Source organism: Alteromonas sp. RW2A1, assembly GCF_001886475.1.
Lineage (GTDB): Bacteria > Pseudomonadota > Gammaproteobacteria > Enterobacterales > Alteromonadaceae > Alteromonas > Alteromonas hispanica.
Genome location: NZ_CP018031.1, coordinates 4,098,872 through 4,143,824, shown reverse-complemented (window position 1 = coordinate 4,143,824; position 44,953 = coordinate 4,098,872). Strand labels below are relative to the sequence as shown.

Below are 44,953 nucleotides of genomic sequence, written 5' to 3'. Positions count from 1 at the left end.
TAATTATAGTCTGTGGATTATCTTATTTTATCAACAAAAAGTAAATCCCGATCTCTCAAGATCTCTGAGATCAAAAATATAACCATATGTATTTTAAAGGTTTTTGTTTTAGATCAAAATGCACTATTACTCACATTTCTTACTCTAAAAAAAGCGCAAAAATTGCTTGATCTTTCGTTATTTACTTGGCTCAACTTTACTGTTTTGTGGATAACATTTGTCTTCCTTCCCTGTTATTCACAAATTTGATAAAACAAAATTAGCTATTTCGATAATAAATACTAAAAACTGTTCATTTATTCTTCCCAAAACCCATATTAGACATTGACACAAGGCCCCGAGATCTCTAGAATTCAGCGTCCTTTTTCGATGGGCTTTTCTGGTGATTACACCACATTGTTTTAGCAATAAAATAGTGTGTTACCAAAAAACGCCTATGTTTGTAACTAAATATAAGTGAGACTTTGGTCATGAAAAGAACATTTCAACCGAGCAATCTTAAGCGTAAGCGTTCTCACGGTTTCCGTGCTCGTATGGCGACTAAAAATGGTCGTAAAGTACTAGCAGCTCGCCGTGCAAAAGGCCGCGCACGTCTTTCTGCTTAATTAGAAAGACGCCAAAAGTGGGCGAAAATAATTTTTCAAGGGAGTTGCGTCTGTTGACTCCCTCCCACTTTACTTATGTGTTTGATAACGCAACTCCTGCTGTATCCCCCTCTTTTACAATCCTAGCTAGAAAGAATTCTCACGATAATCCGCGACTAGGCATTACTATTGCCAAAAAACGCGTCCGCAAAGCCCATGACAGAAATAGGCTCAAGCGTATAGTGAGAGAAAGCTTTCGACTTAAACAACATCATTTGCCAAACGTTGATATTATAGTTATTGGTAAATCGGGTGCCGACAATCTTAGCAACGAAGAAGTATTTTCGACTTTAGAGAAGCTATGGAAAAAATTGAACAAGCGTTGCGGAAACTCTTAATTGCAGTTCCACTAGCATTGATAAAATTTTATCAATGGTTTATTTCGCCTGTTTTAGGCCAACGATGTCGTTTCCATCCGTCTTGTTCTTGGTATGCTATCGATGCATTAAAAACACACGGATTAGTAAAAGGCGGTTGGTTATCTATTAAACGCATATTAAAATGTCATCCTTTGCATGCCGGTGGTTACGATCCGGTGCCAGAAAAACAACAAAATAAACACTCAAAATAAAGAGACCTATATGGAATCGCAACGCAGTTTTCTGATAATTGGCTTAGCGCTAGTTAGCTTTTTGCTTTGGCAACAATGGCAGAAAGATTATGGGCCACAGCCTGTAAAGCCCGCTCAACAAGAGCAGACACAGCAGGCTAATCAAGGTGTACCATCATTTGATGATACCCAAAGTGAAGATGTACCTAGCAGTGATAGTGTACCTGCAGCTCAAACTGCTGCTGTAACGCAAAATACCAGCCGTACCATTGAAGTCAAAACAGATACGCTTGATGTACGTATTGATTTACTCGGCGGTGATGTTATCTCTGCAGACCTTATCAAGTTTCCTGTAACTCAGGGTTCTGATGAGCCTTACAGTTTATTGCGTTCTGGTATGGGGCTGTACGTAGCGCAAAGTGGATTGATAGGAAAACAGGGCCCAGATGCAAGCGCTACAGGACGCCCTGTTTACAAAGCTCAGCAATCAGAATATCAATTAAGTGACGATACGCTTGTTGTTCCCTTAACGTGGAAAAATGACAAGGGACTGACGATTACCAAAACCTTTACGTTTACTAAAGACCGGTATGATGTAGACGTGAGTTATCGAGTTGAGAATGCCACAGGTTCTGTTGCCAACGTTCAACCTTACGCACAATTGAAGCAGGTAATGGACTTTGAAGACGACGGTAATATGTTTATGCCCACCTACCGCGGCGCGGCGTTTTCTACTGAAGATGACAGATATGACAAATACTCGTTTGATGAAATAGAAGATGAAAATCTTCGCAAAACCACCAAAGCAGGCTGGGTTGGCATGTTGGAACATTACTTTGTTTCAGCGTGGGTTCCTTCACAAGAACAAACGAATACACTGTATTCTCGCAACATTAAGAATCAATACGCTGTAATTGGTGTGTTATCACCTGCAGAAACCGTGAATGCCGGTGAAACCAAAACAATCTCCTCTACCCTTTATATGGGTCCTAAAGATCAGGAGCGACTTGCGAAGATTGCTCGAGGTTTAGACCTTACTGTGGATTACGGCATTCTGTTTTGGATATCTCAGCCGTTATTTGCCTTGCTAACCTTCTTGCATAGTCTGGTTAATAACTGGGGTGTCGCCATTATTTTAATCACTATAGTGGTTAAGGGCGCAATGTATTGGCTAACGAAGAAACAATACGAGTCTATGGCTCGCATGCGTAACCTTGCGCCTAAAATGCAGCAACTTAAAGACCGCTTTGGTGATGATAGACAAAAGATGTCTCAAGCCATGATGGAGTTATATCGCAAAGAGAAAGTGAACCCTATGGGCGGCTGCTTACCTTTGCTACTGCAAATGCCTATTTTCTTAGCGCTTTACTGGGTACTAATGGAAAGTGTTGAACTACGCCACGCAGACTTTGTACTGTGGATTACCGATTTATCAACAAAAGACCCATACTTCGTACTGCCAATATTAACAGGCGCAAGTATGTATTTACTGCAAAAGCTGCAACCCACAACCATTACCGACCCTATGCAACAAAAAATTATGCAATGGATGCCGGTAATGATGAGTGTGTTCTTCTTATGGTTCCCTGCAGGTTTGGTATTATACTGGCTGATAAGTAACGTAATCACACTTGTTCAAGCCAAAATGATCTATGCTTCCATGGAGAAGCGGGGCATAAGCAATAAGTAAACTATTGTTTGTTTAATTACACAGCCCGCCTAAGCGGGCTGTTTTGTCTAGAGAGGAATTTACTGTGCCATCATTCGATATTGTTTCAGAAATAAATATGGAAGAAGTTCGCAACGCGACTGAAAATGCCAGCAGAGAGCTGTCTACACGATTTGATTTTCGCGGCATTGAAGCTAGCTTTGAGTACAAAGAAAAGACGGTTGTTATGAAAGCCGAGGCAGAATTTCAGCTTCAACAAATGGAAAGTATGTTTAGAACCGCATGTTCAAAACGCAACGTCGACACTTCTTCTATCGACGTAAAACCCTTTGATGCACACGGCAAAACGTATCGCCAGACAATTGCGTTTAAAGAAGGTATCGAGCAACCGATGGCAAAGAAAATCGTTAAGCTTATCAAAGATGCGAAACTGAAAGTTCAAACTGCTATCCAAGGCGAAGAGTTGCGAGTAACAGGCAAGAAACGCGATGACCTTCAACAGGCGATGGCATTGGTTAAAGGTGCTGATCTCGGTCAACCTTTCCAATTTAAAAACTTCCGCGATTAGTTATGGAATCACTCACCCTAGCCACAGATACAATTATTGCCCAAGCAACAGCGCCAGGGAGAGGCGGTGTGGGCATTGTTAGAGTATCGGGCCCAAAAGCAAAGGTTATTGCAGAAGCCTTAGTGCCCTGTGAGCTATCGCCTAGGCAAGCTACTTATACCTCTTTTGTTAATGATCAGAAGCAGATTATTGACCAGGGTATCGCACTGTTTTTTAAAGGCCCTAACTCGTTTACTGGCGAAGACGTACTTGAGCTTCAAGGGCATGGCGGTCAGGTTGTCATGGATATGCTAATTAACGCTGTGTTAGCTACAGGACACGCGCGGTTGGCCAACCCCGGAGAATTTAGCGAACAGGCATTTCTCAATGACAAACTTGACCTAGCGCAAGCCGAAGCTATTGCAGATCTAATTGATGCAAGTTCCCAGCAAGCTGCACGCAGTGCGTTACGTTCTTTACAGGGTGAGTTTTCAACCCAGATTCAAACTCTATCTGACAAAATAATTCATCTTCGCATGTATGTTGAGGCCGCTATCGACTTTCCCGAGGAAGAGATAGACTTTTTGTCTGATGGAAAAGTGTCTGGCGACCTTAGCGAAATCGTAAGGCACCTTGAGCAGGTGCGCGAACAAGCAAAGCAAGGCAGCTTGTTGCGTGAAGGAATGCAGGTGGTTATTGCCGGTAGGCCTAACGCAGGCAAATCGAGCTTACTCAACGCCCTTGCAGGCAGAGAACGTGCCATAGTGACAGACATTGCTGGCACGACAAGAGATGTATTGAAAGAGCACATCCATATAGACGGTATGCCTGTTCATATTATCGATACAGCAGGTCTTAGAGAAAGCCCAGACAAAGTAGAGCAAATTGGTATTGAGCGAGCTTGGCAAGCAATAGGCGAAGCCGACCACGTGTTATTTGTTGTCGACTCAACAGAAACATCTGTTATAGACCCCTTCGATATTTGGCCAGAATTTATGCAGCGTCTGCCTGAAGGAATTCCGGTGACAGTAGTGAGAAATAAAGCCGATTTAAGTACGCTCGATGTTGGGCAGAGTCATGTCACTACGAAACAAGGTGATATCTCTGTTATCAATTTGTCTGCTAAACACGGTGATGGTGTAGACACGTTAAAGACACATTTAGCAAAAACGATGGGCTTTGACACTACCACAGAAGGACAATTTATTGCCCGGCGCAGACATATTGAGGCCCTCGACCAAGCAAATTTTCATGTCACTACCGGCGAGCAGCAGCTTCATGATGCCATGGCAGGAGAACTGCTAGCAGAGGAATTGCGATTGGCTCACCAGGCGCTTTGTGAGATTACAGGAGAATTTACCTCCGACGATCTTCTCGGGAAAATATTCTCTTCTTTTTGTATTGGTAAATAATTGATGAACAAACATTTTGAAATAATTGTCGGCACAATGTTAGGTGCATCAGAGTATGTGGCCGACGTATTAGCTGAAAAGTTACAAGCCAAGGGATACACTCACACTATCCACCTGGAACCTGATTTTCAGAGCATAGCAGCATCGACAAACTGGGTGGTATGCACATCAACCCATGGTGCTGGAGACTTACCTGATAATATTCAACCTTTTGCCGAACAGATAAAGAATGCAGATTTGTCATCGACCAAAGCGTTCGTCATAGGATTAGGTGACACCAGTTACGATACCTTTTGCTTTGGTGCCAAAACCATGGAAACGCTTATCACACAAAACGGCGGTTCACTGACTATTCCCGCACTTCATATAGATGTACTAGAGCACCCTATCCCAGAAGATATTGCCGGTGAATGGTTTGAAGACGCGCTAGAAAAAATATGAGCAAAGCACTTACGCAAGCAGAGCAAACCGTATTGCAGTCGCCTATATCGAATGACTGCCGCGTACTCTATTTGCTAGGGCTACGTATAAACGCAAATACAGCGACAACGTCTTCTGCGCCCGTGGATTACAAAGCCCTGTTAGCGTTGCTTAATGCCGATAGCAAAGAGCCTCACTACTTAAGAGGCAGACAAATAAACAGCTTGATTAAGCAGCTTGAACAAGTAGGGTTGGTAACCCTCCCCCTTGATATCGATCTTGATAGAAGCATTAATGGCAAAACCCTATTATTACCTTTATTAAGTGAGCCGGTGTCGGATTTTGACGTACTCCATAAGCAACACACCGCCATGACGGCAGACTGGAAACCAAATGCTCCGCTTTTCAAAGAAATAGCCAACTTACTTGGCATTATTGACAAGACCTTTGATGACAACGATATTGGAGAATTCGTAGCCTACTGGCTAGGACGACCGAGCTCTGTATTCAGTGAGTTTCAGTGGACGCAAAAATTCGCCAATAATATTAAGCGTAAACGCCTCGCTTCAGGGTACAGTTCCAGTAAAGTTATAGGCACTCAACAAGTGAAAGTTGCAGCGGGCATAGAAGCAGATGATAATGCTAAGAAGCTAGTAGCAAAATACGCCTCATCAAAGAAGAGTTAAATTACTATGGATCGCATTACTGATAAAATTGCAAATTTAGCCAAAGCGTTGAATAAGCCCGTCGATCCTAACAACGAATATATCGACTATAAAACCCTACGCAAGCAATACGAGGCTCAAGCTAACGCAGAGATCTCGCAATTACAGCAACGAAGTAAAAAAGCCCGTGTAGAAGCCATACATGGACGTTCCGATCTCAATCCTAAGTGGACGTTCTCTAACTTGGTTGAAGACAGTGACGATGTGATTGAAGCCGTCTCGATAGCACAATCCTTTATTGCAGCCCATGATGATCCAGCGTGGCGCCAAAGCGGCTCACACATGATGATTTTTTACGGCGATTACGGGCGCGGTAAGTCACATATCGCAGGTGCAATTGCGCATCAACTCATAGAACAGTACGAAATATCCGTACTCTATCGACAGCTTTCAACTATCTTAGAAATGCGTAATTTCTCGTTCGATTTTTCTGCCTCAGATAATGCGGGACAGCGGTTTAGAGAGATTAATCATGAGTTGCTCACCGTAGATCTATTAATCCTCGATGAGGTTTGTGTAAACGAAAGTATCTTGAAAAAGAACGCCCAAAGCTGGTTTGGTAATCTTTTACGACAACGTTTGGTCAACAAAAAGAATTGTATTCTTATCACCAACCACAATCTTGCCGAGTTGGAGAATGCACTTGGACGCTACTGTTATGAATCTATAAGGGAATACGACACCTACAAGGTTCGTTTCCAAGGCCCCAGCAGGCGCGGTGTGCTATCTGCAGATCAAGAAGAGGAAAGCTCTTCTGCACCACCAAGGTATCAACCAAACCAAGTGAGATAGCTAAAAACGTAATCAGTAGGTAATCAAATGGTACCTAAAAACACAAAAAAGTTTGTGACACAAACGACGGATACAAGGCAATAAAGACAGTTCTTTATTGCCTTTTTTTATATTTTGGACAAATTGCAGTCAGAAAAAAACCAAATAATTTTAAACTTTCATTTTTTTAGTGCCAGTCACGATCGATTGATCAGGCGATCAATTTTGATATTGTGGAAAGATCTCCTCCACAGGCAGATCTGCTTGTAATCCCTGATATACCTAGATCATGCGATCTAAAAATTGAAATAACAAACATTTTATCCCCAACTGGATCACACCTTGATCAGCCCTGTGGATAGGATCCTACAAAGCCCTGTGCATAAGCTCTGATCACAAAAAGAATAACTTTTTCAAAAATTGCCGATGTGGATAACTAGGGTGTTTATACACAAGATCAATAGGGGGTTGTATAGCTGTGTTTCCCAAAGTTATTGATCGCGTAAGACGATGATCTCAATGCACTTTGATCGGTTACCCACAGATCTTGCCGATCCTAATAAAAGTAAATATAAAACAGATCTAAAAGAGATCTTAAGATCATTAAAGCCGATCAAGCTTTTTTAGACACAGCTTTTGAGGAAAATTTAATCATTTTCTTTAGCCAATAAGTCAGCTAAAATACGCGCCCTTTTTTCGGCAAATGCTGAAACAAAGATTTTGGTTTTTCGATAGTTTTTTAGTGAGGTTTAATCCATGTTTTATGCTCAAGCATTTGATGTCATCGTAGTTGGTGGTGGTCATGCAGGCACCGAAGCTGCTCTTGCTGCTGCTCGCATGGGATCAAGCACGTTGTTGTTGACTCACAATATTGAAACTATTGGTCAGATGTCATGCAATCCCGCGATTGGTGGAATTGGCAAAGGACATTTGGTGAAAGAAATTGATGCCTTAGGTGGTGCGATGGCACTTGCTACAGACCAGGGTGGAATTCAATTTAGAACCTTAAATTCGAGTAAGGGACCTGCTGTACGCGCCACTCGTGCACAAGCGGATCGAACCTTGTACAAAAATGCGATCCGAAACATCGTTGAAAACCAACCAAACCTCACTTTGTTTCAACAAAGCGTAGATGATCTGATTGTAGAAAGCGACCGTGTCACCGGTGTCGTTACCCAAATGGGGCTCAAATTCAAAGCACAAAGCGTTGTGCTAACTGTTGGTACGTTTTTAGGCGGCACCATACACATTGGATTGGAAAACTATCGTGGTGGTCGCGCAGGCGATCCTCCGTCTATTGCATTGGCAGACCGACTACGTGCATTACCTTTTCGCGTCGATCGCTTAAAAACAGGTACACCTGCAAGACTAGATGCTCGTTCTCTAGATTTTTCTGTGATGCAGGCACAACCCGGCGATAATCCAACACCTGTCGTATCGTTTATGGGAAGCCGTGAAATGCATCCCACGCAAATACCTTGTTACATTACGCATACCAATGAGGAAACCCACGATATTATTCGCAGCGGGTTAGATCGGTCGCCAATGTTCACTGGTGTAATTGAGGGTATTGGTCCGCGTTATTGTCCGAGTATTGAAGATAAGATTACTCGTTTTGCAGACAAAAATGCGCACCAAATTTTTGTAGAACCCGAGGGACTTAACAGTATTGAAGTGTATCCTAACGGCATTTCTACAAGCTTGCCTTTTGATATTCAAATGGCGCTGGTTCGCTCGATCAAAGGGTTTGAAAATGCTCACATAGTTCGTCCGGGCTATGCCATCGAATATGACTTTTTCGATCCTAGGGATCTCAAGCAAACGTTAGAAACCAAATTTATCGACGGCTTATTTTTCGCAGGTCAAATAAATGGAACCACAGGCTACGAAGAGGCTGGTGCCCAAGGTCTTGTTGCAGGTGCTAATGCTTCATTACAAGTTCAACAAAAAGATCCGCTCATTTTGCGTAGAGACCAAGCTTACATGGGCGTGCTAATTGACGACTTAGCGACAATGGGCACGAAAGAACCCTACCGCATGTTTACAAGTCGTGCTGAATACCGCTTGTTGCTACGAGAGGACAATGCCGATAGCAGGCTAACTGCTAGGGGACGAGAAATTGGACTAGTTGACGATGCTCGTTGGGCAAAATTCAACGAGAAAATGGAAGCGGTTGAAATGGAAACGCAACGCATGCGTTCGCAGTGGATCCACAAAGATCATGCTGCAACTCCACAGCTGAATACGAAATTAAAAACGCCTGTGAGTCGCGAGCATTCGCTAGAAGAAATTATTCGTCGACCTGAAATGACTTACTCTGCACTGATGGAAATCGATGTTATCGGTCCAGGTCTCAGTGATCCCATTGCGGCTGAGCAAGTGGAAATACAAATAAAGTATGCAGGCTATATTGCAAGGCAGATGGATGAAATTGCAAAATCACAGCGTCATGAAAGCACATTGCTACCTAAGGATTTGGACTTCAGTAAAATTTCCGGGCTTAGCAATGAAGTTGTGATGAAGTTAACCGAAGCTCGACCCGAAACAATTGGTAAAGCGTCTCGGATATCTGGTATCACGCCCGCCGCAATTTCCCTGCTTTTGGTCTACCTCAAAAAGCATGGCATGCTTAGAAAACACGAAAAAATCAGCGCGTAGCTTCCATTATTTTCAATACAGAATTTTTTTGATGACAACACAGCAAGAACTGCATTCAATACTGGCCTCGGGATTAGAGGCCTTATCACTTGATTTAACGAATGACCAAAAACAACAGCTTGTTGAATTTGTTCTTCTCATCGATAAATGGAATAAAGCTTACAACCTAACCTCCATAAGATGCCCTAAGCAAATGATGGTTAAGCATATACTAGATTCGCTGGCCATCGTTCCGCATTTAACGGGTGACAATATCATTGATGTTGGCACAGGTCCGGGGCTACCAGGAATGCCGCTGGCGATTGCTTTCCCCGATAAAACATTTACGTTGCTAGATAGTTTGGGCAAACGCGTGCGCTTTATGACACAATGCGTGCATACGCTCAAGCTTACCAATGTAACACCTGTCAACAGTCGTGTAGAAAACCATGTCGGCGAAAAGCCATACGATATTGTGCTTAGTCGTGCATTTGCGTCGTTAAAAGATATGTTGCACTGGTGTGAGCATCTGGTAGATTCAGATGGGCAGTTTTTAGCACTTAAAGGTCAGTTCCCTCAAAAAGAAATTGATGAAGTAAGTGATCACTTTCTTGTTAGTGATATAAAAAACATCACTGTTCCCAATTTAGATGGGGAAAGACATTTAGTTTGGCTAAGCAAAACACAGCAACGTTAAAACAGGATTTAGTGTGGCAAAGGTAATCGCAATCGCGAATCAAAAAGGCGGTGTGGGGAAGACGACCACAGCGGTAAATGTTGCGGCATCAATGGCCGCCACAAAGCGAAAAGTATTGCTTATCGATCTTGACCCTCAAGGAAATGCAACTATGGGTAGTGGTGTCGACAAGTACGAAGTCGATGCTACAGCCTTTGAGTTGCTTATCGAAGAAAAGCCCATCGATGAGGTCATCGTTAAAAATACATCGGGTAAATACGATCTCATTGCGGCAAATGGCGACGTAACAGCGGCTGAAATTAAGCTGATGGAAATGTTTGCCAGAGAAGTACGCCTTCGTAACTCACTGAAACCTGTTATCGATTATTATGATTTTATTTTTATCGACTGCCCGCCATCACTTAACCAACTTACTGTTAACGCATTAGCGGCGTCAGATTCAGTGATGGTTCCCATGCAATGCGAATATTACGCCCTTGAGGGGTTAACGGCACTGATGGATACCATTCAAAAACTTGCGTCTGTCGTTAATCCTGAATTGAAGATTGAAGGCGTTTTGCGTACTATGTACGACCCTCGAAATCGCCTTGCTAACGATGTTTCAGAGCAGTTAAAGCGTCATTTTGGTGAGCAGGTGTATCGCACAGTGATACCAAGGAATGTTCGCCTTGCTGAAGCTCCAAGTTTTGGAACGCCAGCAATGTATTACGATAAGTCGTCCACCGGCGCTAAAGCCTATTTAGCCCTAGCCGGTGAAATTCTGCGACGCAGGGATAAAACTTCGCCTTCTCAGGCAAAAGCGAGTTAAACAAAAATAAGCTGCTACCTATCAGCACATGCCATAGAGGACACTATGTCAGCACGTAAAAGAGGCCTTGGCCGAGGGTTAGACGCGCTTCTTGCTACTAGCCAATCATCGTCTCAAAGAGAACAAGATGCCGCAGAAGTAGTATCAACGAATGGGGAGTTAAGTAAACTTCCCATCGAGTTTTTGGTTCCGGGAAAATATCAGCCTCGTAAAGACATGTCTCCTGATGCATTAGAGGAGCTAGCATCTTCTATTCGCGCACAGGGTATTATTCAACCGATAGTGGTTCGCAAAGTCGACGAGAATCGTTTCGAAATTATTGCCGGAGAGCGACGCTGGCGAGCATCTCAATTAGCTCAGCTTGATGAAGTTCCGTGTTTAATTAAAAACGTACCCGACGAAGCTGCCGTTGCCATTGCACTGATTGAGAATATTCAGCGTGAAGATTTAAACGCAATGGAAGAAGCGCAAGCGCTAGACCGCCTAATGAGTGAGTTTTCGTTAACCCATCAAGAAGTTGCTGAAGCGGTAGGTAAGTCGCGTACTACGGTGACCAACCTACTACGCTTGAATAATCTTAACGACGATGTAAAAACCTTAGTTGAGCATGGCGACATTGAAATGGGTCATGCAAGAGCACTTCTTGCATTAGAGGGAGAGACTCAGTCTGAAACTGCTCAAATTGTTTCAGGAAAAGGATTGACCGTTCGCGATACTGAAAAGCTGGTGAAGAAACTACTTGAGCCCGCAGAACCTAAGCCAGAGAAGAAAATTGATCCCGATGTTCAAAACCTTATGACGCGACTTTCAGAAAATTTAGGTGCGCAGGTAGATATTAGTCATAATGCGAAAGGCAAAGGAAAATTGACAATAAGCTTTAGTGACTTAGAACAATTAGATGGAATAATATCTAAAATTCAATAGGTTAAAATTTTAAATTGGGTTGCGTAAAAGAACATATCCGTTCGATAAGCAGGGTTTCTTAGTCACATCGGACACTCTCCTTTCCGGTTATAGCAATAGGAAATTTTCAGAATAACTTTCAAAAAGCGTTGTACTGTTGAAAATTGTCGGTAAAACAGTATACTTCTGACGCTTTTTGTAAGACGTGAACAAGCAGCGAGATGGCGTGACAAACAAGTTAGCGAAACGAGGGTTGACCCTCGCCAAAAAAGGGCTACTTTTTCAGATTGTCACCGCCGCGATAATTGTTGCTGTTGCCGCGCTAATCGGCGGAGCTATATCGGCTTTATCGGCCGCGACGGGTGCCTTAATCAGTATCCTGCCGAAAATTGTTTTTACCGCATTTGCATTTAGGTATGCCGGAGCGAGTAAAAATGAACTTGTTGCGCGAAGTTTTAGCCAAGGTTCAAAAATGAAATTGGCACTGACAATCGTTTTGTTTGTCATTGCGTTTAGATTTATACACGTTATGCCACTTGTTTTATTTATGGCATTTGTGATTACTACCGTCAGCCATGCGCTGGCGATGTTTCATTACGGTACGAAAGAATAACGACGAAGAATAATATCGACCGACTGAAGCATTAAACAAATTACTAAATTTTTACACTTTACAACTTGGGTTAAACAATGGCATCTGAATACACTACCTCAGAATACATCAAGCACCACTTGACCAATGCCACCATGTGCTCTACTGACAATGGAATCGCTTTTAATAAAGCGTGTTCTGATGCTGGTTTTTGGGCATGGCATGTCGATACACTGGCATGGTCAATCGGACTTGGTTTACTTTTTCTAATTATCTTTAGAAGCGTTGCGTCAAAAGCAACCACTGGCGTACCTGGCAAAATGCAGGCTTTCGTTGAGCTGGTTGTCGAGTTCGTTGATGACAATGTGAAAAGCACCTTCCATGGACGTAGTGCACTTATTGCACCTCTTGCGCTCACTATTTTCGTTTGGGTTTTATTGATGAACCTAATGGATTTAGTCCCTGTTGACCTTATCCCTTGGGTATCTGGTTTAATCGGGCAAGCGGCATTTGGTATGGATCCTCACGACGTTTATAACAAAGCAGTGCCAACCACTGATTTGAACCTTACCTTTGCTCTAGCAACAGGTGTATTCATCCTAATCTTGTTCTATTCAATCAAGATGAAGGGAATCGGCGGTTTTATGAAAGAGCTTACTATGCAGCCTTTCGGACACCCTGCATTTATCCCTATTAACTTTATTCTTGAGACAGTGACACTCTTAGCGCGTCCGTTATCACTTGCGCTTCGTTTGTTCGGTAACCTTTATGCCAGTGAGCTTATCTTTATTTTGATAGCCACTATCGGTTACTTCCAGCTTCCACTACATTTTATGTGGGCTGTGTTCCATATTTTGGTACTTCCACTACAAGCGTTTATTTTCATGATGTTGACCATCGTGTACTTAAGCTTGGCGTGTGAAGAACATTAAGCATTAACGCGCGCTGATTAAACCTGGAAAATTGGCGCCGTTTTTACAGAGTTTTACTTTTAACTTTAAATTTAACTTAAAATCGGAGACGTAAATGTTATACATCGCTGCTGCACTACTGATTGGTCTTGGTGCCCTAGGTACCGCTATTGGTTTCGGTCTACTTGGTGGCAAATTCCTAGAATCTGCTGCTCGTCAACCTGAACTAGCACCTCAACTACAAGTTAAGATGTTCATCGTAGCGGGTCTTATCGATGCCATCGCAATGATCGGTGTTGGTATCGCTCTATACCTATTGTTCGCTGTTGGTGCCTAATTCTTTTAACCACTTTTTTAGCGAACTTTAAGAGGAGGGGCGATTGTGAATTTTAACGCCACTTTTATAGGTCAATTAATCGCCTTCGCTGTGTTCGTGGTGTTCTGCATGAAATACGTGTGGCCACCGCTGATTGCAGCGATTGAAGAGCGTCAGAAGAAAATAGCCGATGGGCTTGAAGCTTCTGAGCGCGCAGAGAAAGACTTAGAGCTTGCTCAAGCGAAAGCTACTGAGCAAATGAAAGACGCGAAAGCGCAAGCAGCTGAAATTATCGAGCAGGCCAAGAAGCGCGCCAACCAATTGGTTGACGAAGAAACGCAGAAAGGCCATGCAGAACGCGAGAAAATTATCGCGTCTGGTTATGCCGAAGTTGAAGCTGAACGCAATCGTGCCAAAGAAGATTTGCGCAAGCAAGTTGCTGCCCTAGCAGTGGCTGGCGCACAGCAAATCTTACAACGTGAAATCGATGCTAACGCACAAAACGACATTGTTGAAAAACTTGTCGCTGAGCTTTAAGGAGAAGATGAGCCATGTCTGAATTGACAACCGTCGCTCGTCCTTACGCTAAAGCCGCTTTCGATTTTGCCGTCGAGAAAAACGCTGTTGCAAAATGGCAGGAAATGCTCACCTTCGCAGGTGCAGTTGCTGACAACGAAGAAATGCATGAGTTATTAACTGGTGCCGTTGCAGCAGACACATTGTCGGACATTTTTGTCAATGTCTGCGGTGAGCAACTCGATGAACACGGCCAAAACTTAGTAAAAGTGTTGGCTGAGAATAAACGTTTAGCCGCGTTGCCTGAAATATCTACGTTGTTTGATGCTTTTAAAGCGGACTATGACAAAGAGATAGAAGTTGACGTAACGTCAGCCTCGGCGCTGACCGACGCACAACAATCTGATCTGATTGCGTCGTTGGAAAAACGTTTGGCACGTAAAGTGAAGCTTAATTGTAACGTGGACCCTGCCCTGATCGCTGGAATGGTAATAAATGCCGGTGATACAGTTATTGATGGTTCCGTAAAGTCGAAATTGAACCGTCTAGCAGACGCGTTGCAAGCATAACGGGGATAAGAGCATGCAACTTAATTCCACTGAAATTGCTGAACTGATCAAGAAAAGAATTGAACAGTTCAATGTAAGCAGTGAAGCACGCAATGAAGGTACTATCGTCGCAGTAACCGACGGTATTATTCGTATTCATGGCCTTGCTGATGTAATGCAAGGTGAGATGATCGAGCTTCCTGGAAGCCGCTACGCAATGGCACTTAACCTTGAGCGAGACTCAGTAGGTGCAGTTGTTATGGGTCCTTATGCGGACCTTAAAGAAGGCGATAAAGTACAATCTTCGGGTCGTATTCTTGAAGTACCAGTTGGTTATTCATTACTAGGTCGTGTTGTTAACACGCTTGGTGAGCCAATTGATGGAAAAGGTGCTATTGACGCTGCTGGTTTTGAACCAGTTGAAAAGATTGCACCAGGCGTAATCGACCGTCAACCAGTAGACCAGCCAATTCAAACAGGTTACAAATCTGTTGATGCAATGGTACCAGTAGGTCGTGGTCAGCGTGAGTTGATCATCGGTGACCGTCAGTGCGGTAAAACTGCAATGGCAATCGATGCAATCATCAATCAAAAAGGTACAGGCGTTAAATGTGTGTACGTAGCGATTGGTCAAAAAGCATCTACGATTGCAAACGTTGTACGCAAACTAGAAGAACACGGAGCGTTAGAGCACACAATTATTGTTGCTGCTTCTGCCTCTGAATCTGCTGCGCTTCAATACCTAGCGCCGTACTCTGGTTGTACAATGGGTGAGTTTTTCCGTGACCACGGTGAAGATGCATTAATCGTATACGATGATTTGTCTAAGCAAGCTGTTGCGTATCGTCAAATCTCGTTGCTACTTAAGCGTCCACCAGGTCGTGAAGCCTATCCAGGTGATGTTTTCTACCTTCACTCGCGCTTACTAGAGCGTGCTGCACGTGTTAACGATCAGTACGTAGAGCGTTTCACCAAAGGTGAAGTGAAAGGTAAAACTGGTTCACTTACTGCGCTTCCAATTATTGAAACGCAAGCTGGTGACGTATCTGCATTCGTACCTACTAACGTAATCTCGATTACTGATGGTCAGATCTTCCTAGAAACTGACTTATTTAACTCGGGTATCCGTCCAGCCGTTAACGCGGGTGTATCGGTATCACGTGTTGGTGGTGCTGCACAGACTAAAATCATCAAGAAACTAGGCGGTGGTATTCGTCTAGCACTAGCTCAGTATCGTGAACTTGCGGCGTTCTCGCAGTTTGCATCTGATCTTGATGACGCGACTCGTGAGCAACTTGAGCACGGTGAGCGCGTAACAGAACTGATGAAGCAAAAGCAGTATGCTCCACTTTCAATTGCTGATATGGGAGCATCTCTGTTCGCGGTAGAAAAAGGGTTTTTAAAAGGTGTTGAGCTAGACAAAATCTTGGATTTTGAAGCATCTCTTCACTCATATTTGAACAGCGAACACGCTGACCTTATGAAGACTATCAACGAAACAGGTAACTACAACGACGAGATTGCTTCTAAGTTGAATGACGCTTTAACAAGTTTTAAAGCGACGCAAACTTGGTAATCAATGCAGCCGGTAGCGTTTAGCGACAATACCGGCAACACGTTGAGTAATCGGAGAGATAGTCATGGCCAGCGGTAAAGAGATAAAAGGTAAGATTGGGAGTATTAAGAATACTCAAAAAATTACCAGTGCGATGGAAATGGTTGCTGCGTCTAAAATGAAAAAGGCGCAGGAACGTATGGCTACCGGCCGTCCATACGCACAAAACATGCTAAAAGTGATTGGTCACATTGCTAACGGTAATCTTGAATATCGCCATCCTTATTTGGAAGAGCGTGAAATCAAGCGTGTTGGTTATATTGTGGTTTCCACTGACCGAGGCTTATGTGGTGGTTTAAACACCAACGAATTTAAGCTTGTCGCTCAGAACGTTAAACAATGGCGTGATCAGGGTGTTGAAGTAGATTTCGCTGCATTAGGTGCTAAGGCTTGTAGTTTCTTCAACCGTTTTGGTGGCAGTTTACTTGCTGCTGAATCAGGATTGGGTGATAAGCCTTCTGTGAGTGATGTAGTGGGTGTTGTTCGCGTTATGTTAAAAGCATACGACGAAGGTAAATTAGACCGAGTTTTCTTGGTTTATAACGACTTCGTTAACACCATGACACAGAAACCTGTGAGCAATCAGTTATTGCCTTTGCCAAAGTCACAAGACGAAGAATATCAACATCGTTGGGACTACATCTACGAGCCGGATCCAAAAGAAATTTTGGAATCATTGATGGTTCGTTACATTGAGTCTCAGGTGTACCAGGGTGTTGTAGAAAACGCAGCGTCAGAACAAGCTGCGCGAATGGTTGCCATGAAGGCAGCAACCGACAATGCCGGCGATCTTATTGATGATCTGCAACTGGTATATAACAAAGCGCGTCAGGCTGCAATCACACAAGAAATTAGTGAGATTGTGAGCGGTGCCGCAGCGGTGTAGGCAAAGGTTTAAAAGAGATAACGAGGACAAATTATGAGTCAAGGTAAGGTCGTCCAAATCATTGGCGCCGTTGTGGATATTGAATTTCCACAAGACGCGGTTCCAAGAGTTTATGACGCACTACGAGTTACCGAAGGTGACTTATCAGGGTTAACCCTGGAAGTGCAACAGCAGTTAGGTGGCGGTGTTGTTCGTGGCATCGCACTTGGTACAACTGATGGACTACGTCGTGGTCTTTCAGTAGAAAACACAGGTGGCCCAATTATGGTTCCAGTGGGTACGGCTACATTAGGTCGTATCATGGACGTGTTGGGTAACCCAATCGACGAAGCGGGTCCTATTGGTGAAGAAGAGCGTATGTCTATTCACCGTGAAGCACCTAGCTACGAAGATCAATCTAGCTCAGTAGAAATACTTGAGACTGGTATCAAAGTAATCGACTTGGTTTGCCCGTTCGCTAAAGGTGGTAAAGTTGGTTTGTTCGGTGGTGCCGGTGTTGGTAAAACCGTTAACATGATGGAGCTTATCCGTAACATCGCAATCGAGCACAGTGGTTTCTCTGTATTCGCCGGTGTTGGTGAGCGTACTCGTGAAGGTAACGATTTCTATCATGAAATGAACGACTCTAACGTACTTGATAAAGTATCGTTGGTTTACGGTCAGATGAACGAGCCTCCAGGTAACCGTCTTCGCGTAGCACTTACTGGTCTAACTATGGCCGAGAAGTTCCGTGATGAAGGTCGTGACGTACTGTTCTTCGTAGATAACATCTATCGTTACACACTAGCAGGTACTGAGGTATCAGCACTTCTAGGTCGTATGCCTTCTGCGGTAGGTTATCAGCCTACACTTGCGGAAGAGATGGGTGTTCTTCAAGAGCGTATTACATCAACGAAGACAGGTTCAATCACTTCAATCCAAGCGGTATATGTACCTGCGGATGACTTGACTGACCCCTCTCCTGCAACAACCTTTGCTCACTTAGATGCAACCGTTGTACTTTCTCGTGATATCGCGTCTCTTGGTATCTACCCTGCGGTAGACCCACTAGATTCAACATCTCGCCAGCTTGATCCACTTGTTATTGGTCAAGAGCACTATGATGTTGCACGTGGTGTACAGACTGTACTTCAGCGCTACAAAGAGTTGAAAGACATTATTGCTATTCTGGGTATGGACGAACTATCTGAGGAAGACAAGCTAGTGGTATCACGAGCTCGTAAGATTCAGCGTTTCCTATCTCAGCCGTTCTTCGTAGCTGAAGTATTTACAGGTTCTCCAGGTAAGTATGTATCTCTTAAAGACACTATCAGTGGATTTAAAGGTATCTTGGATGGTGAGTATGACGATCTTCCAGAGCAAGCATTCTACATGGTTGGCTCTATCGAAGAAGCGCGAGAGAAAGCCAATAAAGCATAATTAAGCGGCCGGCAAACGCTGGCCCTTAGTAATGTTAACGTACCTAATCAGGAGGTTCACATGGCAATGACAGTACATTTGGACGTAGTAAGTGCAGAAAAAGAAATATTTTCTGGTCTTGTAGAAACGATTCAAGTGACAGGTAGCGAAGGTGAATTGGGTATCCACCCAGGACATGCGCCGCTTATCTCTGCTATTAAACCTGGTATGGTGCGTTTGGTTAAACAGTTCGGTGAAGAAGAAGTAATCTATGTTGCTGGTGGTGTACTAGAAGTACAGCCTGGCAATGTCACCGTACTGGCTGATACCGCGGTTCGAGCCGAAGATCTTGACGAGCAGGCAGCAGAAGAAGCCAAACGACGTGCAGAAGAGCACATCGCCAACCCAGGCGCTGACTTCGATTATGCAGAGGCAGCTCACCAGCTAGCTGAAGCAATCGCGCAACTTCGTCTTATTCAGAAGTTACGCAAATAAGCGAGCAGTTATTATTAAAAAACCCGCCGTTTGGCGGGTTTTTTGTTGCCTATTCCCTTACACTGTCGTTATTTTGTAGGCTATACCATGCGTTCATATTTTTAGCCTAAAGCTTAACATTTCAGATAATGTCTTAAAATGAAATTCAATTTACCCTTTAAAAACGAAAACAATTCCTACGTAGGATTAACGCCGTTTTTAACTACAGTCCTTCTGCTATTAATACATTTTTCTACGGGGGCTTTGGATTGGCCTGAAAAGGGAGATATTCGAGCGCAAAGAGACTTTAATTCCGCGATAGGAATGTCGGTAATAACAGGCTATTTTTGGTTTGCTATGCGCTTGATGCATCAGAATGTGGCAAACACACTAACTTATGTTTTGCTGAAGTCTAATCAGCTTAATGAATTTGGCGCACATCGCAAAAACTTAGCATTACAATTAAATCGACAAATATTTAATGCGATGATTATTTCGATCATCATTACCATTGCCTATTGTATCTCGGAAGGACTGATCTCTACACAACAGGAAGTACATGTGCTGCTGCTGACTGCGACAGCAGTTCCATTTTGGTTTATTGCTTTTTTGTTTATCTTTCAAATATATTCTACAACTGCTTATCTTACTAACCAAGTGCTAACAAAAACAGACTTTGGTTACGATAGATTACGTTCCATAGTCACTATCCTGCGGCATAGTATAAGCAATAGCATTTTCGCTATGGGAGCGTTAGCAATATTTCCTGTGTTTTGGCTCAAGAAAGAGATACCAAGCTTAGATGTATTGGGCGTCACCTTCTTTACAGGTTTCATTTCTTTGTATTTGTTCTTCCCAGTTATAAAGCTCAATAAAAAGTTGAAAGAAGAAAAGTGTAAAACCTTGGAAGATATTGAGTCTGAAATAAACTCGGATATAAGGCGTTATGCTAAAAATGACAAACAAGTAACGGGAGCGTCTATTGAAGCGCTAGAAAGTGAAAGAGAAGAAATACTTAAATTAACCTATACGCTCTCTTCAAAAGATAAAGTGAGAGTTGCTGCCTGTATCGCTATTATTCCAGTATCTTGGTTGGTTTTATTTGTCACCGAGTGGATGATTGAGCTTATAAATCGCTAAGCTCTTAAAGCCGTTCAAACGCTAAGTTGCCTTTTCCCGCGTTCATTCTCGTATTTGCATGCTCTATAGGCTCAGTGACAGAGGGTTCAATATTTCCGACGATGAGATAAAGGCCCTTGCCATTGCTGCTGCAAAGCATTTTGTGCGTTATACAGAGCGCTAACGTCTGTCCCGAGTACATTCGACAGTGTATATGCTACCGCTTCTAAGGTTGAAAGCGCATTATTGATTGTAGTGTGACGAATAGCATAGTTCGACTGAGGTGCATGCTTAAAATGATAACTGGGAAGGGTTTTAAGCCAGTTATTTTGTTGAATAACACCATATGCCTGTTTCCAGCTACCATCAATGAACACGAGGTTGTGTAAACTCTGAATGGGAGTTGCTAACCCTCCCTCTAAAGGTTCGCTGACATCATTTGGGTAAATGAGAGCTGAATTTGTTGGAAGGCAGTTTTCACGCAGGGTGTTAATGGCCTTTTCATCATTGGTGCTAATGATAGTGGCATTTGGTATACATAATGCTACAAGGCGGGCCGTGTTCTTTGCATGATCTTTTTCTTTTGGATGTTGCAATATCACAATTTCTACGGGCACTAAAACTTCATCTATTGCACTACAAAGGCATGTTGATGTTGGATAATGGCAGATAGCACAGTATGGCCGGGTATTGTGTATGGGCATAAACTTTAGATGTTTTAAAAAAGATATTTCACGCCAACAGACTACACTGAAATAAGCGCGGTTGAGACTCACTTATAATATTATGGCAGATATAAATACTGTAAAATATAGGCTAGCAAAAACGCTGGCGTTAGTTCCAGAGGGTAATGTTGTTAGCTATGGTCAACTGGCAGACTTATGCGGCTTTCCAGGCCGAGCCAGGATGGTTGGAAAGTGCCTCAAAATACTTGGGGACACGCACAACTGGCATCGAGTAGTAAGAGCTGACGGTAAAATAGCGTTTCCAAAAACATCGGAGCAAGGCATAGAGCAAATAGCACGTCTTCGAAACGAGGGTGTGGCTATAAAAAGTGAACGCGTACGAATTAAAGATGTAGGCTGGCAGCCTGACTTGTATATCATACTTCGCGAATTAAAATATTAGTGACACTAGAGCTTTATAAAACATTACCAATACCACAAGAGCAGTACATAACGAATGTTAAAACGAATTAGTATTGATGCACTGAAACCAGGCATGTTTGTTCATAAAATACTCGAGCAAAAAGGTGCATTGGAGATAAAAAACCAAGGTAAAGTGACGTCACAAAAAGTGATAGACCTGTTGAAAAAACAGGGCGTAAAAGTCCTTGCTATTGATACTGATAAAGCATTTGAACCTGTAGGTGCTAGCGATGGAAAAATACTAAGCGAATCCGATAGGCCTGAAAAAGTAACGGCTAAAAAGAAGCCGAAAACGGTGAAGGTATCCCTTGAGAGTGAGTTAACAAAAGCGACTAAGCTGCACGCTCAGGGCAAAGAAATACAAAAGCTGCTTCTCGATAATGTAAAAAAAGAGACGCCTTTTGATGCCAGTATTCCCAAAGAGTTTTCCAATAAGCTTGTTGCGTCTGTTGACCGCAACCCAGACGCTTTGCTGTGCCTAACTAAAATTAGAGAGAAAGACGATTACTTGCTAGAACACTCCCTCAACGTGGCTATATTATTAGCTAACTTTGCCACGTTTTTAGGCCTGCCTGAGGAGAAAGTTCAGGAGCTATCGTACACTGGCTTTCTTCACGATTTAGGCAAAATTAATATTCCTGATGAAATTCTTCATAAGCCCGGACGACTTACAGATCCCGAAATGGAAATTATGAAGAGCCACGTAAAGCATGGCGTTGATTATCTGCTAAATACTGACGTTGCAAAGCCGCTTATTCAGGCTATTAGCGAACACCACGAGCGCTTAGACGGATTAGGGTATCCAGCAGGGAAAAAAGGCGATGAGATAAGCACAGAAGGTCGCATGCTTGCTATTGCGGATATGTATGACGCACTAACTGCAGATCGTGTGTATAAAGCAGGCATGTCTAGCCAGAAAGCGTTTTCTATATTGATGAATGAAGCGCCTACCCGTCTAGATGTCGTTTTGGTTCAGCAATTTATAAAATGTTTAGGTGTTTATCCTGTTGGTAGCCTAGTGTTGCTGTCAAACGAGAGATTGGCAATGGTGCTTAAACAAAACAATTCACCATTCTCACCCATAGTAAAAGTATTCTACTCAGTGAAAGGTAATCACTACTTAACGCCAAAAGACATCGACTTATCGGGCGATAAAGCTCTTAAAATTGATAAGGCGGTTATTGCTTCAGATTACGGTATAGATGTTAACGCCTTTTTTGAGCGTTCTGTTTCAATAGGCTAAAACCTCTTTATTCTCTTAAACTGTCGTTTTAATTTACGTTTTACATTTACGCCTAAATACCTAGTTCTTTTTATTTGAGAGCCTTTGAGCAAAGGATCTTGGCAAATAACCTTAGCAAATAGCCTTGTCACTTATTGAAGACAGTCGGTAGCAAATCTGTATAAAAAGAGCGTGTAGAGATTACAAATCTCTCTATAGGAAAAGCGCTATTTCCAAAACTTAGCAGCGTCATTTCTTTGGTTAATACTGTGTTCAGCTTAAACCAATTATTCTGTGCCTAACCCTTTAAACCAATACGTTGAATAGAAAATTGAAGAGAGGTTCAGCGGAAGGCTAAACTGGATATTCATTAAACTAAGCGTTATGGAACATTTATTGCTCGACTACAGTTGATATGTTTATTACTGATTAGATAAAAAATGACGTGATTGAGTCTTAAGTTGAATCATCACTATTTTATCAAAAGAAATTTAGCCTAGAATATAGGTAATTTATTGGCACTTGTTGTTTGTACCTCATAAAGGTAAAAGCAGGTGTTTAAAGCAAAGAAGAGGACGCTATGAAAAAAACACTAGCTGTAAGTTTAATCGCTGCATCACTTACTGTGGCAGGCTGTGCGAATAACCCAAACAATACGCAAAAGGGTGCTGCAATAGGCGCTGTTTTAGGTGCAGTACTAGGTAAAGCAACTGGCGATCATGACAAAAGTCGCTACGCTTGGGGTGCAGCGGTAGGTGCAATTGCTGGTGGCGCGATTGGTGGCTACATGGATAAGCAAGAAGAAGCGCTTCGCAGCGAGTTATCTGATACCGGCGTGCAAGTGGTTCGAGAAGGCGATAACCTTCGTCTTATCATGCCTGGCGACATCACATTTGCTACGGATAGTGCGAGTATTAGTCCAAACTTTAATCCAGTTTTGCAAGATGTTGCCAAAGTAATTAATAACTACGAAAAAACCGTCCTTATGATTAAAGGCCATACCGACGATGTTGGCGCTGAGCAATATAATCAAACACTGTCTGAACGAAGAGCCAGTGCGGTGAAAAATCAGCTTATTAACTTTTCTGTGAATTCAACTCGCATTACTACCGTAGGCATGGGCGAGTATTCACCAAAGGTACCTAATAATAGCGCCGCTAACCGTTCTATGAATCGTCGCGTGGAGATGGAAATTCAACCATTAACGTCGTCTAACACCTAAAGAAGAGCGCTAGTTGTTAAAAAGAACTCTTTAATTGAGCCCTAAAATAGAGTCGCTACGGCGGCTCTATTTTTTTGTGTGATGTTTTTTAATCTGCTCAGCGATATCTGTGGCTAAATTATTTGGGATTGGAATCGTAAGGTGGTACTGACTAATTTTCCACTGATTGTCTGTTTTGATGAGTACTCCCGTCCCTCTCGTTTCACCTAGTTTTTTATTATCTAATAGCTCATCAAACCAAGCCACTTGGTGATCAGGAGAAAAATAGATGTGTCTGTCTCTAGGTAAATATGTCCAGCCGGTACCTTTGTCAAAATGCGGTTTCGCGTAGGCTTTAAATTCGCTAATGCTCCATACTTCGTCGGCGTCTGTACCAATAAAAACAGCATCTGGCGCATATAAATTAAAATATTCAGTGAAGTTTGCTTGAGATGCTTGCGAATGCAATTTGTCTAACACACTCGACACCTGCTCGATATCGCTCTCAGCACGACTTGTTGTTAAGAAGGTCAACAGAGCCGTTGCAAGAAAAACTTGCAGCAAAGTTTTCATTTTCAGTTGAAGCTTATCTTTGGACATATTACCACCGCATTAGATTACCGTTGTCACAGCATAGCGCTATAAACACAGAACCTGAACCATTCAAGCAATATTGCTTTATCTTTATTTTGTTATGTTATAACATTTTTTTAATTTGGTTTAATTCAAAATTGTGCTTTAAGGTTTTTCCGTGAAAAAACAATCTACATTCCGCGTGTCGCTATTCGTATTAGTATCTGTATTGTCGCTCTCTCTTATAAGCTCAAATGCCCTAGCCGACGCTAAAAACGACGATGATATTTCATCTACTAATGGGAAAGATTCTGACAATGTTGAAAAAATTGATATCACCTATCGACAGCTTTTTAGGGGCAATGTAAAGCCTTTCGAGCTGCCGCAAGCCATAACAACAATTACCGGTGATGACGCTAAAAAGCTAGGGATGACGCGATTACAGGATGTACTGACACTAGACGCAAGCCTTACAAAGCAAAACAACAGCGGTGGATTTTGGGATAGCTTTGCCATTCGCGGATTTGCAGGCAATGAAAATATGCCGGCTGGCTTCATGGTGAATGGGTTTAGTGGAGGAAGAGGCTTCAGCGGGACCTTTGATATGTCTAACGTTGAGTCCATAGAAGTCATCAAGGGGCCAGGTTCGGCGCTTTACGGACGCTCTGAACCAGGTGGTGTCGTAAATATAATTACTAAAAAGCCTCAATATTATGAATCGGGTAGCATTTCTGCGATTTACGGTAGCTTTGCTAATCAGCGAATAGAGGCAGACTATACTCAGGGTATAAACGATATTCTGGCTGTTCGAATAAACGGTGCTTTCGAAGACAACAACAGCTATCGCGATACGGTTACTCGTCGAAAAACGGTGTTATCCCCTTCCTTTAATATTGATTTAGGTGACGCAGAGTCTCTGCTGTACGAAATGCAGTTTTTTAAACAGGCTCAACGATTTGATCGTGGCATTGCGATACTTAACGATAATTTCGATGATATAGATACCAGTCTTTACTTAGGTGAACCCAATGACGGGCCAACAACAATTTATGCGCTCAGCCACCAGCTCACTTATGATAGACAACTTAACAGCCAATGGGCATTACTTGCTGGGCTAAGCTATCGAGATACGCGAATGGATGGCTTTTCCTCAGACGCTGAACTGTCAGGGGCGAGACAGTCTGTTTACGACGATGGTGAAACGCTGACAAGGCAGCGCAGAAAGCGAGATTATGACTCTTCTGATAGTGCTTTACGCGTTGAGTTAAGTGGAGATACCCAATTCGCTGGTTTATCACATAACTTACTTGTTGGCATTGATGCCTATGAATATGACCTAAGTACTGCGTTATTCCGCTACCGCGGTGGAAAAGGCACCTATACGCTTAATATCAATAATCCCGTATATGGGCAGCAACAACCTGACGTAGCACTTCTTTACCAAAATATTGAAGAGCAGCGAGGCGTTGGACTGTACGTTCAAGATACGATCGCAGTTGCCAATAATATCGATATTTTACTTGGTGCCCGCGCAGATTATATAGACCAGGATATTTTCGAGGTAAATCAACAAACAACTAATCGTGATACTGAAACTCGCCTTAGCCCCCGCTTAGGACTTATCTATAAGGTTAGCGACAATATAAATGTATATACCAGTTATTCCGAAGGCTTTTTGTCGCTTAGTGGCACAGATGCGAACGGTGAACCGTTTGGATTTGAAGAAAGCAGTTCAGTGGAAATAGGCTCAAAATTCTCGTTTAATAATATCGTGGGTTCTGTTGCCGCTTTTCGGGGAAGAAAGTCTAATATATTGGTTGCCGACCCTGTGAATGTTGGGTTTTCTGCTCCCTTAGGAGAAGCCGTGAGCAAGGGCGTTGAAATAGAATTCAATGCTCAAATCAGAGATAATATGTCGCTCTTCGTTTCCGCCGCGAAGACGCAAGCTGAGACCGAAAACACAGTTGTTAATGCTGACTGGGGCGTAGAAATACCGCAGGGCAGCCCATTGGTTAATGTGCCCGAATACACACTGTCTACTGTGCTAACCTACTTTACTAAAATAGCAGGCATGGACTCGCAAATTGGAAGCTCTTATCAATATGTACATGAACAGCTTGGAGATGCTGCAGATTTATCTTTTCAACTTCCCTCTTATCAGCTTGCAGGGCTATTTGCGACTTTAGCTTTCACCGACTCGTTGAATTTACAACTTAACGTAGACAACTTGTTTGATGAAACTTATATCGAAAGTAGTTATCACCGTTTGTGGTCTTACCCTGGTGCGCCTAGAACAATAAATATGCGGGTCGATTATGCATTCTAATGTGAAACGCGAACGCATTCGCAGCATAGATATGATGCGCGGTTTAGTTATGATTATCATGTTAATTGACCACGTGCGGGAGCGATTCTTTTTACACATGCAGGTGTCCGATCCTATGGACATTGAGACTACGTCGCCGGCGCTATTTTTTAGCCGTTTGCTAGCTCATTATTGCGCGCCTGTATTTGTGTTTCTTACCGGCCTTTCTGCATGGCTTTATGCCAACCCGGTAAACAAACCTAAAAGAGATGTAAGGTTATTTCTTTTTAAGCGGGGACTTTTTATTCTATTTTTAGAAGTCACCTTTATTACTTACAGCTGGTTGGGAAGCTTTGATGTAATTTACCTTCAAGTTATGTGGGCGATTGGCGTGAGTATGCTTGCTCTCGCGTTGCTAAGTGGCCTTCCGCGCAATGCCCTTCTTGCTATTGGTTTAATCATAGTATTTGGGCACAATGCGCTCACGCCTATCAATTATGTTTCACATGAAACAGGTTACACCCTTTGGAGTATGCTTCATGACAGGGGGTACATTGTACAGAGTGACCTTTTGAGTGTGAAAGTGAGCTACCCCGTACTACCTTGGATTGGTGTGATTTTATGCGGCTTTGCATGCGGGCCATTATATGGTGTAAATAAAAATAAAGCTTTACGGGGCAGTTGGCTGCTCGGTCTAGCCGGTGTCACCGCATTTTTATTCGTCTTTCTAAGAGTGTTCAATATTTACGGAGAGACCCTGCCTTGGTCGATGCAAGACACCGCTATTTTGTCAGCAATGTCTTTATTCAATATGACTAAATACCCTCCGTCACTCGCGTTTTTGCTCTTTACACTGTCAGGAACGTTCCTGCTTCTTTTTGTTTTTGAAAGAGTAAATGCTAGACGAATGACCATCCTGGATACTTTTGGCTCAGTTCCTATGTTTTTTTACGTCCTTCACCTCTATATATTACTCGTGCTATACACAGTAGCCGTGAGTACTTGGGGAACGAATAAAGGTGTCTACTTTGGCGTAAATGAGATGTGGCAAATCTGGCTGATTACAGGTGTGCTTGCCATCACTCTCTATTATCCCGTGCGATGGTTTAGCCATTTCAAAGCGCAGCATAACTACTGGTGGCTTAAGTATATGTAGCCTTGGTTTACTCGAAGATAGCTATTGCGTTTTAAGTAGAGCGTCTAAGAAAAAGGCGCTGTGCTCCCATAGTCAAGAAATATGGGAGACAGCGGATTCGCACTATCTTCATCTAACCCATCGTCATAGAAAGCAGTAAAACACTTCTTCGCCGCAGCTCTTGCCATATCAAGCGTTGAGTAGGCTACGCTTGATACATTGTAAGTCAGCGAACTACTTATTTCTGCGTGTGCATTGGGCGGTCGTGACGATATAATAGATAAGTCGCTGGGCAGCACCATCCCTAGCTCTCTGGCGCTATTAACTAAACGCTCAACCAAAACGTCGTTGGTGCAAATAATAGCTGAAAATACTTCTCCCTTGGCCATTAGTTCGAGTAGCGGGTCGAGAAATGGATCGGATAAAGCATCAACGTCTACATTTACGATTAATTGTTTCTTGAATAAAGAGAGAAACGTTTCGTTTTGAGACACGGTTTTGCGGTCATTTACTAACGCTATGTCTGTGTGTCCTTGTTCACTTAGCAAGTGATGTGCTTTTGAAACACAGTGAGCGACAGATGCCGACAAGTCAGTCACAGTAGGTTTTGCCTCTCCTGTACTCAACGTAACAATCTTATCTTTCAAGCTATGCAAGTGTTTTGTCGTCGAAGAAATAGTAGTGACAAATACTCCGTCACAACCTTGAGACAATAAAAATTCGATGGCCTCCACTTCAGACTCAATTGTGTCGTGGGAAAAAGCGATAACACAATGCTTCTTATGCTGCCGCAAAATGTGCTCGAAAGAAAACAGTAAGTGAGATGCAAAAAGCATGTGTTTGTTAGGCAGCACAATACCAATTGCATGGCTGTGTTTAGATGCTAAAGAACGCGCTTTCTGACTCGGCGTGTAGTGCAGTTCGCTTGCGGCTTGTTTAACCTTTTCAGCCATAGCAGGGTTAACAGACTTATTGCCATTAAGAACGCGAGATACCGTAGATAACGATACGCCCGCGCGGGTGGCCACTTCATAGATTGTAGTCATGTAAAAAACTTAAATGTGAGTGTGTACTTACTTTTACTGATTGCTGCATCATTATATATAAAGTTGAATATATAAGTATCAGCCTCACTTTTAGTGTAAGGCTGTTTACAACTTACCATTGCTGATTGGTATTTCAGATTATTAATCACTCAATATTCTGAATCTGCTCATTGAGTAGCGGTCTAGACCCTCAAAAAATCAATAAGTTACCGAAAAGAAACCGTTCAAAAATGCCTGTTTGCCCACCAAACTGCCCACCACTTGCCTATGGCTTTTACTAAATCTTAGTGGTTAGCAATGGAAAAACAGTGTCGTTTTTATGCTGCTGTTAGATCTAAAACATAGCAGTTTTGAAGGGCTTTATCGAGTAATTTTTTCAACACTTTATTTAATAATGGATACAATAATATCCACTTTCTGTTTTATTTCGCTATAATGGATATGACTGTATCCATTTGGCCTTTGCGGATGAAATTTACCTTACTTGATGATACCGATGTAAGCCACGCCTATGCGGCTTATTTACGTGAGTTACGAAAGCAGGCAAAGCTGTCACGAGCGGCGCTTGCTGAGCGAAGCTGCGTACCTGCGGCCACCATTAAGAAATTTGAGCTGACCGGGCAAATTTCATTTCGCCAATTGCTGTTGCTATGGCAGACCCTTGATTCGCTAGAGAGGCTCTATCAACTCACACAACCTAGCAAAGAACGGGTCACTATGCCCTCTAGTATTGATGAGGTGCTAAAAGATGAGTTTTAAACCCATTCAAAAACTCGCCGTGACTCGCACCTTAAGTTCAGGTGAGCAGGTTGCAGTAGGGGTCTTGGCGCAGAATCGGCAAGGCGTTTTTTTCCAGTATGCAGACAGCTATTTGCAGCAGTTTGGCAACTTATCACCTTTTACCTTGCATGCGAACGCGCAAGTTCAAGTCGCTCCTAAAGCGCCGCACCAAGGTGTACATGGCGTATTTGGAGATTGTTTACCCGATGGCTGGGGCATGCTGTTACAAGATCGTATTTTCCGGCAAAAGGGCATCCTACCTAATCAATTAACGGCGATGGATAGACTGGCCTTTGTCGGTGATAAAGGCATGGGAGCATTGTCTTTTTCTCCGGTGTCTGAGTTTTCAGCCACCACGCACGCGGATATTGATTTAGCGACGTTAGGTTTAGAAGCACAAACGCTGTTCGATTCTTCGATGTCAGATTATATGGATGATAATCACGATGAGTTAGATGGGCATACTCAACAGGTGTTGGCCGCATTAGTCGCCGGAGGTAGTTCGGGTGGGGCAAGGCCTAAGGCACAAATTTATATGCCTGCTGGGGAAACTCAGTATTGTCGAACCTTCGCTCAGCCTGGAGATGAGGCTTGGCTGATTAAGTTTACCTCTAAAAATCTCGCGCTCGGCCATGAAGAAGGTTTGTGCGAGGCGGTTTATTTGCAAATGACAGAAGTTGCTAAGTGTCAACCGCCGCAATGGCAACTCATTGAAGCACCACCTACAAGCGGTGCGTCTGCTTGGTTGGCGCTTAAGCGTTTTGATTATGTCACTGAACAGGCCGACTTAGGCAGAAAGCGCAGTGCAGGTCGATTGCATATGCACAGCGCTTGCGGGCTGCTGGATGCAGACTTTCGAACGCCAAGTTTAGATTACATTGATTTAATTAAAGCCTGCCGTCAGTTGTGTAAATCGCCAGCGGCTGGACAGCTGCAATTTCGCCGCGCCATTTTTAATCTGCTGTCGTCTAATCAAGACGACCACAGTAAAAACTGGGCGTTTTTGCAAGCGGATGACGGTCAATGGGATCCTGCCCCTTTTTACGATGTTACCTACAGCCCGCATCCATTCAACGAACACGCCACTGCTTTCGGCGGTTATGGCAAAGCGCCACCGCTTAAGGTGATGCAAAAACTTGCTACCAGTGCTGGCTATGGGAGTTGGCATGATGCAAGGCAAGTTATTGAAGAAGTCGCAGAAGCCATCAGCCAATTTACGTATCTTGCCAAGCAACAAGGGATCAGTAAAACAACAGTGTCTGCGATTGCTAAGACATTGGAGCAGCGTAAACAAGAAAATGCAGCGCTTTTTCTATAACAATTTTGTTAAAACAAACTTTTCAATTCACCATAAATAGATAGCAAGGTCATCGTGAGCGAATATCAATACTATAAATTTGAGCGTCTGGATGGGTATTTAGATGCTAAAGCACGTCAAGCACTCCGATCAATTTCAAGCCGTGCCGAGATCAGCGCTACGTCCTTTCAGGTGTATTACACCTACAGTGACCTAAAGGCTGATCCTTTTGATCTGATGTTAAAGTACTTCGATATCGGTTTTTACTATGCCGATTGGGGCTCAATCGATGCCTACATCAAGCTACCAGCAGGAACGCTCCCTGAAGCTTTACTTGGCTTTTCAAGTGATGGGCTTCATGTTCACGAAAACGATGAGTGGCAGTTGCTGATTTTTTCCCTTGAGGAGTATGACGAGTATTTTGACGATGAGCATGCCGACGAATTTTTCCAGCATTTAGCTGGGTTACGCAGCGGGTTAATGCAAGGGGATTGGCGCCTTGTGTACTTTATGTGGCTCAAAATGTTTGATTTTAATGATGACGTTGAGCGAGTGCCGTTAATTCAATTCGATTTTGAGCACCTCAGTGAAGAGGAGCAGGCGTTTGCTGCGCTGTATGATATTCCCTTAGCATTGGTTAAGGCGCTCGCCATGGTGCTGAAGGAGCAACCCAGTCACCTAGCCAAACAAACCCAATTTCAATTTGATGAATGGCTCCATAATCTCTCGCAAGCAGAGATAGACACGCTATTACGCACGTTGTTTGAGCAAGGCCAGCTAACCCGTCACCAAGCCTTAGCGCTGACGCGAAAAGAACCTGTCAACACAGACGAGATCTATCAGTATTGGTTAACCCCCGAGGTAATTTCTCCTTTTATTGAGCAAGCGCAAAGTCAATTACAGCAAGAGCAAGCCGCAGCACTCGCAAAAAAATTAGCTATCGAAAAAGCGGAAAAAGAAAAAGCGTTGACGGATATCTACAATCAACGTGAGCACTACTGGCAGCAATCACAAGAGCAAGCGGATCGAACTTGCGCCAGTGGTTACGATGCGGCATCACGCTATCTGCATCAGCTGTTTGAGGCCTATCAGTTCAAAGCTGATGAAGCGGCGTTTGAACAACGCTTTAAGCGCTTTGTTGTGGCGAATAATAGCCGTAAAGCACTGTTAAATCGCTTGAGTGATTTGCTTTAAACGATGAGGCGATAGGCTGGCCAAATGACGTTAGCAAAAAACCGATTGAGGGTTGGTTGAAAGGTTGTAAGCCTACCAAAGGTCTACAAATTGTTACCTATGAAGTCACTTTGTGTAGACCTCGGGGTCTAAGCAACGCGCTTTTACCATCTCTGTGGTAAATACTGCGTGAAATACAAAGGCATCACGATATTGGTTTGCTCTAATGCGGATGAGCCTTGTGTACCCGTTAACTTAAAGGTTTTACTTGGAGTACATTTTTCAATGTAGGATGCCAACGATTTTGCTCTTGTACGTTTACCACTTTTGACCTCCACAGGGACGATATCGCCTTCATCGGTCGCCAAAATAAATTCGATTTCGGCGCGGGCGTCATTCCATGAATAGCTTGGGTCAACGCCAATGGCAGTGAGCTCTTGTTGCACAAAGTTTTCAGCCACATAGCCTCTGTAGTTATAAACAGAGAGATCATAGTTTTGCTGTTTAATCTCTTTATAACTGCTGCCGAGCATATGATTAAGCAGGCCCACATCAAACAGAAACAGTTTCACCATATTTTCTTTTTTATAGGCCGCTAACGGAGATTTCGGCGATCCTTCAATAGGGTAGTTTGGCAAAGCTAAGCGGCAGCAGTTAAGCCAATGGATCGCGGTTTCAAAATCGCTATAACGAGATTTACGCTCATGCACATGCTTAAACTTAAAGCGTTTAACCGACTCATCGCTGACAAGTGATAGCTGGGCTGGAATGCTATTAAACACCGATTCAATCAGTGTGGCATCGACCTTGCCCGCGTACTTAGCGAAATCTCGGCGATAACCTTCCACTAAATCGGCATGAATTTTGGTGACTTTTTCAACACGCTCTAGAATGCTTGAATCCTTGAACTGATACCAAGCAGCAACGGCTTCCGGCATACCACCGGTAAAAAAGTAATCAGTGAGTTTATCCATCAATTTAGTGTGCACCGCCGGTGTGCTGGCTTGACTATCAAATGCTTTGATCAGTGCTTGCTCGTTGGATGCGTAAATAAATTCTTGGAAGGTCAGTGGTCGTAAATTGTATTGTTCTACCTTGCCCACAGGGAAGGTGTTGAGCAAACCAATGTTCGAACCGCTGGCTGCGACAAAGTAGGACGGTGCTTTTTCAGCAAAGTACTTTAGTGAGGTAACGGCACGTTCGCATTCGCCAATTTCATCTAATATCAGCAAGTCGGTTTCTGGGGTGAATGCTTGGTTTGTTAATAACTCAATGTTCATTACTAGCTCGTCAGGTGACAATGAGCCATCGAACGCCTCTTTGTAAGCAGGGTTTTCAAGGAAGTCGATACGAAGGATGTTGGCAAAGGTGTTCCCAAATAACTCTTGCAGCAGATAGGTTTTACCTGTTTGTCTTGCGCCATCGATCAATAATGGCTTACGCACAGGTTGATTTTTCCATGCTATTAGGGCGTTGAGTAAGTTGCGCTGCATTGTCATTTCCCGCCAATTAAGACTGTTAACTGCCTGTAGTATAACTCAGTCTACACTTTTACGCGCATAAAAGTGCGAAATTTTACATTTTTATGCGCATAAAAGTGTAATTTGGTGATTTTTGGCATTCAGGGATTCACATCATCGCCTTGGCCAACGCGCAAGCTAAACCTAAACCTAAAGGTGGGATATAAATCCAATTATATTGAGTAAAGTAGGAATATAGTCCTACATATAAATTGTTGGAGTTGCTTGGGATTCAAAGTTGGACTATATTCCCATTAACGATTGAATAATGGGAATATAGTCCCTTTGGTTGGTGATATGGCTAAGCGTGACTTACACAATGTACTGTTTCCAAAGCAGCGCAAAATCCTGACGCATTTTGGTGAAGACTTGCTGTTGGCGATGAAAAGACGTGGTTTTACAAAAAAGCTACTGTGTGAACGTACTGGTTTTGATCATAAAACCGTGAATAAAGTTTTCGCCGGTGATCCGGGCGTTGCCATAGGCACTTACTTAAAAGTGATGGCCGTTCTTGGCATGGAAAGCAACTTTGCAGACATGGCCGCTCATGATGAAGTGGGTATCAAGCTGCAAAACATAAAATTGCTGGAAGGTTCAAAATGAGCCGTGAAATCGTCGAAGTCTATGCCGACTGGCAACCAATTGAAGCGCCTTTGCTAATTGGGCTGCTTGCTTACAGTGATTCAAGCCGGGGTGGCGTGTTTAGTTTTGCCTACGATAAAGCATTTTTAACCTCAGCTTTTCGCTTGCAAATTGATCCCATCCTGTCGCTTCACTCCGGTGAACTCTATAACGATGAAGCCGATAAAAACTTTCGCGCATTTCTTGATTCATCGCCTGATAGATGGGGGCGTATTTTAATGCAGCGGCGTGCGGCGATTGAGGCGCGTAAAGGCATTCGAGCAACAAGTCGATTAAACGAATTGGATTACCTGCTGGGCGTACATGACTCTTATCGGATGGGGGGGATTCGATTTAAGCGAGTAGGTTCGGATGCTTTTTTGGACGACAACTCTGAGTTTGCTGCGCCGCCAATGGCTTCTTTGCGAGAGCTAGAGCACGCAGCAATGCAGATTGAAAAAGACGATAACATCGACAGTGACGAGTATTACCGCTGGTTGAAAATGCTGATTTCTCCAGGCTCATCATTAGGTGGTGCAAGGCCCAAGGCTTGTGTCACAGATGAACAAGGCCACTTGTGGATTGCCAAGTTTCCCAATTTAAACGATACCCATGACGTGGGCGCATGGGAGATGGTCTGTTATGAATTGGCGTTGGCGGCAGGTGTTGACATGTATCCAAGTGAGATCAAGCAATTTTCCTCTGGGCACCATACCTTTTTAACCAAACGGTTTGATCGCGACGGTGAAAAGCGACTGCATTTTTCATCGGCCATGACACAGCTTCAATACTATGATGGTGAACAATCTCAAGGTGCCAGCTACTTAGAGATTGCTGAATTTATTTCCAATTCTGGTGCACAAACCGAAGCTGATTTAGCACAGTTATGGCGACGTATTGTGTTTAATATTGCGGTGTCCAACACGGATGACCACCTGCGTAACCATGGGTTTTTATTAACAAAGAATGGCTGGAAGTTGTCACCCGCTTATGATTTAAACCCGATAGTGGGTAAGCATGGCCTGCATCTGAATATTACCGATGCAGACAACACTTTAGACTACCAACTAGCCTTTGATGTAAAAGATTTCTTCCGACTTTCGCAAACCCAAGCCACGCAAATTTACGATGAAGTATTAATTGCGGTTAAGCAATGGCAAACCGTTGCTAAGCGGCTAGGGATCAGCCGAGCGGAGCAAGCCATGAAACAATCAGCGTTTAACGTTTAATGAGTCAGTGAAACTATATTTTCATTTTTCAGCAGATAAAGAAGTTTTAGTTTCACTTTATGCTTTGCCTCATACTCCATGTGTTTTAACACTTCGCTCATCCCTTGGGCTTTTGGGGCAGTTTGGGCAAAGCCTTAGTTCACGCCACTTAGCCACGCACTAACTCTGCCCACAGAGCATTTATTGTTTTGGGCACTATCTACAAACTGGGGCAAGTAGCTACTTGTACCCTCAGAAAGCTGCACGATCTGGGCATTTATCTGCCTACTGCGTCCGTTTAGTACTGGCAAACTCCTAACTGAACTTAACAGATCAGTGAGGAAGCAAACGATGAACCCAACTACACAATCATCCACCACATCAACACACCCAGCGCGTCAGCAGCGGATTTTGCGCTTGCCCGAGGTAAAGGCCAAAACAGGCTTTGGCCGCAGCACCATTTATGCCTTGATGGCCAACGGTGAATTTCCCCGTTCCATTCGTATTGGCGCGCGTGCGGTGGGCTGGTTAGAAAGCGATATCGACCAGTGGATTGAAACCCGCCGTATCGGTGCTGCTTATGGCCGCGGATAAACCATCAGCATCAACCCCGTTACCTGCAAGTGAGATGAATAACAGCGCGCCAACATTACCGCCAGGTTTTGCCTATAACGCGCAAAACTGGCTGGTGATGCAACCGGCAGGGCAAGATAGCCCAGTTAAAATCTGCTCTTGGTTGCAAGTGGCCGCCCGTACTCGCGATCCGCAAGGGGACAACTACGGTTATTTATTGCACTGGTTAGACGATGACAATCGCCATCGCTACTGGGCTATGCCCGCAGAACTATTGGCCGGAGATGGCAGCGAGTACCGCCGAATTCTACTCAGCCGAGGCATGCGGCTAAGCAACAGTGTCAAAGCGCGGCAGTTGCTCTCACTGTTTATTCAACAAATGGGCGAACTGGCCACGCAAAAGGCCATTAGCGTGAACTGCATTGGCTGGCATCACCACGCTTATGTGCATCCGCGCCTCACCTTTTACCCAAGCGAACACAACAACCCGCGCATGGTGCTGCAAACCATGCACCCGATAGAAGGCTTTATTCAACAAGGTAGTAGCGACAGTTGGCGGCAGCACGTTGGCTGTTATTGTCTGGATAACCCGCTATTAATCGTTGGTGTCTGCGCTGCACTGGCTGCACCTTTGTTGCACTTGTGCGGGGTGGATGGTTTTGGTTTACACCTCTACGGTGCCAGCAGTACTGGTAAAACCGCAGCGCTGTATCCGGCATTATCGGTGTGGGGCGAACCTAATCAACTGCGCCATAGTTGGCGTGCCACGGCCAACGGTTTAGAAGGCACAGCATTAGCGCATAACGATGCCTTGCTGGCGCTCGATGAAATGGGCGAAGTTGACCCAAAAGAGGCAGGTGATGTCGCTTACATGCTTGCCAATGGCCAAGGTAAAACCCGTGCAGGCAAATACGGTGAAATGCGCTTACCCGCCCGTTGGCGCTTGGTGTTTTTATCCACTGGCGAAGTGACGCTCGAAAGCCACCTCGCCAGTATCGGCAAGCGTGTAAAAGCAGGGCAGCAAGTGCGCGTGATTGATCTCAGTGCCGATGCTGGAGCGCAAATGGGCGTGTTTAACCAGAGTCATGGTATGAACGCTGCCGATTTAGCCGATCATCTAAAACAGCAAAGTCGCCAACATTACGGCTGCTTGGCCTTGGACTGGTTACGGTATTTAACGCAGCACGGCGCACAGGTGCGACCCGTTTTCCAAAACGTACGCCAACGCTTTTTAACCAGCTTACCACCCGAGGCTGACGGCCAAGTGCGCCGGGTCACCGAAAAGTTTGCCTTACTGGCCAGCGCTGGGTTGTTAGCCATTCAAGCCAAAGTACTCGATTGGCCAACCCAAAGTGTCGAGGCAGCCTGTTTAAGCCAGCTTAACCAATGGATACTTGCCCGCGGTGGCGTGGCCGCCAATGAAGACCAACAAGCCATTCGCCAAGTACGCAGTTTTATTGAGCAGCATGGCGAAAGCCGCTTTACGCCTAAGCAAACCGGTTACAGCAGCCAAGTACGCCAACGCGCGGGTTGGATAGACACCAGCGGCCCACAAACCCTCTACCTGTTTTACCCAACCGGCTGGCGTGAAGCCACCGAAGGCCTAAGCCCAGATCGCGCCGCTAAAGCACTAATGGCCGCAGGCTACTTAGTCCCCGATGGTAATCGGCCACAGCGCAAAGTCAGCCTGCCCGACAACACCCGCCCACGTATGTACTGCGTGAAAGGCAGTATTTTGGATGACTAAAAAGGTGATGAGCCCTATGTGAGCTTGTCGCCTTGCAGTGTACCGCCAGTCAACCTAAAGGCTTGGCTGGTTTTAAAGTCTAAAGCAGACAAGACCGCTAGTGTACTGGTTGTGTAATTCACGCGTATGGAGATTGCTATTGTCCTAAACGGAGAATATTCTTGCGATATTATCAGTAGTTGATAAGATGCTAGGCTTATGTATAGGCATACAGTCTTTTGATTGTTTAAATGTTGTTTTACGCATTCGCTGGCAGTGGCCTTTTGTGAGTGAAGAAGGCAAGTAGAGAGTGCAGGCAAACAATCCGAGTAAAGTAATGAAGGGTATACGGATTTAATGGTTGATGGGGCACCTTTACCCCACCAACCTGATACCATTATCAGATGGTTGATAGATCGACTCCGTAGTTGAGTTCCTCTGTGTGATCAAGCGCTTTGATCGTGCAGGTGATCAAGCCGTACATATTGAAGATTTTGCGCAAGTGTTTGGCGTCTATCCTCAAGATAAATACAAAAAAGCCAGTATGCGCAATATTGCTCAGGTTATCGGCATCGAAGGTCAAGACGAAGACATTGCAGAATTTACGCGTCGATTGGTGTTCAATACCCTAATTGGCAATGCGGATATGCATTTGAAGAATTGGTCTGTGATTTACAAAGACAAGCGCACCGCATCGATTGCGCCTGCCTATGACTTTGTCTCGACCATTCCTTATATCCCCGATGATAGTGCGTCGCTGAAGGTGAGCCGAAGCAAAAAATTCAGTGATTTCACGCTGGATGAATTATCACACCTAGCGGCTAAAGCCATGCTGCCAGAAAAATTGGTGTTAGATACTGCCAAGCAAACCGTGGCAGGCTTTCATGAAATCTGGGCGAAAGAAAAAGCGCATTTACCCCTTACCAAGTCGATGATTGAAGCAATCGAAACACATTTGCGAAGCATACCGCTACGCTAAAATGAGAACCGACGCGTACAGAAATGCAGAGGCGTCGGTCATATTGGTTTAAAGATTATGTTTGGTGGCTTGTTTTGTTAATCCAAGCCCCGATTGCCCCATTCCTTGGGGCAGTGTAATTTCCTCTTATTCACCCTCTAAAGCTTGCGGTATCAAGTGTTGCCCCATTGTCCCAACTGCCCACGATAAGTGAGCAAATGGGGGCTTGTTAGTTTCGCCTGATGGGCCTTTTCGGCATGCGGCTGCGTTTGCCATCGAAGAAGGCTAATACTCTGAACCAATAGAGTGATTCTTCATAACCTAGGCTGTACGTTGGGCGTGCAGGCGGGATGAGCCCCAGTTTGCGTCCTAGGCCGACAATCACGTAGAACGTGAGTTTTAGCGTCAGCCAAGGAGCGAGTACCACGAATACCATCAGGCAATACCGAGTAAGTGCGTAGCCTATACCATAAGGCTGTTCGAGTAAGGCAATGCCAATACACCAACCAAGGCCTGCCAGCATGGCTATTGGAAAGGTAATGGGGGCGAGTCGTATCATCAGTTGCATGTTAACGCCCTCCTGTGTGGTGGTGTGAAGCGGGTTCAAAGTTCACCAGTGGTTCAACTACATCAGCCACGGTTTGATGGGCAATACGGCGCTCTTCAAAGTAATCGTGGCGGTCGTAGATGCCCTCAACGCCTTTTAGCTTATGGTTAAGACAGCGTTCGGCCACGTTGCCTGCAATGCCTAAAGAGGCGGCAAGGCTGCGAAAGGTGCGGCGTAAATCGTGTACGGTGAAGTGTTCAAGTTTACCCATTTTATTGGGTGGCTGTTTTTTGCGCCCTGGCTCGCGACCAAAGAGTTTAGAAATGGCGCGGTTTAGCGTATCTGGCCCCATATGTGGACGATGGCTTGCTCGTCTGGCCGGGAAAACATAAGGCGAGCCACAAGCGCGGATTTGCAACTCGTTAAACCAAGCAATGGCTTGGCGCGGTAAGGGGATGCTGATTGGCACACCAGTTTTACTTCGTTCCTTGGGTAGGTCCCATACGCCCGTGGTTAAATCCATTTCACGCCACATGGCTTCGCAAAGTTCGCTTTTGCGTACGCCCAATACTAAAAAAAGACAGCAAGCGAGGTAGTTGTCGCGGCCAAAGCTATTGATATGGGTATGAAACACGCTAAAGGCGTAGTGAATTTCCTCTTTGCTAAGCATCCTGTCTTTACTGGACTCCACGCCACCGGCATCGTCCACGGTAAAGGCTGCGGCTGGGTTGTTCAGCGTTAAGTCGAGCTTTATCGCATGTCGAAACAGCTGCTTCATGTACATCAAGGTATCGTTGGCAATGGTAGGACGGTTACTTTCTCGAATGCGCTCTAATACTTCGCGTACGTCACGTGCGGTCACCTCAGCAATACACTTTATGCCAATGACTGGGCTTATGTCTTTGGTGTAAACCCGATACGGAATCTTGGGATGCTTAAGTCGTCTACTCAGATCGGTTCGATACCAGTCATGAAACAGTTGATCCACGGTTTCAATGTCAGGTAACTCGATTTTCTGTTTTTCCAGAAGAGGATCTATGCCGTCACGTACTTCCTTTCGAAAGTATGCGGCGGCAATTCTGGCGTCTGCCAACGACATTAAAGGAAATTGCCCCAAGGTTGCTTCTCGTCTTCCTTTGGCTGTGGTGTAGCGGATCATCCAGTAAGGCGAGCCTTGTTTGCGGACGCAAAAGTATAACCCTTCACCATCTGAATATTTTTTTGGGTCGGCTTTGCTGTATGCAATAACCTGTTTTGCTGTGAGTTTTCCCATGTTTACTCCATAGTTGCTGAAATAATGGAGGGGGCAATAATGGCTGCCCACCACCGATTTGCTTATTGAATCAGCAGCTAACCTGTTGTGGTGGCGAGTTAAATGCGAAAATTGGGTAACTTACTGCCCACCAATTTGCTCACCGCAAAATGCTTATTGAGCAAAAATGAGGGGACTGCCCACCATTCTGCCCACCACTAAACAGGTAGTTGGTAACGGACATCTGCAAACCGATTTGGACGGGAAAAATAAAAAAGCCCTGTATTTACAAGCAAATAACAGGGCTTCTAAGACATTCTTGGACGGGTAAAAAAACTATTCGATATTTTGGATCTGCTCGCGCATTTGCTCAATCAGCACTTTAAGCTCTACTGCCGACTGCGTAATGTCGGTGCTTATAGATTTAGAGCCTAAGGTGTTTGATTCACGATTAAACTCTTGCATCATAAAGTCGAGTCTGCGACCAATTGCCCCACCTTTTTTCAGAATATTGCGGGTCTCGTTAACATGAGTGTTTAAGCGGTCTAATTCTTCAGCAACATCTACCTTTTGTGCAAGCATGATCATTTCTTGTTCGAAGCGTCCTGCGTCTAGTTCTACTTTCGCTTCTTCAAAGCGCGCCTGCACTTTCTCTCTTTGCCAAACCATAATTTCTGGCATGCGAGAGGCAACTTTTTCTACTTCGGTTTCAATAGCGTCTAAACGCTGTGTAATCATATCTTTTAGCGCCTCGCCTTCTGAAGCACGAACATCAATGAAATCTTTTAAACCCTGGTCAAATGCAGCCATAACATCTGCATGAATGGTATCCATGTCGGCCTCTTCTGCTGCTATTACGCCAGGCCAGCGCAATACGTCTAATGGGTTTACGCCCGATGACTGACCATGAGATTGAACCCAATCAGCAGCCTGCATAACTTGCTTTGCTAAATCTTCATTTAAACTAAGCGTTGTAATAGCTGCATCATTTGCCGTAAAGCGTAAAGCGCACTCTACTTTGCCGCGGGCTAGCTTTTTGCGAAAGCGCTCTCGTAGCATAGGTTCCAGAGAACGAAATTGTTCAGGCAAGCGAAAATAGGTCTCTAAAAAACGCTGGTTAACCGAGCGTATTTCCCATACCGCAGAGCCCCATTCCTTTTTCGTCTCTACACGAGCGAATGCTGTCATACTATAAATCATAGTTATCCTTCGAGTTGTACTGAAAGCCTGCAAAAACAACGCGAACGCCGTGTTGTATCTGTGAATATGAAGGCAGTCTTTCTTGTTCTTACTATATTAGCGTACATTTGCTTGTTTCTGTAAGGAATACGAGCAAAGTTCGTTTTCATCAGACAGGCTCATTGCGCTATACTTATGCTTATTCTTATTTTCGGTAAATTTAGTTTGTGCACTCTAGGTGTACTCACTTTTTATTATCTACCGAAGATTCTATTTTTAGCATTTACGTTGTGGAGAACCCTATGCGTCCAAGCGGCAGAACCGCCAGTCAAATTCGCCCTGTTACAATTACTCGTCAATACACTTGCCATGCAGAGGGCTCTGTATTGGTAGAGTTCGGAAACACTAAGGTGTTATGTAACGCGACGGTAGAAGAAGGCGTGCCTCGCTTTATGAAGGGGCAAGGAAAAGGGTGGATAACCGCTGAATACAGTATGTTACCTCGTGCAACGCATACACGCAGTGGCCGAGAAGCGGCGCGTGGTAAACAAGGTGGCCGTACGTTAGAAATTCAGCGCCTTATTGCTCGCTCGTTGCGCGCTGCGGTAGATTTAAAACTACTTGGTGAAAATACTATCACGCTAGATTGCGATGTAATTCAAGCAGATGGTGGTACTCGTACCGCATCAATTACAGGTGCATGTGTGGCATTGGTAGACGCACTCACTTATATGCGCGCAAAAGGTATTTTAAAAGCTAATCCACTTAAGCATATGATTGCCGCGCTGTCGGTAGGTATCTTTGAAGGTACACCTATTGCCGACCTTGAATACACAGAAGATTCTGAGGCCGAGACTGACATGAACATTGTGATGACAGAAACGGGCAAGCTAATTGAGGTTCAGGGTACTGCAGAAGGTGAACCTTTCTCGTTTGAAGAGTTAGAGGAAATGCTGAAGATAGCCAAGCACGGTCTTCGCGAATTGTTTGATATTCAGAAAGCAGCACTAGCGTAAGAGGTTTATATGAAAGGGTTCCAACGTGATTTTATTGAGTTCGCCATCAACCGTGGTGTACTAAAGTTTGGTGAATTTACGTTAAAGTCAGGCCGTATAAGTCCTTACTTTTTTAATGCAGGCTTGTTCAATCGCGGTGGCGACCTAGCCAAGTTAGGCCGTTTTTATGCCGATGCGTTGGTTGATGCAGGTGTAGAGTTCGATGTGTTATTCGGGCCTGCCTATAAAGGGATCCCTATTGCCACTACTACAGCGGTAGCGTTAGCAGACAGTCATCAACGTGATGTGCCTTATTGCTTTAATCGCAAAGAAGCAAAAGCACACGGCGAAGGTGGCAATTTAGTGGGTAGTCCCTTGCAAGGTCGCGTAATGCTGGTTGATGATGTGATCACTGCGGGAACCGCTATCCGGGAATCTATGACGCTGATTGAGCAACAGCAGGCAAGTTTGTCTGGTGTGCTTATTGCCCTTGATAGGCAGGAGCGCGGTAAAGGTGAGCTATCCGCTATTCAAGAGGTAGAGCGAGATTTCAATACTACTGTGATTTCTATTGTCACTCTTGCTGATGTAGTTGCATACCTGCAGGAAAAAGGTGGTCACAGCGCTGAAATAGACGCAATTAACACCTACCGTGAAAACTATGGCATCTGATTTTGACAGTGAGTTTAATAGCGCCAGCCAGCACTTAGACGCTTTAGGTCTTCGTTGCCCAGAGCCCGTAATGATGGTGCGCTTGAACATTCGAAAACTGCCGGATGGCGAAACATTGTCTGTTTCGGCAGACGACCCATCAACGGCCAGAGACATTCCCAGTTTTTGTCGATTTATGGGGCACACGCTGGTGGCATCTCAAACAGAAACCATGCCGTATCAGTTCGTAATTAGGAAAGGGGGCGAATAAGCCCTCTGCTAACAGTGACTTGCTCATTTACTTAAGCCTTAGTGAATATAACGAGAAACTTCGCGAGTGAGAGGCGGTATAACACTCCCCTGCTCTAATGTGCTAAGAACGGTTTTCAACACGCCTAGAATATGGGTATTGGTGGCATGTAACGGTAAAATAGCGAGTAATTGCTGCTGACAATCTTGCAGAACTTGCTGTGCATCCTTTTGGCGATGCTGATGATGCAAAATTGCGGACAAGTACATAGCCATTGTTGCATAAGCAATAATATCGTCTTGCACCGCGCTATCACGATGAGATGTGACATTTTGTAATGATGTAATGACAACCTTCGCTGTTTCTAAGCTTTGGTATCCCAATACACAGGCCTTTTCGTGCTGCCCTAAAAGGTGTGCCTGTTGAACCCTGTCTTGCAGCATAAGGCGATGTTTTCGTGCATCTGTTGGATTCAACTGCAGCCATTTTCTGTAAACCGGACATAGATGTTGTGAGTTCATATTTGCACCTCCTGCTAATCACAATAATGCAAATGGGAATCATTATCAATAATGCTCCGGTATTTTTAACTCCTCTTAAAATGAAAGACTAAAACCGAACGTTGGAAACGCCTATTAAAAACAAGCCTACTAGTTTTTGCGTTTACAGTGCATTTGTAGCCCACCAAAGCAAAAGAACAACAAGTGTTGCCGCTATTACGGCTTTCATCTTGTAACGCCTTATAAGCTGCTCTGCTTTGTCGCCAGCATAATATACCACTGCGGCTAAACCGAAATAACGAAGAGAGCGTGCAATTACTGTGGCAAGTAAAAACAGAGGAAAAGAGAATTTTGTTGCTCCTGCAGCAAGCATAGCGACTTGAAAGGGAATTGGAGCAATACCTAAGGTCATTACAAACCAAAACCCTTGTTGTTCCATCTTATTTTTTACGTTGTCGAATTGGTCTTGACTGAAAAAGGTTTCAATCACCCACTCTCCAATAATATCGAAAAGATAGTACCCCATGGCATAACCAAACACGGCACCAATAACACAACCTAGCGTTGCCATTGCCGCTATTTGCCACAGTGACTCACGCCGCGCCTGCATTAAGGGCAACATTACCGCTTCCAGAGGAATAGGCACTATGGTCGACTCTAAAAAGGATGAAATAGTAATCCCTTTCAGCATATGCTTAGAATCGACCAGCTGTTTGGTTTTCCGTGTAACCTTTTTACTTACCTTTTGAACCGGGGTCATGTAATCCTTTCATATTAGTTTTTGTATACCACGCCGTCCTTCATAACAAATGAAACGCGTTCCATAAGGGTAATATCTTCGAGAGGATTACCTTTTACAGCCACAATATCTGCGAGTTTACCCGCTTCCAAGGTACCCAAAATATCGCTGACACCAAGTAAATCCGCGCCATTTA

General features: G+C 44.1%; 49 protein-coding genes (1 of these 49 only partly in view). 39 read left to right on the top strand and 10 right to left on the bottom strand.

What is annotated here, in order from left to right; genetic code table 11:
- Nucleotides 1-470: 470 nt before the first annotated feature.
- The 23 genes from rpmH to BM528_RS18200 all read left to right on the top strand — a co-directional run bounded on the left by rpmH (nt 471) and on the right by BM528_RS18200 (nt 20,179).
- Nucleotides 471-605, top strand: coding sequence for a 50S ribosomal protein L34 (gene rpmH, locus BM528_RS18310; protein ID WP_014290886.1), 135 nt, complete (start codon nt 471-473; stop codon nt 603-605).
- Nucleotides 606-622: 17 nt separating this feature from the next.
- Entirely contained in the window at nt 623-982 is a 360-nt protein-coding gene (rnpA, locus tag BM528_RS18305; protein ID WP_071981070.1) for a ribonuclease P protein component, read from the top strand.
- Nucleotides 967-1,215, top strand: a complete 249-nt coding sequence (gene yidD / locus BM528_RS18300) for a membrane protein insertion efficiency factor YidD (RefSeq protein WP_203565682.1) — start codon at nt 967-969, stop codon at nt 1,213-1,215. Before rnpA ends, yidD begins: the two co-directional genes overlap by 16 nt.
- Nucleotides 1,216-1,225: 10 nt before the next feature.
- A complete protein-coding gene (gene yidC / locus BM528_RS18295; protein ID WP_071981068.1) occupies nt 1,226-2,884 on the top strand; it encodes a membrane protein insertase YidC in 1,659 nt (552 codons plus the stop codon).
- 64 nt (nt 2,885-2,948) lie between these two features.
- Nucleotides 2,949-3,431, top strand: coding sequence for a YajQ family cyclic di-GMP-binding protein (locus BM528_RS18290; RefSeq protein WP_071981067.1), 483 nt, complete (start codon nt 2,949-2,951; stop codon nt 3,429-3,431).
- A gap of 2 nt (nt 3,432-3,433) precedes the next feature.
- Nucleotides 3,434-4,822, top strand: a complete 1,389-nt coding sequence (gene mnmE / locus BM528_RS18285; protein WP_071981066.1) for a tRNA uridine-5-carboxymethylaminomethyl(34) synthesis GTPase MnmE — start codon at nt 3,434-3,436, stop codon at nt 4,820-4,822.
- 3 nt (nt 4,823-4,825) lie between these two features.
- The gene (gene mioC, locus BM528_RS18280) at nt 4,826-5,263 is read left to right on the top strand and encodes an FMN-binding protein MioC (RefSeq protein ID WP_071981065.1); all 438 of its coding nucleotides are present in this window, start codon (nt 4,826-4,828) and stop codon (nt 5,261-5,263) included.
- The gene (locus BM528_RS18275; protein ID WP_071981064.1) at nt 5,260-5,928 is read left to right on the top strand and encodes a DnaT-like ssDNA-binding domain-containing protein; all 669 of its coding nucleotides are present in this window, start codon (nt 5,260-5,262) and stop codon (nt 5,926-5,928) included. The genes mioC and BM528_RS18275 overlap by 4 nt, the downstream gene beginning before the upstream one ends.
- Nucleotides 5,929-5,934: 6 nt before the next feature.
- Complete coding sequence (locus tag BM528_RS18270) at nt 5,935-6,759, top strand: ATP-binding protein (RefSeq protein WP_071981063.1); 825 nt, start codon at nt 5,935-5,937, stop codon at nt 6,757-6,759.
- Nucleotides 6,760-7,494: 735 nt separating this feature from the next.
- Nucleotides 7,495-9,396: a tRNA uridine-5-carboxymethylaminomethyl(34) synthesis enzyme MnmG gene (mnmG, locus tag BM528_RS18265; protein ID WP_071981062.1), complete on the top strand. Its 1,902-nt coding sequence runs from the start codon at nt 7,495-7,497 to the stop codon at nt 9,394-9,396.
- A 31-nt stretch (nt 9,397-9,427) separates the two neighbouring features.
- A complete protein-coding gene (gene rsmG, locus BM528_RS18260) occupies nt 9,428-10,072 on the top strand; it encodes a 16S rRNA (guanine(527)-N(7))-methyltransferase RsmG (protein WP_071981061.1) in 645 nt (214 codons plus the stop codon).
- Nucleotides 10,073-10,085: 13 nt separating this feature from the next.
- Nucleotides 10,086-10,880, top strand: coding sequence for a ParA family protein (locus BM528_RS18255; RefSeq protein WP_032095243.1), 795 nt, complete (start codon nt 10,086-10,088; stop codon nt 10,878-10,880).
- Nucleotides 10,881-10,925: 45 nt separating this feature from the next.
- Nucleotides 10,926-11,804 carry a ParB/RepB/Spo0J family partition protein gene (locus BM528_RS18250; protein ID WP_071981060.1) on the top strand — a complete coding sequence of 293 codons (879 nt, stop codon included), beginning with the start codon at nt 10,926-10,928 and terminating at the stop codon, nt 11,802-11,804.
- 205 nt (nt 11,805-12,009) lie between these two features.
- On the top strand, nt 12,010-12,396 hold the full coding sequence (locus BM528_RS18245; protein ID WP_071981414.1) for an ATP synthase subunit I: 387 nt from the start codon (nt 12,010-12,012) through the stop codon (nt 12,394-12,396).
- A 77-nt stretch (nt 12,397-12,473) separates the two neighbouring features.
- Nucleotides 12,474-13,307, top strand: a complete 834-nt coding sequence (atpB, locus tag BM528_RS18240; RefSeq protein ID WP_032095246.1) for a F0F1 ATP synthase subunit A — start codon at nt 12,474-12,476, stop codon at nt 13,305-13,307.
- 94 nt (nt 13,308-13,401) lie between these two features.
- Nucleotides 13,402-13,623 (top strand): F0F1 ATP synthase subunit C, encoded by a 222-nt coding sequence (gene atpE / locus BM528_RS18235; protein ID WP_032095247.1) that lies wholly within the window; start codon nt 13,402-13,404, stop codon nt 13,621-13,623.
- Nucleotides 13,624-13,668: 45 nt separating this feature from the next.
- Entirely contained in the window at nt 13,669-14,139 is a 471-nt protein-coding gene (gene atpF, locus BM528_RS18230) for a F0F1 ATP synthase subunit B (RefSeq protein ID WP_071981059.1), read from the top strand.
- 14 nt (nt 14,140-14,153) lie between these two features.
- On the top strand, nt 14,154-14,687 hold the full coding sequence (atpH, locus tag BM528_RS18225) for a F0F1 ATP synthase subunit delta (RefSeq protein ID WP_071981058.1): 534 nt from the start codon (nt 14,154-14,156) through the stop codon (nt 14,685-14,687).
- Between the two features lie 13 nt (nt 14,688-14,700).
- Nucleotides 14,701-16,242, top strand: a complete 1,542-nt coding sequence (gene atpA, locus BM528_RS18220) for a F0F1 ATP synthase subunit alpha (protein ID WP_071981057.1) — start codon at nt 14,701-14,703, stop codon at nt 16,240-16,242.
- A gap of 64 nt (nt 16,243-16,306) precedes the next feature.
- Nucleotides 16,307-17,167, top strand: coding sequence for a F0F1 ATP synthase subunit gamma (gene atpG, locus BM528_RS18215; RefSeq protein ID WP_071981056.1), 861 nt, complete (start codon nt 16,307-16,309; stop codon nt 17,165-17,167).
- A 33-nt stretch (nt 17,168-17,200) separates the two neighbouring features.
- Complete coding sequence (gene atpD / locus BM528_RS18210; RefSeq protein WP_071981055.1) at nt 17,201-18,586, top strand: F0F1 ATP synthase subunit beta; 1,386 nt, start codon at nt 17,201-17,203, stop codon at nt 18,584-18,586.
- A 60-nt stretch (nt 18,587-18,646) separates the two neighbouring features.
- Nucleotides 18,647-19,060: a F0F1 ATP synthase subunit epsilon gene (locus BM528_RS18205; protein ID WP_071981054.1), complete on the top strand. Its 414-nt coding sequence runs from the start codon at nt 18,647-18,649 to the stop codon at nt 19,058-19,060.
- A 138-nt stretch (nt 19,061-19,198) separates the two neighbouring features.
- Nucleotides 19,199-20,179 (top strand): hypothetical protein, encoded by a 981-nt coding sequence (locus BM528_RS18200; protein ID WP_071981053.1) that lies wholly within the window; start codon nt 19,199-19,201, stop codon nt 20,177-20,179.
- An 86-nt stretch (nt 20,180-20,265) separates the two neighbouring features.
- Here BM528_RS18200 and BM528_RS18195 read toward each other — a convergent pair whose 3' ends face one another.
- On the bottom strand, nt 20,266-20,862 hold the full coding sequence (locus BM528_RS18195) for a tRNA-uridine aminocarboxypropyltransferase (RefSeq protein WP_071981052.1): 597 nt from the start codon (nt 20,860-20,862) through the stop codon (nt 20,266-20,268).
- Between the two features lie 82 nt (nt 20,863-20,944).
- Here BM528_RS18195 and BM528_RS18190 point away from each other — a divergent pair, with 82 nt between their 5' ends.
- From BM528_RS18190 to BM528_RS18180, 3 genes are all read left to right on the top strand, one after another.
- Nucleotides 20,945-21,286, top strand: a complete 342-nt coding sequence (locus BM528_RS18190; RefSeq protein WP_071981051.1) for an MGMT family protein — start codon at nt 20,945-20,947, stop codon at nt 21,284-21,286.
- A 54-nt stretch (nt 21,287-21,340) separates the two neighbouring features.
- Nucleotides 21,341-22,549 (top strand): HD-GYP domain-containing protein, encoded by a 1,209-nt coding sequence (locus tag BM528_RS18185; RefSeq protein WP_071981050.1) that lies wholly within the window; start codon nt 21,341-21,343, stop codon nt 22,547-22,549.
- A gap of 559 nt (nt 22,550-23,108) precedes the next feature.
- Nucleotides 23,109-23,750, top strand: coding sequence for an OmpA family protein (locus tag BM528_RS18180; protein WP_071981049.1), 642 nt, complete (start codon nt 23,109-23,111; stop codon nt 23,748-23,750).
- 66 nt (nt 23,751-23,816) lie between these two features.
- Here the strand turns inward: BM528_RS18180 and BM528_RS18175 are convergent, their stop codons facing one another.
- Entirely contained in the window at nt 23,817-24,329 is a 513-nt protein-coding gene (locus BM528_RS18175) for a nuclear transport factor 2 family protein (protein WP_232230528.1), read from the bottom strand.
- Between the two features lie 151 nt (nt 24,330-24,480).
- On the opposite strand from BM528_RS18175, the gene BM528_RS18170 reads away from it, so the two are divergent.
- The gene (locus BM528_RS18170) at nt 24,481-26,628 is read left to right on the top strand and encodes a TonB-dependent siderophore receptor (protein WP_156844090.1); all 2,148 of its coding nucleotides are present in this window, start codon (nt 24,481-24,483) and stop codon (nt 26,626-26,628) included.
- Nucleotides 26,618-27,763, top strand: a complete 1,146-nt coding sequence (locus BM528_RS18165) for a DUF1624 domain-containing protein (RefSeq protein WP_071981048.1) — start codon at nt 26,618-26,620, stop codon at nt 27,761-27,763. The genes BM528_RS18170 and BM528_RS18165 overlap by 11 nt, the downstream gene beginning before the upstream one ends.
- 44 nt (nt 27,764-27,807) lie before the next feature.
- Here BM528_RS18165 and BM528_RS18160 read toward each other — a convergent pair whose 3' ends face one another.
- The gene (locus BM528_RS18160; protein WP_071981047.1) at nt 27,808-28,788 is read right to left on the bottom strand and encodes a LacI family DNA-binding transcriptional regulator; all 981 of its coding nucleotides are present in this window, start codon (nt 28,786-28,788) and stop codon (nt 27,808-27,810) included.
- A gap of 468 nt (nt 28,789-29,256) precedes the next feature.
- Between BM528_RS18160 and BM528_RS18155 the strand changes: the two genes are divergently transcribed.
- The 3 genes from BM528_RS18155 to BM528_RS18145 are packed head-to-tail and all read left to right on the top strand — an operon-like array spanning nt 29,257 to nt 32,059.
- Entirely contained in the window at nt 29,257-29,547 is a 291-nt protein-coding gene (locus BM528_RS18155; RefSeq protein WP_000673265.1) for a helix-turn-helix domain-containing protein, read from the top strand.
- Entirely contained in the window at nt 29,537-30,886 is a 1,350-nt protein-coding gene (locus tag BM528_RS18150) for a type II toxin-antitoxin system HipA family toxin (RefSeq protein WP_071981046.1), read from the top strand. Before BM528_RS18155 ends, BM528_RS18150 begins: the two co-directional genes overlap by 11 nt.
- Before the next feature lie 54 nt (nt 30,887-30,940).
- Complete coding sequence (locus tag BM528_RS18145; RefSeq protein ID WP_071981045.1) at nt 30,941-32,059, top strand: hypothetical protein; 1,119 nt, start codon at nt 30,941-30,943, stop codon at nt 32,057-32,059.
- Nucleotides 32,060-32,202: 143 nt separating this feature from the next.
- Here the strand turns inward: BM528_RS18145 and BM528_RS18140 are convergent, their stop codons facing one another.
- On the bottom strand, nt 32,203-33,531 hold the full coding sequence (locus tag BM528_RS18140) for an ATP-binding protein (RefSeq protein WP_071981411.1): 1,329 nt from the start codon (nt 33,529-33,531) through the stop codon (nt 32,203-32,205).
- A 324-nt stretch (nt 33,532-33,855) separates the two neighbouring features.
- Here BM528_RS18140 and BM528_RS18135 point away from each other — a divergent pair, with 324 nt between their 5' ends.
- The 5 genes from BM528_RS18135 to BM528_RS18110 all read left to right on the top strand — a co-directional run bounded on the left by BM528_RS18135 (nt 33,856) and on the right by BM528_RS18110 (nt 38,665).
- Nucleotides 33,856-34,161, top strand: coding sequence for a helix-turn-helix domain-containing protein (locus BM528_RS18135; protein ID WP_029627047.1), 306 nt, complete (start codon nt 33,856-33,858; stop codon nt 34,159-34,161).
- Nucleotides 34,158-35,408 carry a type II toxin-antitoxin system HipA family toxin gene (locus BM528_RS18130; protein WP_071981044.1) on the top strand — a complete coding sequence of 417 codons (1,251 nt, stop codon included), beginning with the start codon at nt 34,158-34,160 and terminating at the stop codon, nt 35,406-35,408. The genes BM528_RS18135 and BM528_RS18130 overlap by 4 nt, the downstream gene beginning before the upstream one ends.
- A 330-nt stretch (nt 35,409-35,738) precedes the next feature.
- The gene (locus tag BM528_RS18125; RefSeq protein WP_007146785.1) at nt 35,739-35,981 is read left to right on the top strand and encodes a helix-turn-helix transcriptional regulator; all 243 of its coding nucleotides are present in this window, start codon (nt 35,739-35,741) and stop codon (nt 35,979-35,981) included.
- Nucleotides 35,968-37,707, top strand: a complete 1,740-nt coding sequence (locus tag BM528_RS18120) for a DUF927 domain-containing protein (RefSeq protein ID WP_071981043.1) — start codon at nt 35,968-35,970, stop codon at nt 37,705-37,707. Before BM528_RS18125 ends, BM528_RS18120 begins: the two co-directional genes overlap by 14 nt.
- Before the next feature lie 421 nt (nt 37,708-38,128).
- Nucleotides 38,129-38,665, top strand: a complete 537-nt coding sequence (locus BM528_RS18110) for a type II toxin-antitoxin system HipA family toxin (RefSeq protein WP_442855893.1) — start codon at nt 38,129-38,131, stop codon at nt 38,663-38,665.
- Nucleotides 38,666-38,873: 208 nt separating this feature from the next.
- Here BM528_RS18110 and BM528_RS18105 read toward each other — a convergent pair whose 3' ends face one another.
- The 3 genes from BM528_RS18105 to BM528_RS18095 all read right to left on the bottom strand — a co-directional run bounded on the left by BM528_RS18105 (nt 38,874) and on the right by BM528_RS18095 (nt 41,643).
- Nucleotides 38,874-39,212, bottom strand: a complete 339-nt coding sequence (locus tag BM528_RS18105; protein ID WP_071981041.1) for a hypothetical protein — start codon at nt 39,210-39,212, stop codon at nt 38,874-38,876.
- Nucleotide 39,213: 1 nt separating this feature from the next.
- Nucleotides 39,214-40,464 (bottom strand): tyrosine-type recombinase/integrase, encoded by a 1,251-nt coding sequence (locus BM528_RS18100; protein WP_071981040.1) that lies wholly within the window; start codon nt 40,462-40,464, stop codon nt 39,214-39,216.
- 315 nt (nt 40,465-40,779) lie between these two features.
- Nucleotides 40,780-41,643, bottom strand: a complete 864-nt coding sequence (locus BM528_RS18095; RefSeq protein ID WP_071981039.1) for a YicC/YloC family endoribonuclease — start codon at nt 41,641-41,643, stop codon at nt 40,780-40,782.
- Nucleotides 41,644-41,924: 281 nt separating this feature from the next.
- On the opposite strand from BM528_RS18095, the gene rph reads away from it, so the two are divergent.
- The 3 genes from rph to tusA are packed head-to-tail and all read left to right on the top strand — an operon-like array spanning nt 41,925 to nt 43,539.
- A complete protein-coding gene (rph, locus tag BM528_RS18090; RefSeq protein WP_071981038.1) occupies nt 41,925-42,638 on the top strand; it encodes a ribonuclease PH in 714 nt (237 codons plus the stop codon).
- A 9-nt stretch (nt 42,639-42,647) separates the two neighbouring features.
- Entirely contained in the window at nt 42,648-43,289 is a 642-nt protein-coding gene (pyrE, locus tag BM528_RS18085) for an orotate phosphoribosyltransferase (protein ID WP_071981037.1), read from the top strand.
- Nucleotides 43,279-43,539 carry a sulfurtransferase TusA gene (gene tusA / locus BM528_RS18080; RefSeq protein ID WP_071981036.1) on the top strand — a complete coding sequence of 87 codons (261 nt, stop codon included), beginning with the start codon at nt 43,279-43,281 and terminating at the stop codon, nt 43,537-43,539. The genes pyrE and tusA overlap by 11 nt, the downstream gene beginning before the upstream one ends.
- Nucleotides 43,540-43,577: 38 nt before the next feature.
- Here the strand turns inward: tusA and BM528_RS18075 are convergent, their stop codons facing one another.
- The 3 genes from BM528_RS18075 to BM528_RS18065 all read right to left on the bottom strand — a co-directional run.
- The gene (locus tag BM528_RS18075; protein ID WP_071981035.1) at nt 43,578-44,039 is read right to left on the bottom strand and encodes a hypothetical protein; all 462 of its coding nucleotides are present in this window, start codon (nt 44,037-44,039) and stop codon (nt 43,578-43,580) included.
- 142 nt (nt 44,040-44,181) lie between these two features.
- Nucleotides 44,182-44,778: a YqaA family protein gene (locus BM528_RS18070; RefSeq protein WP_071981034.1), complete on the bottom strand. Its 597-nt coding sequence runs from the start codon at nt 44,776-44,778 to the stop codon at nt 44,182-44,184.
- Between the two features lie 14 nt (nt 44,779-44,792).
- On the bottom strand, nt 44,793-44,953 hold the 3' end of the coding sequence (locus BM528_RS18065; RefSeq protein ID WP_071981033.1) for a metal-dependent hydrolase family protein. Its footprint extends 1,132 nt past the window's final position; only the last 161 of its 1,293 coding nucleotides appear in the window; the start codon falls outside the window, past its right edge; it ends in the stop codon at nt 44,793-44,795.

Bases quoted from the DNA above. Each gene is read 5' to 3' on its own strand.
- rpmH (WP_014290886.1), top strand. From the start codon at position 471: ATGAAAAGAACATTTCAACCGAGCAATCTTAAGCGTAAGCGTTCTCAC.
- atpD (WP_071981055.1), top strand. From the start codon at position 17,201: ATGAGTCAAGGTAAGGTCGTCCAAATCATTGGCGCCGTTGTGGATATT.
- BM528_RS18200 (WP_071981053.1), top strand. From the start codon at position 19,199: ATGAAATTCAATTTACCCTTTAAAAACGAAAACAATTCCTACGTAGGA.
- mnmG (WP_071981062.1), top strand. From the start codon at position 7,495: ATGTTTTATGCTCAAGCATTTGATGTCATCGTAGTTGGTGGTGGTCAT.
- mnmE (WP_071981066.1), top strand. From the start codon at position 3,434: ATGGAATCACTCACCCTAGCCACAGATACAATTATTGCCCAAGCAACA.
- atpA (WP_071981057.1), top strand. From the start codon at position 14,701: ATGCAACTTAATTCCACTGAAATTGCTGAACTGATCAAGAAAAGAATT.
- atpG (WP_071981056.1), top strand. From the start codon at position 16,307: ATGGCCAGCGGTAAAGAGATAAAAGGTAAGATTGGGAGTATTAAGAAT.
- BM528_RS18155 (WP_000673265.1), top strand. From the start codon at position 29,257: ATGAAATTTACCTTACTTGATGATACCGATGTAAGCCACGCCTATGCG.
- BM528_RS18095 (WP_071981039.1), bottom strand. From the start codon at position 41,643: ATGATTTATAGTATGACAGCATTCGCTCGTGTAGAGACGAAAAAGGAA.
- mioC (WP_071981065.1), top strand. From the start codon at position 4,826: ATGAACAAACATTTTGAAATAATTGTCGGCACAATGTTAGGTGCATCA.
- BM528_RS18185 (WP_071981050.1), top strand. From the start codon at position 21,341: ATGTTAAAACGAATTAGTATTGATGCACTGAAACCAGGCATGTTTGTT.
- BM528_RS18165 (WP_071981048.1), top strand. From the start codon at position 26,618: ATGCATTCTAATGTGAAACGCGAACGCATTCGCAGCATAGATATGATG.
- rph (WP_071981038.1), top strand. From the start codon at position 41,925: ATGCGTCCAAGCGGCAGAACCGCCAGTCAAATTCGCCCTGTTACAATT.
- BM528_RS18135 (WP_029627047.1), top strand. From the start codon at position 33,856: ATGGCTAAGCGTGACTTACACAATGTACTGTTTCCAAAGCAGCGCAAA.
- BM528_RS18275 (WP_071981064.1), top strand. From the start codon at position 5,260: ATGAGCAAAGCACTTACGCAAGCAGAGCAAACCGTATTGCAGTCGCCT.
- BM528_RS18140 (WP_071981411.1), bottom strand. From the start codon at position 33,531: ATGCAGCGCAACTTACTCAACGCCCTAATAGCATGGAAAAATCAACCT.
- BM528_RS18195 (WP_071981052.1), bottom strand. From the start codon at position 20,862: ATGCCCATACACAATACCCGGCCATACTGTGCTATCTGCCATTATCCA.
- BM528_RS18175 (WP_232230528.1), bottom strand. From the start codon at position 24,329: ATGTCCAAAGATAAGCTTCAACTGAAAATGAAAACTTTGCTGCAAGTT.
- BM528_RS18190 (WP_071981051.1), top strand. From the start codon at position 20,945: ATGGCAGATATAAATACTGTAAAATATAGGCTAGCAAAAACGCTGGCG.
- BM528_RS18130 (WP_071981044.1), top strand. From the start codon at position 34,158: ATGAGCCGTGAAATCGTCGAAGTCTATGCCGACTGGCAACCAATTGAA.
- BM528_RS18120 (WP_071981043.1), top strand. From the start codon at position 35,968: ATGGCCGCGGATAAACCATCAGCATCAACCCCGTTACCTGCAAGTGAG.
- BM528_RS18075 (WP_071981035.1), bottom strand. From the start codon at position 44,039: ATGAACTCACAACATCTATGTCCGGTTTACAGAAAATGGCTGCAGTTG.
- rsmG (WP_071981061.1), top strand. From the start codon at position 9,428: ATGACAACACAGCAAGAACTGCATTCAATACTGGCCTCGGGATTAGAG.
- BM528_RS18270 (WP_071981063.1), top strand. From the start codon at position 5,935: ATGGATCGCATTACTGATAAAATTGCAAATTTAGCCAAAGCGTTGAAT.
- atpH (WP_071981058.1), top strand. From the start codon at position 14,154: ATGTCTGAATTGACAACCGTCGCTCGTCCTTACGCTAAAGCCGCTTTC.
- atpE (WP_032095247.1), top strand. From the start codon at position 13,402: ATGTTATACATCGCTGCTGCACTACTGATTGGTCTTGGTGCCCTAGGT.
- tusA (WP_071981036.1), top strand. From the start codon at position 43,279: ATGGCATCTGATTTTGACAGTGAGTTTAATAGCGCCAGCCAGCACTTA.
- pyrE (WP_071981037.1), top strand. From the start codon at position 42,648: ATGAAAGGGTTCCAACGTGATTTTATTGAGTTCGCCATCAACCGTGGT.
- yidC (WP_071981068.1), top strand. From the start codon at position 1,226: ATGGAATCGCAACGCAGTTTTCTGATAATTGGCTTAGCGCTAGTTAGC.
- BM528_RS18105 (WP_071981041.1), bottom strand. From the start codon at position 39,212: ATGCAACTGATGATACGACTCGCCCCCATTACCTTTCCAATAGCCATG.
- BM528_RS18160 (WP_071981047.1), bottom strand. From the start codon at position 28,788: ATGACTACAATCTATGAAGTGGCCACCCGCGCGGGCGTATCGTTATCT.
- BM528_RS18125 (WP_007146785.1), top strand. From the start codon at position 35,739: ATGAACCCAACTACACAATCATCCACCACATCAACACACCCAGCGCGT.
- BM528_RS18070 (WP_071981034.1), bottom strand. From the start codon at position 44,778: ATGACCCCGGTTCAAAAGGTAAGTAAAAAGGTTACACGGAAAACCAAA.
- BM528_RS18180 (WP_071981049.1), top strand. From the start codon at position 23,109: ATGAAAAAAACACTAGCTGTAAGTTTAATCGCTGCATCACTTACTGTG.
- atpB (WP_032095246.1), top strand. From the start codon at position 12,474: ATGGCATCTGAATACACTACCTCAGAATACATCAAGCACCACTTGACC.
- BM528_RS18250 (WP_071981060.1), top strand. From the start codon at position 10,926: ATGTCAGCACGTAAAAGAGGCCTTGGCCGAGGGTTAGACGCGCTTCTT.
- BM528_RS18100 (WP_071981040.1), bottom strand. From the start codon at position 40,464: ATGGGAAAACTCACAGCAAAACAGGTTATTGCATACAGCAAAGCCGAC.
- BM528_RS18150 (WP_071981046.1), top strand. From the start codon at position 29,537: ATGAGTTTTAAACCCATTCAAAAACTCGCCGTGACTCGCACCTTAAGT.
- BM528_RS18205 (WP_071981054.1), top strand. From the start codon at position 18,647: ATGGCAATGACAGTACATTTGGACGTAGTAAGTGCAGAAAAAGAAATA.